Genomic DNA, 57,671 nt, shown 5'->3' with positions numbered 1-57,671 from the left:
CGATGGTTTGAACATTAACCGAGGTGTGGGTGCCACTTACCCCGACTTTGTAGCCAGGGCTGTGTTTGAACACAAGGCTGATTATGGTTTTGCGCTGGATGGCGACGCCGACCGATTGATTTGCGTGGACGGCAGCGGCCGAATTTACAACGGCGATGAGTTGTTGTTTGCTCTCGTAGCCGAGCGCTTGCACATGCAAGGCAAGGTGGATGGCGTGGTGGGCACCTTGATGAGTAACCTGGGGCTTGAGCTGGCCTTGAAGCAACTGAAGGTGGGCTTTGAGCGCGCCAAGGTGGGCGACCGCTATGTGTTTGAAAAACTGCAGACCAACGGCTGGCAGTTGGGGGGTGAAAGTTCAGGGCATTTGTTGGTTCTTGACCGCCATTCTACGGGTGACGGCATTGTGAGTGCACTTCAGGTGCTGCGCGCTGTGCGCAACCTTGGCATGCCTTTGGCCGATATTTTAAAGTCAGTGGCCATGCTGCCACAGGTGCTTAAAAACGCTCGCTTGCCCATGGGCTACGACTGGGCGAACGATGTGAAAGTGCAGGGCGTGTGCGAAGCTGTGAAGGCGGAGTTGGGCAGCAATGGTCGTTTGTTGATTCGCCCCTCCGGTACCGAGCCCGTGCTGCGCGTGATGGTGGAGACAGCGGACAAATCCACGGCCAATCGTTTGGTCGATTCCATTTTGGCGGCTTTGCCCAAGGCCTGAGTGTCGCAGCTATGGTGAGGTTTCGGGAAGTCTCATCCAGCTTTGCACCTTCAGGTCTTTGACAGAGTGGTGCAAATAACGGCCTTGCCGAACCTCGTATCGACCATATTGAAAGGTGACGCCGGCGGCCTGCAATTGGTTGGCATATTTCAACGCTGAATCCAGATTGTTCTCGTGCGGCAGGTTAAGCGGGGAGTAGTTTTTCGGGTAACCCTCCAGGTAGTATCCCTTCGCGGTTTGAATTGATCCGCGCTCACCTTTCAGCCGGTTTAGGTTCAAGCGAAGGTGAGTGTCGCTGGCACCGCCGCCTGTTTCGCAAGCCACAATGTCGTAGCCCATCAAAATCAGCTTTGCGATCAGCCTGTGAATCGTCTCGCTGTCTGACAATTTATTCGATTCAAATATGATTTGATGAGGCCATTGCTCGGGTGTTGCGTCACTGAAAAAGTCGTTCAGTATCACCGCGTCATGTCCCTCAGTGTCTACTTTCAGCATGAATACGCCCTGAACATCCTGTTGACGCAGCACTGTTTGAAGCCGGTGACAGGGCACCGGTTGACGCATTAGAACCAATTCAGGGGCGATGCCCATTTTGTCCAGCTGCCTGGCGACCGTGGGGTGAGGGGCACCAATCGAATTGCAACCCCTGAGCCAATTGGGCAGACGATGCTTCGCAATCACTTGGGGCGGGATGAAGTAAACCTCCACCGTACCCTCAAAATTGGAAATGGCAGCGTTAATTTTTTTGCAGCCCGGGCGATTCGGAAGCCGATCAAGGTAAAGTGAGATGGGATCAATCGATAGGCCGTGTGCAGCAGGGCCGGCAGCCTGAATCAGGGTGTTGAAGTCGGAGGTGCCAATTTCGATAAAGTCCAGGAACATGGTGTTTTCAGTCAGGTTTTAATTAAAAAATCATGCAAATAAATGGTAATGGTCGATATCTGCCGGGCCAGGTTTTCAGTGTAATCAAGCTGGAACCGCTTGTGTATTTGTTGCTCGGATTGTCTGTTCTTTTAATCCCTGGGGTGTCCGCATGGGCCAGGCCTCATCCCAAAGCACTTTATACCCACAGCGTGGCCGAGGGTGTATTCAGGGTGTTTTATACCACCGAGGGCAAGCATGCTGTTCCAGCAGATGACGTGGACGGCAACGCGGTTCCAGATCGGGTGGACGATATTCTTGTGCAGCTAAAGGCAGCGGATTGGTTTTATCAAACCCAGCTGGGTTTGGTTCCGCCGTTGAAGCATTCAAGGTACACCCAAAGCGACGGAATCGAAGTGCATGTTCAGCACTTTGATCAGGGCACAGGACTTGCGTTTGATGAACCTACCAAGCCCAACTGGTTTGAGGGTCAGTCCTCTACGGCACCCACGCTCAAAATCAAGATTGGTTCGCAGGTAGACCCTCGCTTGAGCACCACACCTGCACATGAACTGTTTCATGTGTATCAATACGCGTATTCGCCCTTCAAAACCAAGTGGTTCACCGAGGGTATGGCCAGGTGGCTGGAGGAGCCTTTTTCCCGACAGGCTCAGTTCGCAGTGCCTCCATCGCCATCCTCTTGTCGGGAGTTGACAGGCATGGCTTACAACGCAAATGGTTTTTTCGCCCGGCTGGCAGAGCGACAGTTCAAGGGCTTTGATCAGGCAGCCATTTCAGATGAATATCGGCAGTTTGTGTATTCAGATGGCAGCCCAGTGATCAGAATTCAATCGGTTTACAAGTTTCGACCTGTTAAAACATGGCTGGAACGTGCGGCTGAATTGGGAGCGAGGGAATCGCGCAGGCTCGGCGTTGTTGAGGGCAAATGGCCAGAGACACTACAACGCAGCGCCCAATTCGATCTAACGCTGTGCGAGGCCTTGACGAAACCTTGAAATCGACATAGAATTCCGCTTCTTTGTCGGGGCATAGCGCAGTCTGGTAGCGCATCTGGTTTGGGACCAGAGGGTCGAGGGTTCGAATCCTTCTGCCCCGACCACCGAATTAAAGGATGTTCTATCCTTGTCCAGTGGGTGCTTTCTACCCATTCGCGTGTGCGAGTTACAATGCAAATTCTGCCCGTAGCTCAGTTGGATAGAGCATCGGCCTTCTAAGCCGAGGGTCGGGGGTTCGAACCCCTCCGGGCAGGCCAAGAATTTAGTACCGGTTTACGGTGGCGGTGTTAGCTCAGTTGGTAGAGCAATGGATTGTGATTCCATGGGTCGTGGGTTCGAGCCCCATACATCGCCCCAAATAAAATCAAGGACTTAGCGTGAGTGATCCGCTAGGTCCTTTTTGTTTTGGCGACTTCATTCTCGATTAAGACACATTTTCACTGGTCGTAAATTTCGTAAGCTCCCCTCGAGTCCCCAGCTTCGATCAAGCGGCTGTGACAAGTCTGTGACAAATTCTGTGACAAATTTTTTGTCACAGGCAATTTGTGAGTATCGACCTGTCTTTGGCACATTTCATTTGTCACATGTAGAGATATCAAACTTGGAGGCAGTGTTTAGCCACAAATTGCCTCTGCAAAAAAGCTTCCACTAATCGGCCTTTGCGGACGTTGGGACTAAAAGTCAAAAAATCTGGATAATTTGCGAAAGCAGACTTCGAGACTTTGTCGATTGACCGCAATGACGCGGAGCTCGAGAATCGAGCTCCAGGCTTACCATTTGCGGGCGAATAACAAGAGTTTATTTTTCATCCAGTTCATGCGGTAATACCCCCTGAATTACGATATCGCGGTATGTAGATTCTTTTTTTACAGCCTCGTAAGGCGTCACAAATTTATTTGGTGCTGCGCCTACGTGTTTAAACTTAAATCTTTCAAGGACAACTAATGCTGGGAAATTTTTACTTCGTATTGACAATGGCGGATCACGGCCTAATTCCAATAGAGCGCAAACAACACAGTAGAGATGTCCCCAGGTATTTGAATGCAGACGGTCGTTGGGCGGCGAGCGGCAAGAGGGTTCCCCTTCTCGTTTGGACGGATCAAGATGCAGCCAAGAATGCCGCATCGATAGCGACGGCAGCAAGAAAAAAGGCAGTAACCGTTACATCGGTGTCAGGTTCAGAGTTCAAGATCGGAAAATCAATACATGTGTTCACCCCATTGGATCATGACGCGCTGAGCGGCTATTTGGATCGTTCGTAGCTACACCTTGGAATCGATCAAAGCTTACTAAATAGTCCTCATGCAAATAGCACCGGAAGTGACGCTGAGTCTTTGGCTCGAGCGGGCACCCACCTTCCAGCGAGTTTTTTCGTCAGTCGTCGCGAGCAGCTCAAACGTTATTCAAATCCGGCTTAATGCCGCTATGAAGACTTTGAAAACAATTATTATCCAACTGCTCTAGCCGAATACCAAATGGTCAATACTTTCGGTCTAATACTCGGCCGAAGCAGATATTGGGACTGACGGCCGGAAAGTCTGAGTTACAGACGAAAGTAGACGTCGAAACTCAGGCGGTAGACGATGATGATGCTAATTTTAGAATTTGAGTCCCAGGATCCCCATTGGGGGCAAATAACCAGGGTTTATTTCTAATCCCGTTCATGCGATGCTTGGCAACCATTTGAAATAGTTAAGTCAAAGAAATAATTCGCGATGTTCAAATAAATTGACATCGCCGTGATTGATCGATAGATCAAGTTAGGCCGCACGAATAGCGCCGCATCCAAAAGTTGCAATTAATAGGTGCTCAAATGACAGATCCGATGGAAGCATTGCGCCACTTGCAATTTGCCCTTACCGCAAGAGAAGTGGAACTACAGCCATGCGAGCTATACCCCGAAATTAAGGTGCTTCTTGACCATCCAAACGACATAGCTCGATTCACATACGCATTGTTAGATGGGTCGAAAGTTCAAGCAGTAGCCTTATTCGCCATGGCAGCACCCATTGAAGGATTGACCTGCTTCAATATTGGCTACGCCGTCGCTGAACAACTTCGAGGCAAAGGTATTGCATCCAGCCTGCTTGAGCGTGCCATTAAAGAAATGGCTCATGGCTTCAGCAGAACGCCAATGAAGGCATTCTATATTGAGGCAATCGTTTCCACTCTCAACGAGCCGTCGAATAGGATTGCAGGAAAACTTGTTTCAGCTACACGAGAAGAAGGAACAGATGCCTTCTCAGGCGAGCCCATCTATCAGTATGTGCGCAAGGTTGAATGTGCAGCCTAACCCTTTGATCAACACCGGCCTTGCGCGAAAAATCGCGCAAGGCCGATTACCTCTACGTTGGACATCATGAGTAACTCGGAAGAAAACGTTACCTACACACTCTATGCTTGGACTGGGCAGCGACGTCGTAATATTCCCTTCGCACGGGAGCAGTTTGATGCAGTTCAAGTCGCGCGTGAACGCTTGGTATTCGGCTTGGTTTTTGAGCAGCGGATCGACATAGCGTTGGAGAATTTCGCAGAACTGGAGAAATGTATTCTGGATATGGCGTTGCGAAATGCGTTGTTTCGAGGAGAAAGTGACGAGCGTCTTCGGCAAGGACGGCACGTTGTTAATCGCTATCTTGCGAACTTCATGTCCAGTGGCAAGCTCTACGTTGACCAAACAAGCCACGCGCTTAGTGGTTTTTTTGGAGAAAAATCGATCGAACGTTCAGATTTTCTAATATCAACAAATACCGAGTACGATAACTGCTTTGGATACCGCGTCTTCGAAGCGCTGAGGAACTATTCCCAGCACCGAGGGCTCCCGACGCACAGTCTTGCTTTCTCCGCCAAACGTGAAGAGGAGGAAGGGAGTGCAACTCGAATTTGCAACGTGGTTTCGTTCGGACTGAAGCCTAAGAGCCTAAGAGAAGATGGTAAGTTCAAGAGAGCGATTTTAGATGAGTTGGATGCGAAAGTAGATAAGAACGGTGTTGTGGCGCTCATGCCGCTGGCACGTGACTATATAAGCGGCTTGGCACGGATTCATGAAACCTGTCGGGAACGTATCAAGGGATGGATTTCGGAGGCGGATCAAACAGTTTTCGACACTGTTAATATGGCCAAGGACGAAAATGGCGAGCCAGCATGGTTGTTGCAAGCAGCCAAGAATCTACCAGATCGCTCCCAGGTTACAGAATACGTCAATTTGAAGCCAGTTGAAGAACGCAAACGGTATGAGCAAAAGAACAGATCGGCTGCCCACATTTCCAGTCAGTACGTTGTTTCGTAAGGTACAAATGCCGCTCAAAAATTGTTGCAGGTGATATTTAACCCGCCGCCCATTTTTGTTGTCGCAAAAATGGGCGTTGTTTCAAACGGACTTGAACTCGGGCGTTATGCGGCGAAGTCGAGTTTTGATCTGGTCGATCCGGAAGAGCGAATCTCGTTTAACAAAGCTGAACAAAGGAGATAGGTAAACCATGAAGCTAATCAAAGTTCGCGTCCAGAACTATCGTTCCGTCGAAGACAGCGGGGAATTCGAGATCGGCGACCTGACTTGCCTTGTCGGCAAGAACGAGGCAGGCAAAACGGCGCTGCTGAGCGCCATGCGTGGGCTTAAGCCATCGCAGACGTTTGAATTCGATGAGCCCATCGACTACCCCCGACGCTTCTCGACTCGATTCGATGACCGTCATGAGGACGGAACGGCAGAGGTAATTCGAACATGGTGGCGACTAGGAGCTGCGGACTTGGCCGCTGTTGAAAATCGATTTGGCGCTGGGGTCTTGAAGGGCGACACGTTCCAGGCCCATTTTGGATTCCGATACCAGGACGGCAGCCGTATTTGGGTGATTGATGTTGATAGTGCCAAGGTGCTGGATAACTTGCTGACCAAGCACTCCCTAGACGCGACTGAGCGGAACGTCCTGCACGGCGTGGCGGATGGACCAGCGGCAGACAAGGCTTTATCGGGTTTGGCTGAGAGGACGCCGAAACAGGAGGCACTCTTGCAGGACATCAAGAAATGCAAGGGGTCGAGCTTCTCCAAGGGCGTGATCGATGTTTTGTCGGCCAGGCAACCCAAGTTCTTTTTCACTTCCCACTTCGAGCGCATGTCAGGCATGGTCTCGATTCAGAAGCTCCAACAAGACAAGCAGAACAAGACGGTTTCAGTGGGCGATCAGATTTTTCTCGCTTTCTTAGAATACGCGGGGACGACGCTTGAAGAACTGCTGGAGACGGATCGCCGGGAGACTTTGAAAGCCACTTGCGAGGCCGCCAGCAACGAGATCACTGAGGAAATCTTCCAGTTCTGGAGCCAGAACAACGCATTGGAAGTGGTCATTGATATTGACAGCGGCAAGGCCAAGGACCCCGCGCCGTTCAACACGGGAACCGTGGCGGAAATTCGGATCAAGAACAATAATCACAAAGCGACGCTGCCTTTGTCCGAGCGCAGCGCGGGCTTCGTTTGGTTTTTCTCTTTCCTCGCTCAGTTCAAGCAGTTGAGGAAGACCCCGGGCAACGGCAATGCCATCATCTTGTTGGACGAACCAGGCCTGACCCTGCACGGAAAGGCGCAGGGCGATTTGCTGCGATACATCGTCGAGCGGCTTCTGCCGGACCACCAAGTCATCTTCACCACCCACTCGCCCTTCATGGTGCCAATGAACCGCCTTGCTGATGTGCGTATTGTGGAGGACGTGATCATCGAGAAGCCGGGCAAGCGGCCCGAGGTCAAAGGCACGAAGGTTCGATCCGACGTGTTGGAGGTCAACGACGACACGCTCTTCCCGCTTCAAGGGGCCTTGGGCTATGAGGTCACCCAGTCGCTTTTCGTCGGCGCGAACACATTGCTAGTCGAAGGCCCGTCGGACATCCTCTATTTGCAGACTGTGTCGCAAGCGCTGACCAAGCGTCGCCGCGTTGGGCTGGACCCGAAGTGGACGCTATGCCCATCGGGTGGCATCGACAAGATTGCCCCGTTCGTGCGGCTGTTCGGCGGCAACAGGATCAATGTGGCGGTGCTCTCTGACATCGCCAATGGCGACAAGAACAAGATCGAGAACTTGAAAAAGGCCGACATCCTCAAGGCAGGGCATTTCTATACCTGTGCGGACTTCACGAACCAGGCTGAATCGGATGTCGAGGACTTATTTGTTGCCGAGCTGTTCGTTGTGATGCTCAATGGGGCCTACAAGCCGCCTGTGGCGAATGAGGTGACGAAGGATGCACTGATGGCGGCGGCGCCAACCCCACGCATGGTTAAGAAGGCTGAGGCTCTTTTCAAGCTAATGCCCTCGACTGTCGCCGAGTTCGACCACTTTGGTGCATCGCGTTGGCTATTGGAGAACCCTTCTGTTCTAGATGCCGATACGCCCGAAGTTAACGGAACCCTCGATCGTTTCGAAGCGGTCTTCAAGGCCTTTAATGCACTTGTGGCCAATTAGAGAAGGCTGTTATGGAGCCTTTTTCTACACCCTACCTGGCATAGTCAGAATCACTCAGCAGACTACCGGACGCTGTGCGACCAAGCCACGCAGCCCCGGTGACCTCTACGTTATCCAAATTCGGTTAATGACCACATTGGAGACTTTTGAAATAACAAGCTTCATGTCCGCTATGGCCGAAGAGCAGAACGGTAAGAGTGAGGATCCGTTATTCGGCCGAAGCCGTCATTGCGCGATGATCTGCTGAATGTCTGTTTTGAGGAGAAAAACGGATAACTCAAAGCCTTGTCTCTTTTGCTTTTTAGGCGGTAAGCGCACCATGAACTTTCCTTCAACCAAGTAGGGGAAAGCTATGGAACAAGCGCATCAGCAACCTTGGAACAAAGGTCGACTAATTGGGCAAAAGCCACCGCTTAAGCTAAAAGACATCTGGACCATCCGCATTCATCTACAAAATGCAAATGCAGTCCGAGATTTGGCTCTTTTCAACCTCGCCATCGATAGTAAGTTGCGAGGTTGTGATTTGATCAGTCTTCGAGTACGTGATGTCGCACACGGCAATCAGATTTTGAAAAGAACCATGGTGATTCAACGCAAGACGCAAAGACCTGTTCAATTTGAGCTAACTGAGACCACCAGAACAGCAGTCGCTAGATGGCTAGAAGTATCTCAACTAAAAAGTGAGCATTTCCTGTTTGCCAGTCGCATATCTACATCCGAGCATCTGTCTACAAGGCAGTACGCCCGAATAGTCCATGGATGGGCAGAAAAAGCGGGGCTCGATCCAACCGTGTACGGTACGCATTCAATGCGCAGAACAAAAGCCACATTGATTTATAAAAGAACTAAAAACTTGCGTGCAGTTCAGTTATTGCTTGGTCATTCAAAGTTGGAAAGCACCGTTCGATACCTTGGAATTGAAGTGGATGATGCCCTGGAAATTTCAGAACAAACTGAAATTTGAAGCGAACATCTGTTGCCTTTTAGATGAGATAGGCGAAACTCCGTAAGCTTGTTACTTGCCGATTTCTAGAAGCGCTTCCAGGTGGGTATCCGCAGCTTCAAGCTGCGGTTACTCACCTCGGGGGGGGGGCGGCGGCCCCGATCCCAATCCTGCACTCAAAGGGGTAAGGTTTCTTTCAAAAAGTCCAATTGGGGCTTGAGGGAATCCGGGAAGTAAGGTTCGAAGTACGGATCGAAATGATCGGCGTCGATCTGCTTCACCTGCAGGTGCGGATTCGCCACGCGCTGGACCTTGTCCGCTACAAAAGGGGCAACCGTGTCCCGTGTCGCGCCGATGATCAACATCGGAATCTGCACCTTTTTCAGACGTGTCCAAGGGCGATAAAAGCCCATTGTCAGCAATGAACGCGCTGTCACACGGTTGTCGTACTTCTTGTTCTCGTGAGCTGCAAGTCCAAGCTGTAGTGCATCCCAGGCATGGTCGCGGTCCATGGAGCCAAACTCACCCTTGTGGGATACCGTCGGAATATGGAGTGGGGTGCCCGGCTTCAATAGATCCGCAACTCCGTAGGCAACCATCTGTGCCATGCGGGGCAACGGTACGGCTCGTACGGCAGCGACACCATCGAGCATCGGCACGTGAAGGATGGCACCATGCAGGTCAGGATGCTGTGTCGCGAGGTCGACGACATGGCCCCCACCAAATGACGTTCCCCACAGCACGATGCGATGTGCATCCACCTGCTGCTGGCTTTTCAGGTGGGCCAGCGCGGCATTCGCTGCCCTCACGCGCCGCCAGGGGTTAATGTCCTGACGCGGCCAGCCACCGCTTAGGCCCCAGCATGGGAAGTCGAACTCCATGACAGCGTAACCCGCTGCCACAAAGCGGTTCACGAAAGAATGCGTCAGCGCATACTGCACGCTGCCCCAGCCGCCCACCATGAGGATGGCTGGCACTGGCTTGGCGCTTGCGGATTCAGGGAGATGCAGCGTCGCTGAACACGTATCGCCATCTGCAACAAAAACAGACTTGATGGCACTGGCCTTGACATCCAAAAGGTCGGGATTTTGACGGGCTACCATTAACTTCTCCTGAGTATTCTTTCTTGCGGTTGATGTTGTTTCTCCAGGCACGGAGCGGGCCGCGACAAGCAGCCCTTGGTGTGGTCCACTCAGCCTTCCTTGAAGGGATTCAAGCGATTGCCCAGTTGGTACTGCAGACTCACTGGCAACGGCCTCATGCTGCCAGCCAGGATCTTGTTGACAGTGCCAGGCACGCACACGGGCTTGCCCTTCATCACCGCCTTCCAGCCTTCACGCACAACATCGTCTGCCTCCTGCCAGAGCATGCCCGGCAGCTTGTCCGCCGCATCACGCGTGCCCATGGTGTCGTGGAACTCGCTGCGCGTGAAACCCGGACACAGGGCCGTTACATGAATGCCCTGCGGCTTGAGTTCCATGTCCAGCGATTGCGACATGCCCAGCACATAACTCTTGATGCCGGTGTACAACAGGCTCGCCCCCGGTGGTGAGAACGCTGCCAAAGAAGAAAGATTGATGATCCGGCCCCAGCCACGTTCCCGCATTCCGGGTAACACGCGGTGGCAAAGCTCGGTCAGGGCGGTGATCATGAGCTGAATCTCGGCAGCCAGCTTTGGCCAGGGGGTATCTGCAAAAGCTGCCTTCCCGGAAAGGCCTGCATTGTTGACAAGCACATCGATGACAATGCCCTGCTGCTGGGCGAAAGCCATGATTTCGGCCGGTGCAGCCGGGTCGTTGAGATCCGCGGCAAATACATCGCAGCGCACGCCATGCTTGGCGGAGAGCTCCTCAGCGAGGCCTTTGAGGCGATCAACGCGACGTGCGACAAGCAACAATGCGTAGCCCTCTGAGGCCAAATGACGGGCAAAAGCGGCGCCAATGCCTGCGGAGGCACCTGTAACCAGTGCAGTACGATGGGTTGTATTCATGGTGTTCATGCTCCTGACAATGCGGGCAATTCCCGCGATCCGATGACAAAATTCTTGCGTATCCGGCCGATGTCGCAGAGATAGGGTGCGACTGGGCCTTCGAGTAAAAAAGGAAGGGGGATATGACGTTGCCCCTTGCTAAAACCCCAGGTACCAATACCGAGGTAAAGTCCAGGCACTACCCTGCGTACTTCGTCCACCATGTTCACGTCGCCGCACAAGGATTCAAAATGCCGGTATACAAGCTGGTAAGCCGGCTGCCCATCAAAGCGGGAGGGTGCCAGCAGGGTCAACATGGGGTAGTGCTGCACAACCTGCTCGCCTTGCAAAAAGGTGTTGTAACCGCGGCCAGTTTCGCCTTCCACTGGCCGAAAGGCTTTGCATTGCCAGCGTCTGAAGGGGTTGGCCACAGCCATCCAGCCTAGGGCCTTGGCCAGCAAGTTTGGTTGCGTTAGTAGGGTTGCCCTGTACTCACCCTGCATTTCCCGCATGTCCGGGGCTTGCAGTGTTGAAAACAGCTGAAGCAGCTCGACCGTGGCGAGCCGATGCAAATCCTCTTTTGAAAGCGTTTTAGCCATTTTTTCATCCTTGCAGGCTTCTGTTGAATATCATTCAACAGGATACTATCTGATTGTTGAATGATATTCAACACCTGTTACAATATCGTCAGCATTGTTGGCGGGCGCAAGGCCCATGAGAGAAGCAAGCAGGAGCCCAATATGGCAAAAACCAAGCGTGATCAAGACCGGGAGGCCAAGCACAAGGAAATTGTTGCAGCAGCGCGGGCATTGTTCATTGACGAGGGTTACGAGGCAACATCAATGAGTCGCTTAGCTGCGACCGCAGGGGTGGCACCCAACACCATATATTGGTATTTCAAGGACAAGGATGAAGTGCTGGTCGCTGTGCTTGATGCCGAGTTCTCGGCGAGCGTGGAGGGCTATGTATTGCTATCGGCATCAGACCCCACAGAACGCATGCTTTGGGTCGCCAGCCAGCTTGAACGGGTCAGCCGCTTGGTCAGCACCGTGCACAGTAGGCTGGAGAAGTCTGCGACCATCAGTGCCTGGCACGATCAGTTTCATTTGCTAAGTGAAGAGATGCTGCGTTTTGAGTTACAGCAAGCTGGAGTGGCGCCAGAGATGATTGAAGCCAGAGTCAAAATCAGCGTATTCACCATTGAGGGGTTACTGGCGCATCCTCTTCCAGAAGCAGAAAAGCGCGCCATTTGTTCCGCGCTTCTTGGTGCATCCTGAATATGGAAGGGTTTTCACCGTAGGGCGTTATTGATTGATATTGCGCAGTCCTCATCCTTAATATCGATCCAGCCAACATGTCGACTTTGGGTCGATAGCTGACTTACAACAGTGATACCTTGAACTTCCGCTCCGGCCGAATTTCGGCCATAGCGGACTTCTGTCCCGGCCAACTAAGCGACCACTTACAAGTTCGAGGTAAGAGTCTGATTTACCAGTCTTGTTACCAAAATAAAAATACAATAATTGTGTGAAAGATCCTCCGTTTCGGTCTTGATATCTGCCTGAACGACGTGGCCTTTAGCGATATGACTAAGCACGCGAATCAGTCATTCTGTATGGCGTTTCAGTTTGAAGTATCTCAGTTGTCTTTATCTGGCTCGTCCGACATTATGCGAAGTGCGTACGGGATAGATCGAGGTCGAGTGACGCCAGCAAACATAACGAGCAACCGCTGTACCTCTTGACGGGCAAACCCCTCTGGTGGCGCGTATAGCTCCAGACGTGCGGGGAACAAAGTATTGTCGGATGCTCGCCTCCACATCTTCTCCACCTTACCTCGCGCTTGGCGTATTTGTGAGGCTAACTTGATTTGATAAGCTCCGTCAGTAGACGCAGAGGCTAACTTAGCCAGCCGCAGCAGTAGCGACGATACCGGAGGCCGGTCCCCATTATCGATTCGTTCCGCAACTCTTTGCCCATTAAGGTCCACCGGAAACCTGATCTCGTTGAGGGCTTGGCGCACGGGCTCCCATATTGACTGCGACGAGGTATGCCCTAGTTGAGCATGATTTATAAGTTGCGCCCAGTGTGCTTCGGTATCGCAATGAATAATCGAACCGGTCAACGACGCCAAATATAATGACGCTTCTAAATTAAGTCCTTTGAGGATCTGGAACTGCGCACCTTCCATGCCAACGGGAAGCGGTTGCAGAAGTGTGTAGGGATCGATTTCAGCTTGGCGCTTGAAATATGCAATTATGCCGTCTGTTTTTACTGTGTCTGCATTTGGCATAAATTCATAGATGTACTGCCGCTGAGATGCTTCCGGCAGCATCCAGATGATGCGTTGTGTATCCTCTTCTGCGAGTTTCATAAAGCGACGCAGATCACTACCCTCAGGACGCTCCCATTCATTAATACGCTGCGTGAGCACTTCCCTCACATGATGTCCGAGAGGAGCATTAACTTCACCGGGTTCTGGTACCAAGTGAACCACTCCAGCGCGGATAAATGGCTCTAGTTTCAAAAGTAGTATGACGTTCTTAAGCGTTTGCATCTTGTGACCAGTAGGCGACTCGATGGGGCTAAACTCCGGCTTCATGCGCGTGCTTAAGAAGAATGGATTTACCAGCACAATCTCTTCGATAAACGGTAGCCAGCCTAGGACTGTTGCCTCTACGGTACGTGGATCGCTAATTCCCATATAAACCGAGCGCAGCACTTTTGGATTGGGCCGCGGAATTAAGGAAGCTAGATCAGTATCTTCGGGCCAAAGGCTCGCAAACGTCAAATGTATGTGTTTGACTTGCTCGTCGCTCAGATTGCGGCGTACATCCTCCCATGAACCGCCATCGGATAACCCCAAGATACCTTTAACTGCTTTACAGAACATTAGGTTTCGCTCGCGAATTCCGTAGGTCTTCCACGAGGGACGCTCTGCTAAGGGCAATCGTTGACAGCAATCTTTGAAGGCGTAAGCGCTGCCGCAGCCGCAGAAATCGCCGGCACTGATGTTCTTGCGGCGGGTCTTGCGGGTAAGAATCTCATGCGCCTTAGAAGTGCGTCCATGCTCGTCCCAATAACCAGAAGTACCATCTTTATAGCCGACGTAGATCTCCCCACCAAACCGCCACAGATCAGCCTTGGGTAACAGTACCTCGGCAATTTGTGCCCAAGACCCGTTGAACTCCCTCTCCGGATAAAGCCAATTTTCATCAGTTGCTGCTATATAACGCTTGGCCCGCGACTTAAGTAAATGATTAATCGCGATCACATCGTCACGGCTAAGTCTTCGATCTCTGAGGAAGTTATCGGTACGCGTCATGCTTGCACCCACGTGCCTAGAGTTCGTGCGTAATCTTGTCAGGTCTGTTTCTTTTGGGCTCTTTGCATACTCCAAGTGAGTTAGGATCAGGCAGTGATCGGCATTCAGCGCAAATACGGTCTGAGATCCAGTGGATGCAACAAGTGGATCCTGAGGGTACTCACACTGCTTGGAGGAGGGCTCCAGCGCGGCGTTATAGATCGTTACTGGATGGTCTGTCAAGATGAACTTTACGTCTGAATCTCTCGCCGATACGATTTCCCGCACACCCTCGGCCCACATGGTGCAATGCATTCGGCGTAGAGCTTGCATCTCAACCATCAGACCGACTTGATCGAGAGTGCCGTAGCACGAGCGAATCCAGTCAAGGCCCTTAATGGTACGCAGTTTTTGTACTGCGATGTATTCGAAAAAATCTTGGAACGACTCATGCATTTCGGTTCGATTTTCACCTGTGAAGGCACGTAGCGCCTTTGCTCCTGAGTCGTCAATTACACCAAAGAGATATTTTTCAACCTCATCATTAATGATCGGACCAAAATGTGTGGTGTAAAGGTCGTACTCAACAAAACAGTTCTTCGTGCCCCATTTATGAAGCGCCTTCCGCGGCATTTGTTGGCCGTCGGGTAGAACAATGTGATCTGGGGCTAAATTGAGGTAGAAGAGTTGAGACTGACCAGGCCGTAGAAAGCCGCGTTGGTACCACTGTGGAACGTAATGATTATTCCTTGTGTGCTGGTCGCTCATTGGCTCAATCAATTTTGGTTTGTAGGAATTATCACTTACGAGCCAGAGGCTTGAAAGAGGTCGTGACTTGCAGCCATCATATGAATCTTAAGCAACGAATCTTGATGACTTATAAGTACTCATAGCAGCGGGCCTAACTCATCAGATCGGCCGTACATTGTGCGGCACTACAACTCGCGCATGAGTAGCTCGGATATATCTAAGTCTGTTATTGCCTATACTTTGTCTGCAGCCTTGGCCGCCTTCTTTACAAGCTTTTTTTCCTTGGCTTCCTTTAACACTTTTTGCCTCGCAAACTCACGTACGCCATTAGCCACGACCTTTGGGATGTGAACATATTTAATCACTTCATCGATGATCTCGGGGTGTAGGAAGAACGGTGAGTTACCTGCTTCCCAGCCTGATGTCATCTTCAAGCTCTTACGTCGTGATGGACCAAAAAAAAGATTATTCCAAATTAGGGGCTCGCGTGCGGGGTGGTCCTTTCCCTCGATTATCTTTTCCAAGGTGCCACCCATGACGCATGTCCCCTTCTCGTTTTTAGCCTTGGCCCGATGAATTCGTTGAAGTTCAAGCGTTAGCAAGTTTACGGTTTTGCCGCTTAAATCACGGATGTCGTAGTCCAGTGGTTGACAGTACCTGCGTAGCTCCCAAACCGCGCGGTCGAGTCGAATAATGTCGAATGGCTGACTGTCATAAGAAACCTCATAATATCTATACTCTGCCCCATAGTCTTCGAGTTTCTTAATGAACCTGACAGTATCGGGACTCAGATCGAGTTCGAACTTGCCGTGTTGCCTCATCCTATCAATTCCGGGTAAAACGCTGTGCCCCTTATGAGCCTTTACTCGATTTAGTACAAGTATACCTTTGACGTATTTTTCTAGGCAGTGCAGGGCTGCCCACAGAAACGGCTGAAAAAGCCGCGCTCGATAGGCCATCCTTGCAGCAATGTAGTCCTTGTCGGCTGTTTCACGGAAGCTTCTGATCGCAAAGTCGTTGACCAAAACATGCATCGGGATCGACATAGTCATTCTCGAAAGTGGTGATTGATGATCTTATCAACAAGTGCTCAAAGCACCAAAAGCATCGTCAAATAAGATGTCCGTAAGTGATACGTGATGCAATTCGAAGAATTCGATAGTGCCGTGTTAAAGGCGATCTCATCAGATTACGCCCCTGCAAAACGAAAATCATTGATCTGCTTCTATTGGCCGATTGTTGACAAAATATCTTAAAGCTTGAAATGTCTGCTCCGGCCGAATAGTCGCTATTCATCTATTCGGATAGCGTTGGATCCCGTGGCTCTATCAGTGCCTTGGAGTCGACTCTATTCCTTCCGGCTCCACTCACGCCAAATCCTACAGCGTGAAAGTTCACTGCATCATCACTCAAAACAAATTGCCTTAGCAAAGTCAAATCCTGATTTTTTGGATCTAACCACTCAGCCCAATCCCCTTTAGGAATCATTACTGGCATACGGTCATGAACCTGCTTCAGCTTCTCGCATGGTTCGGTGGTGATAATCGCAGTGCTCATGACAAGCTCACCACTCATCTTATCGATCCAGTGATCACACACGCCAGCCATTGCGAAGTAGGGTGTTTCATTTGGATAAATGTAAAAGGGCTGTTTACGCCTACCGCTACCCTCTGGTGGTGTTTGCCATTCGTAGTAGCCGCTTGCTGGAATTAAGCAACGGAATTTTCTGAAAGCTGCTCGAAATGATGGTTTTTCATGAACAGTTTCTCCGCGAGCGTTGTTCAACTTCGCGCTAACGGTTTTGTCTTTCGACCAGTGGGGTATTAATCCCCAAACATGATTCAGAATCACACGTTCGCCTTCGCGATTAATTCTTACTACAGGCACCTGTGTGGTGGGAGCAATGTTGTAGCTGTTCTTGAAAAGACTCTCGTCTTTGGTATAGCGCGCATCGAAGTATGTAGTCAATCGCGATACTGGCCCTTCAAGGACATATCGGCCGCACATTCGATTAGTCCTTTGTCCTTTCTAGTAGAACATCCACCTCGCAATCGAAGTAGTCGCACAACTGCTGTAGCACCTCAAGATCAATTCTCTCGGCGGTCTCGTGATACAGCCTGGTCAACGTGCCTCTGTTGATACCAGTGTCCCTTGCTACATCCGTAATTTTCTTTTTGTGCTCGCCTAAAAGTCGCGCGAAATGTATGCGCATGATGCTCCTTGAATACAAAATGATCTACAGAAGATCAAAAAGACTTGCAAAAGATCATAATTCATGCATAATGATCTACAGGAGATCAAAATAATCTTTAGAAGGTCTAAATGGTCTCCTATTTTAACCACTAAAGGAGCAATCATGGCAACTTATTTGACGACGGAAGAGCTATCGGCTCGCATCAAGTACGACATTCGAACCATCCGCGATCGCTTGAAGGATTCGGTTTTGATCGAGGGGCGTCATTATTTTCGACCCTTCGGAGGGAGGAAGATTTTGTTCATCTGGGAGCAGATTGAGCAAGATATGTTTTCAGCAGCCTCCTTGGCTTCGGCAATTCCGATGACCGCTTCTAGGAGCATGTGATGTCACATATTCGAGTACGGCCCGAGACTGGACTTCTTTACTTCGACTTTCAGTACTTGAAAGTGCGCTGTCGTGAGCAGTCCAATTTGAGAGACACACCGGAGAATCGCAAGCTCATGGAGCGGGTAATGGCAGGTATCGCTGCTGAGATCAAGAAAGGTACTTTCTGGTATAGATCAGCCTTTCCGTCCAGCAGGAATTTGAAAAAAATCGAAGCCCTCGAAGCTCAGCAATTCCAACCTGCATCACAGATGGTTTCCATTCCCATGGCTAACCAACCGGCGCGGCAGACGGTGGAAAACATCTCCTCGGCAGGTCATCCAACCTTTGCTGAATTCGCAGAAAAGTTCATCACGGAAAACGAGTCGCTGTGGAAGCGTTCGAACATTCGCACCAAGCGAGATATCTTGGAGAAGTGGTTGATCCCGCAATTTGGGAAGAGGGTGATCAGCAGTATCACCAAACAGGACCTTCTGGAATTTCGCTCAGTTCTCGCCAAAGCCCCGGGCAAAAAACCAGGAACAACAATGTCAGCCTCACGGATCAATCATGTGATGACGTCTGTGAAGCAGGTCTTAGATGAAGCCGCTGATCGATTTAACTTTACCACTCCGTACCAGAATATCAAACGGATGCGGATCAAAAAGACCGACGTCACACCCTTCACGATCGAAGAGGTGGAGATGATCATCAAGTATTGCCGCGAGGATTTTCGGGATTACTTCACGGTGAAGTTCTTCACGGGCATGCGTCCAGGAGAAATCCACGGCCTGAAGTGGAAGTACATCGATTTCGAGAAACGGTTGATCACCATTCGCGAAACAATTGTGGATGACTATGAGGAAACGCCAAAAACGGCCGATTCCAACCGGGACATTCAAATGGCCCCGCAAGTGTATGAGGCCTTAAAAACCCAGTGGGAAGTCACGGGTAAAAAATCGCCTTATGTGTTTGCCAACGGCAATGGTGGGGCACTGACCAACCGCAACATGAGCAATCGCGTGTGGTATCCCATGCTTCGGTCCTTGGGGCTGAAACTTCGAACCCCGTATCAAACCCGGCACACCTTCGCCACGCTGATGCTGGCAGCAGGGGAGTCCCCTGAGTGGATCGCATTTCAGATGGGGCATTCCTCCACCGAAATGCTGTTCAAGGTGTACTCACGGTATGTGCCCAACTTGACCCGCCGAGATGGGTCTGCCTTTGAGCGCATGTTGGCGGCGAACTTGGGGCCAAGTGCAGTGCCTGCAGTAAATGAAGCGGTGACGCAGCCGCTCATCAATGCCCCAAGCAAGATCTCATCAAAGCTCTCAGAGAAGTCTTCAACTAAGCACCCACTGGCGGTGGCTCATGAGACACCAGCGTCAGTGGAGGCTCAGAGGGGTGGGGTACCGAAAGCGCCAGCACCAGTAGCCACACCTGTAATCGATCCAGATCAAGCTTCAAAGCCAGCCATTCAAAACCCGTGGCTGCAGATGTTTGAAAGCTACCAAAGCAATAACACACAAGGAGAATAACAATGAAAATCCAAAAACTTGTACCCAATCACGATAACCACAGCACCCAGGCACGAATCTACAGTGCACACCGTGCCCTTGGCTCTTGGATGCATGATGTGGCCATGCCTGAGACTATCTATGTCCGTCGCAATGAGGGATCGCCTTTCAAAGGCGCATTGGAAGAGTTAAACGAGCCGCAGTTTGCCACGCTTGGGACCAGTATCAGCTTGTCCAAATATGGCCTTATTACCGAGAACAACTACGACGACGGTGTGGGCTACGCTCAGGTGGCTGTGCCGGTGTATTGCGCCTTGCGAAAGAGCTACAAAGGCATGTTGATTTTGAGCTTGGCACATCGGGGAGCTGACACGCTTAAGCATTGCAGCACGCTTGAAATTGACCCCCGCGAATTGGAATGCTCAATGAAGCATGGGGATTACTACTGGGTGAGCAAGTTGACCCCATCACACGATGATCAGCAATGTAATCCCTTTGACTACGCCCAAGCTTTACTTCCCGCCATATTGAAGCAAGCGGGTGGTGAAGAATTAATTGATACCGCAAGCCTGTGTGGATTCTTAAGCGAAATCTATCGATTCCTCAATTCGGAGGATCGGGCGTTGTATTTCGAAATCATGGATCAGGGCAAGCGTTTTTCTAAATTCCTGAAATATGCGGCATCGACCAGAAGCCATCACAACAAAGACCATGGGCTTTTGCTGCACACCGCAGAAACTGTGGCCAATGTGTTACTCAAAGCTTTGGCCACAAAGCCAGAGGAACGGAACTCAAAAAAACCTCCATTTGATTTGAGCCTCACCCTTCTTGCGGCACTGTTGCACGATGCAGCCAAAGTGGATGAGTACTACCGCTTGGCCCCAGATGTGTATTCAAGCAACTTGAATTGCGAGTTGCTGGGCCATGAACAAACCATGCTCAAGTGGATTGCGGTGGCATGTGCGGTATCTGGTGCCTATCCCGTTGAGCGTGAATTGAAGCTCGAACACGCCATTTGTGCAGTGAAAAAACAGCACGATCAATCCGGTGCACGAAAACGAAAAACGCCAGAAAGCTTTGTGCTTCATGACGCGGATTGCGCCAGTGCCCGAGCCTATGACCAGGGTGAGATCAGTGTCTTAATTGCCCACCAATTCGTACAAGGAGAAGCAGCATGAGCAGAACACACCTTAAGGATCGGTCTGAGAAAGGTGCTCGCTTGTTGAGCGAAACGGTAGCCTCAAAAATTTTCCGCGATCAAGAAAAAGATCCAATTTGGAATGAGTACACGTATGCAGGCTCGGCTCATATTCTTGTTCCCCGAGAACAGGAAGTCGAGCTTGTGAACAAACTGCGCCAGATGGAGCGTGAGCGTTTTGTCACACATCTCTCACACGCCGCGTTTCAGCAAGATCTTTGGGACTTTCTCGACTCGGAAGAGTTTGTGTACTTGAAATCTAAGTGGCTGGAAAATTCAGGGAAGAACTCCAACCGCGCCTTCGAGAAAGAGGACGACGATGAGGACGAGGTTCAGGTATTGAAAGCCTTGAAAAATGTTGAGGATCTCAAAACTCCGCACTCTTCCAAAGATTTCATTTCCCAGGTTGAGAGTTGTATGAGCGACATCGCCGATTACGGTGCCATGTATGAGGGGATGGTTCGATTGTTCACTGCGAAATCAGTTATGGATTTTGTAGAAGAAATCGGCGAGGACAGCGATCGCATGGCTCGGGCTTGGCGCATGTTTGTCTTCATGGCCAAGTTCAATGGCTACAGGAAAATCATCAAACAAAGCACAGCGCTTGAAGAAAGGCTGAAGTTACTTCGCGAACAGTTCCCGAATTTCTCCCATGTGGTTGATCACATTATTGGACAACTGCGCGTGTGGGCTTTAAAGAAAGAAGGTGAACGGCGGATCAAGCCGATCAACTTAAACGGCCCTAAAGGCACTGGTAAAACCGCGTTTGCCAATGCCTTGGCTGAGGCACTTGAAACCCGCTTTGATTACGTTAATATTGCATCCACCTCGATGGCCGGGGTGCTGACGGGCATCAGTAACAAATGGGGCAATGGCCAACCAGGGATCATTTTTGCCTCGCTGGCCAGAAGCGAGACCGCATCGCCTGTCATTTTGCTGGATGAAATTGAGAAGGCGGAAGGGGGGAAACAGTACCCAGTGGAAGGCGCATTGCTGGCCCTGCTTGAGCCCCAGACATCACGTGAGCTTCGAGATGAATTTGGAAACCTTCAGTTCGATGCGTCGCGGATCATCTACGTGGCTACAAGCAATGATGCAAGCTTGATTTCCGCCCCTCTGAAATCTCGGTTTGACACTTTCGAGATTGGTTACCCAAACCGACGCCAACGTGAAGTGATCATCGGCAACATGTTGAAGAAGTCTTACCTGAATACTCGGTTCTCGCCAGCAGCGTTGAGATTGATGGCCTGCCAGGACGTGGACCTTCGCAACTTGCAGAGCCTGCTGGACAAAGTGGTTCGACAACACGTTGACACCGTCTTGAATCAAATGGGGGCAGGTGGTACCCATGAACTCGACGGTATCCAGAGCGAGAACAAGGGGCAGCCGATCAATGAGGAGATTGTACCCTCCTTACTCGGTGAGCAGGTAATCGAAGAACTGACGGTTCGGATTTGCCTTCAGGATTTGGGTTGCAAGACAAAGACCCACTTCGGATTCGTGGAGGTATAAGCCATGACACTCATCAAATACTGTGAAGAGGGCATTCGACGTGTGGACTATTGGTCGGTGCTTAAAGAAATCAAAGATGGTGAAGTGACCTATCGCCTGCTGGCCTTGATCGATGATGATTTCTATGATGGGTGGCGATTGAACTCTGGGATTGTGAGCTTCACCATCCAGCATGGCGTGGTGGACTTTCATGGATATTCAGGCTCAGTGTACCGCTGCAGGCTTGAGGACGAGGTGCTCAATCCGATCATGGCCAGCCTGCTTGCCCAGTGGCAAACCCGATTTGAAAACACCAGTTATTCAATTAGAGCAATCAGATTCGAACATTTTCTAATTGAATGGCAAACCTACAAACCGAAGTGGAATTAATAAGAGTTAGCAAGATGAGCACACAACAAGAAGAAATAACATCGATTCCACAGGCCAAAGTGTTAGTGATTGATTTGGAGGCGACCTGTTCGAACGATGAGAGTATCAAGGGCTCAAACATGGAAATCATCGAGATTGGGGCGTGTTGGGTGAACCCGGGAGGGGAGATTCTCGACACCTTTCAAACCTTCGTGAGGCCGGTGGTCAATAGAATACTGACACCCTTTTGCACGGATCTGACCACGATCACGCAGGATCAGGTTGATGGTGCTCCCACGTTCGATCAGATTGCCCCCTTGCTTCAAGAATTTGCTCTTAAGCAACTTGAAGAAAACTCGATTTGGGCAAGTTGGGGAGCTTACGATCGAAATCAATTTGAACATGATGCGGCTCGACACCGTGTGGAAAACCCAGTGGCCCATCTTCCGCATGCCAATTTGAAAAAGCTCTTCGCCAAAAAACGAAAGATTAAACGGGTGGGCATGATGGGTGCGCTTCAAATCGCTGGGATTGAGCACACGGGAGCGCATCACCGAGCATTGGATGATGCGATCAATATTTCGAAATTGTTGAGGGAGTTGTTTTGATAGTGACCAAGCAAAGTTACCGGTTTGTAACGCTGTTTAGCTGTAGTGGTTCTGATCTGATCTGACAGTCTCCGTTTTTCTGAAGGCGCGGCTGTCAGGTTAGTTCAAAGCTTTCACTTTCTCATTGTAGGCCTCCTTTCCATCCATCATAGTTTGCATCGGTGTTCGTCCGCAACAGACCTTGCCCTGGTGTGTTCGATCGTGGTTGTAATAGTGAATCCAGCCATCCAGATCGGCCTGTAATTCCTCCAGCGTGGTGTACAGCTTGCGCCTGAACGTGACTCTGTAAAACTCATCCAGAATTGTTTTGTGAAACCGTTCACAGATACCATTTGTTTGTGGGTGAAACGCCTTGGTTTTGGTGTGCTCAATGTCGTTGAGTGCCAGGTACAACTGGTAATCATGCGTCTCTGGTTTGCCGCAGTACTCCGTGCCCCGATCGGTGAGGATTCGAATGACCGACATACCTTGTTCGGCAAATGCAGGCAGCACCTTGTCATTAAGCAAATCCGCGCCTGTAATTGGGGTCTTGGTGGTGTACAGCTTGGCTGCTGCCCACTTGGAATAGGTGTCCACAAAGGTCTGTTGGTAAATACGACCAACACCTTTGAGGGTACCCACATAAAAAGTGTCCTGAGAGCCGAGATAGCCTGGATGGTGAGTTTCTATTTCACCGTGAACAATGTCGTCCTCTTTCTTCTTCTCCAAGGCAGCCAACTGGGCTTCGGTGAGCAATATGCCTTCCTCGGCCACCTTGGCTTCCAGTGCTTTTAATCGCTTTTTGAAGCTTTCCAAATCGTGACGTATCCAAACACAACGAACACCGGCTGGCGAAATGAAAAGGCCTTCTTTGCGAAGTTCGTTAGAAACCCGCGTTTGGCCAAACGCGGGTTGATCCAATGCCATCTTGCAAACCGCGTCCTCTATGTGTTGTTCAACACGATTGCGAACATTGGGTTTGCGTCGATTGGCTTCAAACAAAGCCTCCACGCCACCTTCTTCCTTGGCATTTTGGTAACGGTAAAAGGTGTCTCGCGAAAAGCCCATCATCTTGCAGGCTTTGGAGACGTTGCCCAACTCTTGGGCCAGATTCAGCAATCCGATCTTGTGTTTGATTGCACTTTGATTCACAGTGTTCATGGGGTTACTCCTTTGGCGATTACTCGCCGTTCTTGATTAAGATTCGCACCTCAATCAAAACGGAGAACCCCACCTTTTGGCAAGGCTTTTGTCAGATCAAATCAAAACTACTGCAGTTTAGCGATTAAACACCTTTTTGGTAACTTTAGTTCGCATGGTAATTCCACAGTTTGGTCGAGTTCTCGAACGGTACTAGATTTGTTTCAGAAATCGATCAATTGCCAGCAGTTTTTGCTCTTCGGTTAAGGTGAGTGATTTCGATCCACCTTCAACATAGATTTTTTCAACTTCGATTTTGTTCAAATACCAAGCGCTTGATTTGCGAATAAGCACAATTTTAGTAGCCTGACGTCGGAACTCATAGCTATTCGAAACCTTTCCTCCTGACACTACTACGGCTTTGGCACCAGCACGGTACCTCAATGGCAAAAATGCATTTTCCAACCTTTGTTCGAACTGAGCGGCGAGTGCTTCGACCTTGTCGAAGGTAGTAATCGTATATGCCCTTGCACCGCCATTTGTCTTTAGTAAAGCGTCTTCAATCTTCTGGGCATTCTTTGGGCAAACTTTAATCATTCTTTGATCCTTTTTTGAGACTTTATGGAACTCAAATTGGATCATATTCGATTTTTCTTATCGCTGTAAGTGATTGTTTAATAATTAAAAAATTTAAATTATATGCATTTTTACTCATAATGTATTTATAAAAAAATATGTATGTAATTACCTGAATATTGTTTGGCTTTTGACTCAAATCTCACACCATATAACTTCCCTGGTCGAAGACTTGTTTTACCCGATTCGAGCTGGTCTTTTTGTCTGACGCGAGCGATTAATACATTTATAGCGGATGAGGGTTGTCGGCCTTGGTTTCTGTTTTGGCTGTTCTGTTTAGAGACTCTTTTCCTAAAGCCAACACCGCCAATAAATTGCGCATCTGAGAAATTTCAACTCCCTGCTCGTATTGCATGCCCATGGCTATTTCTTTGACTATATTCGTTTCGGCATGGGCAGCAGCGTATTGCAGCATGGGTAAGCCACCTTCGTGATGACGAATCATCAAAGCGAGAAACATCATTTCCATTTCATGGCCATTTAATTCTCTTAGCTTGTTAATTTCTGCTTGTGAAGCCATGCCCGGCATGCCGCCCTGGCTTGCTCGACATATTTCCACGTACTCAGGATCATATGAATTTGTTTTAGGAGTCATCCAATCCATGGAAGTACCTGGGGGAAGAATAGATTGCTCCCACAAACGCAGCCACCCCTTCATTTGCCCGATCTCGTACATTTGATTGGTCAAGATTGAAAGAGCAAGCGAGTCGATTAGTTTCGAGCCCTTGCCGATTACAATTGAAGCAAGAGTGGTGGCTTGGTCATGATGAATGGACATATGCTGAATGAAGCCAACATCAATAGGCCCTGGCAAATGGGAGTTTTTTTCCTGATTTGCGCCAAGGTAATGTCCAGTCAAATAGGCCAGCGCCGCAAAGATTATTGCGGCTGCCAACCTCATGTAGGCTGATTGAGTAATTTTCATCAGTTCAATGGGTATGCACCATTTGTAAATTTCAAAGCCAGTACTCCATTGTCTTGACAGGTTACCCACAATTCATCGCGACCAACAAACTTTGGTGGTGAGCTGCAATAGTCCGCGGTAAGGTTGGCCCCTATGGTTGGATTACTTAAGGATCTAGCCAAAATCGGAGCCAATGAGTCGCCAGTTAAGTTTCCTGCTTCGGATCCCGGAACGCCCCCAATGTTGTTGACCAGCAATGAGGTGTGCTCAGATCCTTTCAAAAGTGCTTGTTTGCCAACTTGAGCTGGAGGATTAAAGTACGCAATCTCTTTAAATTGTTCCGGGTCTCTAATATCAAAAACGCGAACACCTGATTGTAAAAATCCGCAAGCCATTGCTGTAGGTTCATCCTTGTTGTCCACGGTACAGTAATGTGCCTCATATCCAAAAAGACCATTTCCAGTTGTATCTTCAAGACGAGTGGTTGCATGCTGAGGCAATTGAATTTCCAATTGCAGGCGGCTTACTATCTTGGGGTTTAGCTCATCAGAAATATCGATGAATTTTATCGACTCACTTGCAAATTCATCCACTGCAATCAAATGCTTTTTCTGATTAAAGGTAACCGGAATGGTGTGTTGAGACGCACCTGCTGTATTCCAGAAAACACTCCCCAATTGCCTAATTGAAGGTAAAGGTTTGCGACTTTGCACTTCACTAATGTCCAGGATGATTAGACCTGCCGGAAATGCAGTGGACAAATACATTCGGTTTCCATCTTCACTGATTTCAAATCCGTGATTTGTAATTACCGAGGTGCCAGTGAATACTATTTTTGGTGATTTCGTATCGGTCACATCTATTGCAGTGAGTGAACCACCCGCCAAGCCTGTAGCCCAATAGGTCAAGCCATCTGGAGCCCAGTTACCTTCATGTCCTAAGACATTTGCTGGTAGCGTCAGATTTCCTGAAAATGAATTCGCCAAAGTCGGATTTGCGCAATCACCATTTAAATCATATACGTCAAAAAATGCACCAGCAATTACTGGTCCAACGGCTACTCCACCAAGGAGGCCTCGTGCCTCATTCACTTTAAGGGATTCCCAGGTACCCGCAAACATCGCGGGACTCGTTAGATTGGTGGACAACTTTGGGTTTTTGGGGTCTGACATATCAACTACCTGAACACCCTGCGACTTTTTGCCCAAGATGCCCCCAAATGATGTTGCCATGAAAGCGCAGTTTTTGTAGAACGGGTTAACCCAGGAAGCACCTTCCCACTGGTATTGACCAACAAGTTCCATGTTGCAACTATAGCCCTGTTGGCTTCGACCACTGTCTCTGTCGGCTGCAGGGACTTGCCCTTGTAGCCCACTCTCTGGCATTGATCTGGGGCTGCATCTTGCTTTCTCAATCCGCAGAGGTTCCGCTGGTGTGTTGCCGGTGAGGTTGCTTAAAATCCTGGTTCCTGAGGACAAGATTTCTGTGCCTACATTCATGAATGTGTTGGCCAACATGCTGGTCGATGACGCAACATCGCTTGATCCAATTGAACTTTGACCAACATTTTGAGTGGAAGACGAAAGGCTGCCAGTTTCACTGGATTCCGTGCAGGCGGCTAGAGTGATAGTTATGGCAATTGGAGTTAGCAACTTTTTGCAATCAATTGATTTCATTTTTATGTCTCTATTTATATGTTTCTATGTATATGTCTCTATTCCCACATTGAAGAATAGTTTTTATTGAATTGCTCTGCTATCAAGATTAGGCAGCATTTCTGTCATATTTGGGTATTGCTTATATTCGTAATAAATCATTTTGTAAGTAAAGTTAGGGTTTTCAACTGTTGCCTTCTAGCATTACAGTTAGCACCAATACCTGTGTATACCCAGTGGGGGCAGTGTGGAAACAAGTCGTTTACTGAATACCGCATTGATTACCGATTCGCTTGGTAATCCGAGCCAACAGTTTCTTCTCAAGCATTCAACTGACTGGGATGAGGTAGAAGCTCTTACCCGAACTCTCTACACGCCTTGCCGGCTGGACATAGACACCCGATCCCCGCCTTCAACATCCATGTACGCTACAGAAGTGGGTAACTTTGTAATTGGTCGTTTGCAATATGGTGCTCAGATCAAGGCATTGGTTGATCAGTCGAATGAAGGAACAGGGCTGGCACTGACTTTACTGAAAGGCTCGAATAACTACAGTTCCAATTTCAGTAAGAATGTCGAATTGGTATCGGGCGAAACTTTCGTGATTGATACTTCCAGCGCCTTTCTCGATGCTGAAATTTCTCACGATACACAGTCTTTGAATCTTGTGTTTTCCAGACAGCATTTGGCTCGATTGCACCAAGTGCTTTACGGCATTGAAGCCACTGCGTCGATGTGGAGTAGATCTTACAAGCTTGAATCTGGACCCAGGAGTTTGATTCCCTTACTCGAATATATAACGCAATGTTGTGTGAATCGACCGGAAGAAATGAAATCTGGCATCTTGGGTCGACATCTGGATGAAATGATCGCAATACATTTGCTAGAGTCTTGGCGCGAAAGTTCCGGATTTAATCAGACGAGTTCTAATCCATGCGTACACAGTGTGAAATTGGCTGAAGAATATATGCGCGCGCATCTAAAAGACGTTCCTACCCGCGAAGCAATTGCCAAGGCGGCCAATGTAAGTGTGCGCGCGCTCACGGATTCCTTTCAGAAGGCCAAAGGGACTTCCCCAATGGCCTATTTGCGTCAACTAAGGCTTGAGGCAGTGCGGCAAGAATTATTGCTTGTCCGCGGTGCTAGAACTGTCACTGAAGTTGCTGCCGATTGGGGATTTAACCACCCGGGTAACTTTTCTTGTTTGTACTTTAAATATTTTGGTGAGAAGCCTTCGAGCACCGGGAGTCATTGATTGGTTTTTTTGAATAGCCCATCCAATGTGATTTCAATCATTAAGTCCTGAAGTCGAGGATAACCATCGTCATTCTGGCGTTCACTTGTCGTGAAGCAAATACCCCCAAGAGTAAGCATCCAGAGCAGTCGGACAGTGTCTTCTGCTGAGTACTTCAGTAATCCATCTTGTTCAAGTTTCTTAAGATCAGCAGTTACATTCTCCAGGGTTGTTGCGACGAGACTTGGCGGTTGTCCCGCTGCAATTTGATCTATTACCAGCCGACACATCAAAGGCTCTTTGTGTGCAAAATTATGGAATCTGGCCCAGCCCTGTCGAAGGCCGTGTAGTGGCCCCATCGATTTTGTACCTTCCCGATAAGCATCTCCCACTTGCCGGTAGGTTTCGTTAATTGCTGCACTGTGTAGCGATGCCAAATCGCCATAATGGTGGTACATGGTAGGTGCAGTTACCCCAACTTCGGCGCAGATCGCTCGGGTAGTGGCACCTTCTTTTCCCTCGCTGCTGAGCAGTCTCATTGTGGCTTCCAGCAATGCAATTTTCACTTCTTTGTCTACGATCAGACTCTTTTCCTGAGACTGTTTTGTGCGGCTTTTTTTCAAGTAAAAATCCTTCAGCGAATTAGAGATAAGAAATCGTCGGTTCCATTCTATGACTTTTTAAGACGATTTTTTAATCAACTATGATGTTGACAATTAAATATAGCGCCGCTATATTATTTTTGCATTAAACGCTGAAGTAAATCGACTGCAGTACCAAAACTAGGAGACTTGCGATGTCAATGGATACAGGTTTAATTTTTCATCCTTACATGCGCCCAGGGCGCACAGCCAAACAAACCTTCGAATGGGGCGTTCAAAGCGCAGTGGCATGCGACAAGATTGGTTTTTCATCCATCATGATTTCTGAACACGCCTCACAGATTTGGGAGAATATCCCGAGCCCAGAGTTGATTATGGCTGCTGCAGCATTGCAGACAGAGCGAATCAAATTCGCTCCTATGGCCCACATTCTTCCTCACCAACACCCCACAAAACTTGCTCTGACGGTAGGTTGGCTCTCCCAAATTCTGGAAGGGCGTTATTTCATGGGGATTGGCGCTGGTGCGTACCCGCAGGCGTCTTATATGCATGGAATCAAGAATGGCCAAGATACTGCATTCCTGAATGAGATGGTTCGTGAGTCGCTTTTCATTATGGAAAAGATCTGGAAGCGCGAGCCTTTTTTTCACGAAGGAAAATTCTGGAACGCTGGTTATCCTGAGGAGTTGGAATCTCATGATGAAAATGACGAGCAACATAAGCTAGCCAACTACGCACCTTGGGGGGGCGCCTTTCCGGAATTTGCTGTGACTGGTTTCAGTATGAACTCACCATCAATGAAGCTTGCTGGGGAACGTAATTTCAAACCTGTGTCAATTTACTCTGGTCTAGAGGCGCTGAAAAAACATTGGGATATCTATTCCGAGGCAAATATCAAGGCGGGATACACTCCGGATCGCTCAAGGCACGCTGTGTCTCAAACAGTGTTTTGTGCAGACACTGATGCTGAGGCAAAGAAATTGGTAATGGATGGGCCAATTGGATATTGCTTTAACAAGTACCTAATTCCTATTTGGCGTCGATTCGGCATGATGGACGGATTCGCTAAAGATGCGGGAATCAATCCTTCTGATGCCGATCTTGAGTTTCTTGTCGATCATGTATTCGTCGTTGGCTCGCCGGATACTGTTAAGGAAAAAATAAACAATCTGTTCCACAAATGCGGAGGTTGGGGAACTCTTCAAGTCGAATCGCATGACTACTACGACGATCCCTCTGCCTGGTTTTATTCCCTCGAATTGATCGCCAAAGAAGTTGCACCGTCAATCAAGTTGCCCACTGCAGCCACAAATCATTAAATTCAAACCGGGAGATTGAATTGAAGACCAATCAGGCAAAGGAAGCTGTTAAATTTTTTTTCAAGGAGTTTTCATCGGGTGACATCAGTCGAATCATGGCTGCGATGCACGATCAAGGTAGCTGGCAGGTGCCTGGTCGACTTGAGGGGTTGTCGGGTATTTACAAAAAATCTCAGCTCACTTATTTACTTCTTGGGGCGTTCGATCTGTATGAAGGTGGAGCGTTAAAGCTGACACCAGTCAGCATAATTTCAGAGGGAAATCTAGTGGCTGTGGAGGCTGAATCGTTTGCTAAGCTGAAAGACGGTCGCACCTACAATAATTTTTATCATTTTTTGATTGCGGTTGAAGATGGAAAGGTGAAGCACATCAAAGAATATATGGATACCTACCATGCTTGGGAAACTTTCCTGAAACCAAGAGAAAGCTGAACCGGTAATCACTAGTGAATTGGAGTCAATCTATGACTAGACTGAAAGATAAGGTGGCGATTGTTACGGGTGCGTCTCGAGGAATGGGGGCATCCCATGCAAGAAGATTCATTGCTGAAGGTGCTTCGGTAATTTTGACTGATTTAAACGAGTCTGCGGGCAGGACTTTGGCTGATGAGCTGGGCAAAAATGCATCGTTTTGTAAACATGACGTTACAAGGGCTGATGATTGGTCAAAGGTGGTGTCAGTGGCCGAGGAGAAATTTGGTTTCGTAACTGTATTGGTGAATAACGCCGGGATTTTGGGTCCCATGGCAAAAACAGAAGTTCTTCAGGAGTCTGACTACCTTCAAGTTTGTGCTGTGAATCAACACTCAGTATTCCTTGGAATGCGTGCAGTTTTGCCATCGATGCTGCATGCAGGAATGGGATCTATTGTTAACATTTCTTCAATTGCTGGTATTGCGGCAAATTACGGGTTTCCGAGCCTTGCTTATGTAGCAAGCAAGTTTGCAGTTAGGGGTATGACCAAAGCAACGGCAATAGAGTATGGAAGTAAAAATATCCGGGTGAATTCTGTGCATCCAGGATTCATATATACCCCGATGATGGTGGAAGCCACCAATGAGGAAGGGGGGGACGCTACAAGCCTTATTCCATTGGGGCGTATTGCGAGCCCGGAAGAGGTATCGAATCTTGTGCTGTTTTTGGCTTCTGATGAAGCGTCTTACATCACAGGGAGTGAATACCTTGTTGATGCCGGGATGATGGCGCAATGATAGGTGGATTTTATTTCGACAAGTCGATGATTAGCTTGCCATTGATTTGTCGATTTGATATCTCGGCAAGTGCTGTCGGTACCTCTGCCAAAGCATAAATCTTATGAATGTTGGGCTTTATTTTTTTTATTCTCAAAAGTTCAAATATCTCGACAAAATTCGTCTTGTGTTGATTTGAGTTCCTCTTGATTGATTCTCCCCAATACACACCAACCAAGCTGTATCCTTTCAGGAGAGCAAGGTTAGCAGGTAGTGTTGGAATTTGCCCTGATGCAAATCCCACGGTGAGAAGCCGACCGCCCCAAGCCATACACCTGCTTACGGTATTAAATATTTCTCCGCCTACCGGGTCGAGGCATACATCGAGCCCATACCCATTTGTGATTCGATTTATCTCTTGTTTAATGTCTTGAGTCTGATAATCAATCAGGAAATCCGCTCCATTTTCCGAGGCAATTTTAAGTTTTTGCTTTGAGCTTGCCGCTGCGATTACTGTTGCCCCCAACGATTTTCCAATTTGTACTGCAGTCAACCCTACACCCCCAGCCGCGCCGTTGACAAGCAGGAACTCGTGGGGTGATAGGTTAGCTCGATTGTGCAGTGCGTGAAAACTGGTTCCTGCAGCGGTATAGATTGCCACTGCATCAAGGTGATTCACTTCATTTGGTACTGAAATAGCTTCAGATGCATTTACTACGGCCATTTCGGCAAATGCGCCATGACCATTTGCTGCGAGTCCTACTATTTTGTCACCCATTTTGATGGATCGCACGTGGGCGCCGCATTCAATGACCTCACCAACTACTTCAAAACCTGGAGCAAAAGGAAATGGGGGTTTAAGCTGGTATTTTCCTTGAATGATCAATGTGTCGGGAAAATTCACTCCAGCCGCGAGAACTTTTACCAACACCTGATTGTCTTCAGGCGTAGGTGTAGGAAGGTGTGCAACTGTGAGTTCATCAGGGTCGCAATAATTCTCACATATGATGGCTTTCATTCATATTTCCTTTAATGCTCAGTCAATTGATAGAAGACAGGTCACACTCTTTTCGGTAATTGACCTTTCAGGATCATTTCGTACACTGGATCATTCCTATCTCTTGAACCCCAGAGAAACTTGCTTGTGTCGATTGGAAGGTCTGGCTCCGGCCAAGTTTCTACTTTATGCCAGTCAAGGCAGACAACCCGGTGAGATATTTTCCACTGCCCCTGTCTTTTTGAGAATGTGTCCAGATATCGAGCGCCCATTACATCGACCTTTAAAGGCGTGGTGTTTCGGCGCAGTAGCGTAGCCATAATTTGTGACTCCGCCCAAGCTTCATTCCCACTCACTTCAATCATTGTATTGGTGACGCAATGTGTGGTTGTGATGTTTGCATCTTTTAAACGTCTAACCACAAAATCCGCAAAATCATGTGCATTCCCTCTCCAGTACCCGTGATCATCGTGTGCGTCCGAGTGATAGGCTGTTTTCACTATGTCGGGATCACAGCGATCGACGCCTCGGCAGTAGGTGTAGATCACCTCTTGAATTGCATTCTTATCAAGAAGAAATGTAATTTGATCATTCATCTATTTTTCAGCCTCTAAGTTGTTTACTTATCTCTTTGGGGTGCTCATACGGGTGTTGGCGAATGGCTTGTGTTTGGAATTTTGGTACGGTTGCCTTCAAAGCCTTCCACCACTTTATCAATTGATCTTCTTCGTTATAGTTGAAATCTCTTGGCCCTAGTCGCCCGTGTTTTCCATCTATTTGGGGTGGGTTTTCGATCAAGTATTCGCAGGTAGAGTGAATCCAGTTCTTAGCCTCAACGACATCTTGGTAGCCGAGCTCGATTTTGGCTTTTGTGGTGACAGGCACCCTATGACGGATAAGTGAATGCTTATTGTCCTCGGCACTAATCCATGCACTGTCCCCGCTCATGGGCAATGCGCAACTGTCCAAGGGTATCAATTGTGAGGGAATATCCAGAAACTCAAATTTATAATCAAAGTATGAGGAGATGTGTTCAATCCACTCCCGTAAAGTGAGTTGGTCTTCGTCTGCAGCGTGATAGATCTTGCCACCAACTTTCTCTGGCTGATCAATCATTAGACCTATTAAATGGGCTGCATTCGGTGCAGCACATCTTCCAAAGATCTGTAACCCGGATCCTGATAGCGGCCAGAATTTTCGGCGATCAATAATCCTTTTTATGACATGCCATTCGAGTGGTGCAACGGAGTGAGGACCATAGAGATACGGATATCTGACAACCGAGCCTGTGTAGTATCCAGAGGCTGAATCGTTAAGAATCATTTGTTCAGTTTCTATGATCTTGGGTAGGAGCTTTTGAAGACCTGGCGGAGAAAGATTCAAAAGTTGATAGGGATCCGACTCTTTCAATGGAATTCCAATTTTGTCGCCTACAACTGGCAATCCAGAGACGGCGATCAATTGTTTTGTCCTCTCACGCAAGTGCTCTGCCAGAATTCGGATACGTCCATAAGTAAGAACAGTTAAATCCCATTGCTGCTGACCTAGCTTTTCTTCGATAGAAGCTTTGAAATGTGGATCTCCGTGAATGTGCTCATATCTTTGGATTTCCTTTAATTCATGCTGCCCTGTGTGGAAGATGGTCACGTCAAATCCACGCGCTTCCAATTCGCGGGCTATGTGAAGTCCGCTGGCTCCCGATCCTCCTACTAGCAGTGCTTTTTTACTCATGAATGGCCGTCTGTTCGGATCGTAAACAACTTGCTATTAAATAAAAATCAACAAGTTTGTTGATTGATATGACAAAAAATCTCTTTTCGTAGTAATTCAGAGTCGTTGAAAAATAAAACATTTTTTGATGTTTTTCTGAAGAAGTAATCTTGATGAGCTTTTGGTTGTCTGTCAACATTAGCGTTGACTTATATCGTCTTGCCTTGTATATTTTTGCAATGAAAACCTTAAGACTTTGGTAACTACATCCATCAGATCAATATTTGACAAGGGGTTAGAGGATGTTACTTTTGGGTAAGAAAATTATTGTCACCGGTGGTGCCAGAGGCATTGGTGAGTCGCTAGTTCGGGCCTTCGTAAGAGAAGGCGCGCTGGTAGCATCGCTGGATGTTAATGATGAACTTGGCAATAAAGTAATTGCCAGCTTGGCGGAAAAGGATCGCAGTCGGGCCTTTTACATGAATTGCGATGTCAAGAGCAGAAGTCAAGTCAACTCTGTCTTTGATCTCGCCAGCCAGAGAATGAATGGACTGGATGTCTTGGTTAATGTTGCTGGTGTTCAGCGTCACTGTAACCCCGAGAACATTGATGACGACATGTATGACTTTCTATTCGATGTCAATGTGCGTGGAACTATGCATACCAACGGTGCCGCTTATCGAATCATGAAGCCCAGTGGCAGCGGAAATATTATCAACTTTGGTTCCGAATCTGGTTTGACTGGGGAAATTAATAATGCCCTGTATGCGTCTACCAAAGCTGCTGTGCATTGTTGGACTCGAACGGTGGCTCGTCAATGGGGCCCTGATGGTATTCGGGTCAATGCGGTGCTTCCTTATGTCGCTACACCTTTGTATGACGAATTTAGAGCCTCTTTGAGCCCTGAGATGTTGGCTGCTCATGAAGCGGAAACTCGGCACGCAATTCCTTTGGGGGGCAAGTTTGGAACGCCAGACCGAGACCTCGCACCTGTAGTTGTGTTTCTGGCCAGTGAAGGATCCAGATTCATGACGGGACAGATGATCCCTGTGGACGGTGGATTTATATCCGTTCGATAAATTCGTTTAACGTAATTTCTAGATTAGCCCGACTTATGACCAACTCCACTATTTCCTCTTCATCTGATCTCAATTTGAACAATAAAGTTAGGTTTGTAACAGCGGCTTCGTTATTTGATGGTCATGATGCTTCGATCAATATCATGCGGCGAATACTTATGGCCAATGGTACGGAGGTGATTCACCTTGGGCACAACAGATCCGTTGAGGAAATAGTGACTGCCGCGCTGCAAGAAGATGCGCAGGGCATCGCTGTTTCAAGCTATCAAGGTGGTCATGTTGAGTATTTCAAATACATGATCGACCTTCTAAAGCAGCGTGGCGGTGCGCACATCAAAGTTTTTGGTGGTGGTGGCGGTGTGATCGTTCCGGCTGAGATTGCTGATCTTCATGCATACGGCGTTGAGAGGATTTTCAGTCCTGAGGATGGTCAAAAAATGGGGCTGGTTGGAATGATCCAGCACATGATTAAACGAAGTGATATCGACCTGACTTCGTTCTCTCCTAAGAACCTGGAGTTCACAACCATTTCTGATCGCGAAGTACGATCACGGCAATTGGCTCAATTCCTTACGGCCCTTGAAGTGGGTGCAGTAGCACCCAAAATTGTGGCTCAACTCAAAGATGAAGCCTCAAAAGTAAAGTGTCCTGTATTGGGTATAACTGGTACGGGAGGGGCAGGTAAATCTTCTCTTACCGATGAACTGATTCGTCGAATTCGCCTGGATCAAGAAGACACACTGAATATCGCAGTGATTTCCATTGATCCATCTAGAAGAAAGTCGGGTGGCGCACTATTGGGTGACAGAATCCGAATGAATGCGATTAATCCGTGGAACAGTGGTTCAAGAGTTTTCATGAGATCTTTGGCAACTCGCGAAGCGGGTTCTGAAATTTCTCAATCGCTTCCGGATGTAATTGCTGCATGCAAGCTCAGTGGGTTCGATTTGATTATTGTCGAAACATCAGGAATTGGACAAGGCGATGCCGCGATCGTTCCGCATGTGGATATTTCGATGTATGTGATGACCCCTGAGTTTGGTGCAGCATCACAACTGGAAAAAATTGACATGCTCGATTTCGCCGATTTTGTTGTTATCAACAAGTTTGATCGGAAAGGGGCGTTGGACGCAATTCGTGATGTGTGTAAGCAAGTTCAAAGAAATCGGGAACAGTTTGATGTACCTCCTGAGCAGATGCCAGTTTATGGAACTCAGGCGTCAAGATTTAATGATGATGGTGTCACTGCGCTGTATCAGGGACTTCTACCCAAGTTGATCGAATTCGGATTGAATGCACGCCAGGGCAAGTTGCCTTGGGTGTCTGTACGGAGTTCCTCAGGTAAAAATGCGATAGTTCCAACTTCGAGATCGCGTTATCTTGCTGAGATTGCTGACACTGTCCGGGGCTATCACACATTTGTCAGAAAGCAGTCAGTACTGGCAAGGGAAATCCAACAGATCAGCGAAACAAAACGTATGGCGATGAAGGTAGGCCGGGATCTTGAGGTTGATGATCTAATTGCCGAGCGTAGAACGGAGTTCAATGGGGCTTGTCATCAGCTTCTTGAGGGTTGGTCAAAGGTTAAAGAATCCTATTCTGGGGACGACTACGTCGTGCAGATCAGGAAAGGTGACTCTTTCGTTGAGAGCAAAACCCGACTAATTATTGAATCCCTTTCTGGTACGCGTATTCGGAAAGTGTCCCTTCCGAAATATGAGGATCATGGGGAACTTTTGCGATGGCTGCTTCTTGAGAATGTCCCTGGCTCATTTCCTTACACCGCTGGCGTATTCCCATTTAAACGTGAGGGGGAAGATCCAACCCGTATGTTTGCTGGTGAGGGTGATGCTTACAGGACCAATCGACGGTTTAAGCTTGTTTCCCAGGGGATGGATGCAAAGCGCTTGTCTACCGCCTTTGACTCTGTAACTCTTTACGGCGCCGACCCAGCATTGCGTCCTGATATCTACGGCAAGGTGGGTAACTCTGGGGTATCGATCGCGACGCTCGAGGATATGAAGGTTCTTTATGACGGTTTCGATCTCTGTGATCCGACCACCTCCGTATCAATGACCATCAACGGTCCAGCACCGACAATTCTTGCCATGTTTATGAATACGGCAATTGATCAACGTGTGGAGCTATTCGTCAAAGAGAACGGTCGTTCTCCAACACCCGATGAGTATCAACAACTTAAGGCATGGGTATTAAAAAACGTTCGTGGAACAGTTCAGGCAGATATTTTGAAAGAGGATCAAGGACAAAATACCTGTATCTTCTCAACCGAGTTTTCTTTAAAGGTGATGGGTGATATTCAGCAGTACTTTGTTGAGAATCAGGTTCGTAACTTTTACTCAGTATCAATCTCCGGATATCACATCGCAGAAGCCGGTGCTAATCCCATTTCGCAGCTTGCCTTCACGCTTTCAAATGGCTTCACCTATGTCGAGGCATATTTAGCGCGCGGAATGAGTATTGATGACTTTGCTCCTAATTTGTCCTTCTTTTTCTCCAACGGAATGGATCCAGAGTACACGGTGCTAGGTCGTGTTGCCCGTCGCATTTGGGCGGTGGCGATGAGAGACAAGTATGGTGCAAACGATCGCAGCCAGAAACTTAAATATCACATTCAAACATCTGGGCGTTCTTTGCATGCTCAGGAAATTGACTTCAATGACATTCGTACTACCTTACAGGCGTTGATTGCCATCTATGACAACTGTAATTCCCTACATACGAATGCATACGATGAAGCAATCACCACACCTACAGACGAATCCGTGCGCCGCGCTTTGGCGATCCAATTGATCATCAACAGAGAATGGGGGCTTGCCAAGAATGAGAATCCAAGCCAAGGAAGTTTCATTATTGAGGAACTCACCGATCTGGTAGAAGAGGCGGTACTTAAAGAGTTTGAAAGGATCGCTGAGCGTGGAGGTGTTCTGGGTGCAATGGAAACTGGCTACCAGCGTAGCAAGATCCAGGAAGAGTCGATGTACTACGAAGAGCTTAAACACGACGGCCGTCTACCGATTATTGGAGTGAACACATTCCGTAATCCCAAAGAAGAGTCAACTATTGCGACAGTGGAGTTGGCGCGATCCACCGATCAGGAAAAGCAATCTCAGCTTAGCCGTCTGGCTGACTTTCAAGATCGAAATGCTTCAAGTGCGCCCGCGATGCTAGATAGGCTTAAATCTACGGTGGTTCAAGATGGAAATGTCTTTGAGGCATTAATGGATGCAGTACGCGTATGTTCACTTGGTCAGATCAGCAACGCACTTTTCGAGGTGGGTGGTCAGTATCGCCGCAGCATGTAACCAATTATTAATTTAAGAAATTGTTATGAATCAATATTCGCCCCCGTTGGATGATTTTAGTTTTTTGTTGAATCAAGTTTTTAATATAAATAAACACCTGCAGCATTGTGGGTTGGAGCAGGACGCCGATCTGGCAATTGCTGTCGCAGAAGAGGCTGGAAAGTTGGCCACCGACAAACTGGGACCCTTGAATTGGTCAGGCGATGTCGAAGGTGCAACCTGGACGGATGGTGAAGTTCAGACACCTCAAGGCTTCAAGGCGGCCTATCAAGAGTTCTGTGAAGGGGGTTGGAACGGTCTACGTTTCCCCGAGCAGTATGGCGGTCAGGCCTTGTCGTCGACTGTATCCACAATGGTGGACGAGATATGGCATGCAGCCAATATGAGTTTTGCTTTGTGCCCCATGCTTACGAATGGTGCAATTGAAGCTTTACTCACTGCGGGTAGCGATCAGCAAAAATCCCTCTACTTGCCGAAATTGGTAAGCGGCGAGTGGACTGGCACTATGAACATTACTGAGCCTTCCGCCGGTTCAGATTTGGGTGCGATTCAAACCAAGGCCATACCTGCAGGCGATGGGACATTTCGAATCACCGGACAGAAAATTTTTATTACCTATGGTGAACATGATCTTGCTGAAAATATAGTCCATCTTGTTCTTGCACGAGTTGCGGGCGGTCCGACCGGCGTGAAAGGTCTTTCCTTGTTTCTTGTTCCTAAATTTCTGGTCAATGACGATGGAACCCTTGGCGATAGAAACGATTTGAAATGTGTGTCCATTGAGCACAAGTTGGGTATCCATGGAAGCCCGACTGCTGTGATGCAATTCGGGGAAGTCGATTCAGCGATTGGTTATCTGATCGGTGAAGAGAATCGTGGCCTTGAGTACATGTTCATCATGATGAACGATGCTCGTTTCTCCGTTGGGATACAAGGCTTATCCATCTCTTCTCGGGCCTATTTACATGCGCTGTCCTACGCAAAAGAGCGAGTTCAGGGAGGTGCAGTTGGTGAGCCCGGTGCTAAAGGCTCGACAATCATTCGTCATCCAGACATTCGGCGTTTGTTACTTTCAATGAAGTCGAAGATCGAGGCGATGAGAGCGCTGGCTATGTACGTCGCTATGCAGCGAGATGTGTGTCACAGCAGTAAAGTTGAATCTACCGAACGAAGTGCTGCTCAGTCCAGATTAGAGTTTCTGATTCCAGTCTTGAAGGGCTGGTTTACTGAGGTTGCCCAAGACATTACTTATGATGCCATTCAGGTATTCGGCGGGATGGGGTTCATTGAGGAAACTGGCGTCGCTCAACATTACCGTGATGCCCGAATCGTGACTATTTATGAAGGCACTACGGCTATTCAAGCCAATGACCTGGTTGGTAGAAAAACACTCCGCGACTCTGCTGGGGAGGCTTACAGGCTACTTGAGGAAATTGGGCAGGAAATCAGCATGCTCAGCAGCATCAATCATCCAGCCTGTTCAATCATGACCGAGCAACTAGAGTTTGCATTGGTTGAAATGAAGCTGGTTTTGAACTGGATGTTGGGAAAGAGTAGAGAGGCACCTCGAGAAGTTTATGCCGGTTCCGTACCCTACCTACAAATGTGGGGTTTGATCTGTGGTGCCTGGATGCATGCACGTCGTCTTAATGCCATCCTCTCAAACGTTGAGGAGCTTGACTCCACTGGCAGTGCTGTGATTTCTTCGGCCCTCTTTTTTGCTGAACAAGTTTTACCACAGGCCGTTGCCATGTCTTGCGGAATCAGGAATGGTGGTGAATTTGCCCTGAATTACCCGGACAGTGCGTGGTAGAAATGAAGCCGACGCGTCGACAATTGGTTACTTCTCTGAAGGCAGCAGTCAATGAAAACAGAGAGTTAAATGCCGTGATTCTTCTCTTGGAAAGATCTGTGCGCTTCGGGCACCGAAGACTTGCTTTGATACGTTGTCTTCAAGCTGAGTGCATGGGAGTCGATGTACCTGCTGGCCTGTTGAATTATTGCCAGAAAGTCGCTGACAGCATGAGACCTGAGGAAATTGAGAAGGTTGTTCAGTCGGTTAAAAATCGAAGTAGGGTCATTTAATTTCAACTTAAAGCGGAAAAAAATGGGTAATCGTTTGACGAAAATTTACACCAAGACCGGAGATGACGGAACAACCGGTCTTGGGGATGGTTCACGTGTTGACAAGGATTCAACGCGTGTAGAGGCCATGGGACAGGTTGATCATTTGAACTCTATTTTGGGAATGTTGATCGCCAGTCCTGATGTCCCAATCCATTTGTCCGAGATGATCTCTGATATCCAGCATGATCTGTTTGATTTGGGAGCTGAGTTGTGTATCCCCGGATTCACCCGAATATCCGAAACGCACGTACTTAGACTCGAATCTCAACTGGACTCCATTAATGAAAATCTCGGGAGGCTAGAGGATTTCATTCTCCCTGGTGGGGGATTCTCGGCAAGTTTGGCTCACTTTGCCAGAACTGCATGTCGTAATGCGGAGCGAGTGGTTATTCGGCTTTCCCGCGAAGGAGAGGAGATTGGTGAGCCCCTAAGAAAGTACCTGAATCGTCTGTCAGATTTCTTATTCGTCTTTGCGCGCGAGTTGAATCGCTGTAACGGATTGAAGGATGTTCTCTGGATTCAAAAGAAAGGTGAAGTATGTCAGAAGGCGTAATTTTGATTGATCGTTTAGGCCCTGTGGGTATTGTGCGTTTGAACAGGCCGAAACAGCTTAACGCACTAAACGATGAGTTGATGAACAAGTTGGGTCAAGCTCTGGTCGAGCTTGAAGCTGATGGAGATATTCGCTGTATCGTCATTACCGGTGGCCCAAAAGTTTTCGCTGCTGGTGCTGACATCGGAGAAATGAAAGACTTTAGTTACTCAGAGGCATTTAACTCAAATTTTATCTCCCGTAATTGGGAAACAATCTTGAAAATCAGAAAGCCAGTGATTGCTGCGGTTTCAGGATTTGCACTGGGTGGTGGATGCGAACTCGCAATGATGTGCGATTTAATTGTGGCATCTGAGTCTGCGAAATTTGGCCAACCAGAAATCAAGCTTGGAATTATCCCCGGCGCAGGCGGTACTCAGCGACTTCCAAGAACCTTATCAAAGTACAAAGCCATGGACATGGTCTTGACTGGCAAAATGATTGATGCAGTGGAAGCAGAGAAATCAGGTTTGGTGTCTCGCATTTTGCCGCTAGAGCGTTTTGAAGACGAAGTGATCGAACTGGCTGAAGTGATTGCCTCTCGATCCCTTCCCAGCTTGATGGCTGCAAAAGAGTCAATCAATAGGGCTTATGAGTCGACTCTTTCTGAAGGGCTATTGTTTGAACGTCGACAATTTCATTCGATGTTTGCAACTTGCGATCAGAAAGAAGGAATGGCTGCTTTTGTTGAAAAGAGATCTCCAGATTTTCAGCATCGTTGAATCTAATTTTCAAATCGGGTGACTAATAATGTACAAGAAGAATGTGATGGTTCTGGGGGCTAAGCGAACTGCGATTGGCTCTTTTGGCGGCTCATTGAAGGATATTCCTCTATCGACTCTAGCGACCGAGGTTGTGCGCGCTGCCGTTGCACAATCGAACGTGAGAGTCGAGGATGTTGGGCACGTCGTAATGGGCAATGTAGTTCCAACTGAACCACGTGATGCCTATTTAAGCCGAGTTGCCGCTATTGACTCAGGACTCCCAATTGAAACACCTGCATTTAACGTGAATAGACTCTGTGGCTCCGGTATACAGGCCATCATTTCGTCTTCGCAGTCTATTGCCATGGGTGATACTCAAGTAGCAGTGGCTGCTGGAGCGGAGTCAATGAGTCGGGGTTTGTATATGCTTCCGTCGGCTCGCTGGGGCGCGAGAATGGGCAACACAGAAGTGCTTGATTTCATGACCGGCATACTTCATGACCCTTGGAAAAAAGTTCATATGGGGATTACTGCAGAAAATGTCGCTGAGCGTTACGGCATTTCGCGTCAAACGCAGGATGAATTGGCTTTTGAAAGTCAACGTAGGGCCATCCACGCCATCGATAATGGATATTTCAAGGAGCAAATTGTTCCGATCAAAATACTTCAGAAGCGAATGGAAGTCGCTTTCGAGGTTGATGAGCACGTTCGTCGTTCGACGAGCATTGAAGAATTATCAGCCATGAGGCCAGTATTTAAGAAAGATGGTTTAGTGACGGCAGGTAATGCATCAGGAATCAATGACGGTGCTGCTGCCATGGTTCTGGCAGATGAGCACTATGCCAATTCCAACGGATTGAAACCCTTGGCCAGGTTGGTCGGTTACGCCCACGCGGGGGTGGACCCGCTTTACATGGGGATCGGACCTGTACCGGCAAGCCGCAAGGTTCTTCAGTCCACTGGGTTACGTGTCGAAGACATGGATGTAATTGAATCCAATGAAGCCTTTGCTGCACAAGCATGTGCAGTATCCAGGGAATTAAACTTTGATCCCAAAAAAGTTAATCCGAATGGCTCTGGAATTTCCCTTGGACATCCGGTAGGCGCTACTGGGGTAATTATTGCTTTGAAAGCGATTTATGAGCTCCACAGGATCAATGGCCGATATGCTTTGGTCACTATGTGTATTGGCGGTGGTCAGGGTATCGCTTTGATCTTTGAAAAGGCATGATTTTTGAAGTAGTTTGCTCCTGCGTAAGTAGCGTCTTTTGACCCCCTTAGTCTTGATTGACATGGGGGTGTTTTTTTACCAAGGATCCAAATGACAGTGGTTCTTTTGATCTGGTGCCTCGTGTGGGTCGTTAACCAGTATTTTTGAGATCCAGCCTCGGGTTTCTGCAGGATCTATAACATCATCAACCTCAAAATAACTCGCAACATTGATCGCTGAACCTTTTGCTTGAAATTCTTGGAGTAATTCTGAAAATCGTAGTTCTCGCATAGCTGGGTCAGATATCGAATCAAGCTCTTTCTTAAAACCGAGTTTTACCGCACCCTCCAACCCCATTGCGCCATAGGTGGCGTCAGGCCATGACAATGTCGCAGTGGGTCTATGGAAACTGCCACCAGCCATTGCTTGAGCTCCCAAACCGAAAGACTTCCTAATGATGACGGTCATCATCGGAACCGTTAACTTTGCGGCCGAAACAAGAATCCGTGCGGCATGACGAACTGTGGCTGTTTTTTCAGCTTCTGGGCCAACCATGAATCCTGGTGTATCACAGAGTGTTAAAACAGGTAAGCGATAAAAGTTGCATAAGTTAAGAAAGCGAGAAAATTTATCGGCAGCATCTGAATCGATGGCGCCGCCATTGAACAAGCAGTCATTTGCAACTATACCGATTGACCTTCCTTCCACGCGAGCGATGAATGTCGCGATGGCTTTACCAAAATTACTTCGAAGTTCCATGACGCTTTTTTTATCGCACAGAGTGCTGACGAGCTGACGAATATCAAATCCCTGATTTGGGGCTACTGGTATCAGGCTTTGTAATTGGTGCTGGTCATGGGCTGTCCAATTCATTTCTGTATTGAATACGTACGACAATATTGCTTTGGTTCGAGCGATGGCCTCAATGTCAGAATCAACCAATATATCAATCACACCACTTTGGGTTTGTACATCGCTGGAACCGATTTCTCCAGCTTTGAATTGACCCAAACCTGCACCTTCAATCATTGCTGGTCCAGCCATTCCAATATTTGATTTCGAGGTTGCAATAATTAAGTCACTACAACCGAGAAATGCGGCATTGCCCGCAAAGCAGCTACCGGTAGCTATACCAATTATCGGAACATGACCGTTGAGTTGTGCAAGGCTAACGAACGGCATCATGTCAAACCCGATTGCCCTGTAAGCGTCTATATCGCCTGGTCGACCGCCGCCTCCTTCTGCAAATAAAATCACTGGATAACCTCGATCTCTGGCAAGCGAGAACAGTCGTTCGATTTTCCGGTGTCCCATGTAACCCTGTGTACCAGCAAATACCGAGTTGTCGTAAATCGCGATGGCTACAGTAATTAATTTTTCGTTTTCGGTGGAGCTACGAATTTGACCTATGCCGGTAATAAGTCCGTCTCCAGGAGACAGTTCTTCAAGCTCTTTGATTGAGCGTCTTTGGCGTTGAGCTGCAATCACCAAAGCACCGTACTCTCTAAAGCTACCTGGTTCAACCAATTGTTCAATAACTTGTCGGGCGCTAAGCTTCCCCTGTTGCAATCGCTTGGCTATTTTGTCTGTACGATTGATGTCGAGAAGTTGCTGTTTTCGCAAATGCAGATTTACGCAAGACTCTCTTGGGGTATTGATTTCAAGCAGAGTCGTTTCCTGTTCTATGTTTTCTGAGTCGTTACCCACTGGTAAAAGCTTGAACAGTAATTCATGCTTCTCAATATTTTGATCGGTTTGACAATTGATCTGTGCCACTTCCGCCGAGTACGGGGCATAGATTTGTGTTTCCATTTTCATAGCCTCAATTACTGCCAGCACCTGTCCTTTGTACACTTTTGAGCCTTGCTTAACGAATACTTGACGAATGACACCGGCAAATGGCGCATAAATCAATGGTTCGTCTAAACAATTTGAAAGGTCTGCAGAAGGTGATGATTTAGGGATATGAGTTATCTTCGGCTTAAGAATTTCGTCGACTATTTTTGTGTGTAACTGATCACCCAGAATTTTCTCGTGGTTGAGCAGCCGAAGTAAGTCGGAACGATTCCATTCAACCCCTTGAATATGGAATTGCTCAAGATAACAACACGCTTGTTTTGCGAGACTCTCTAGACTTCTAGTAGAGCTTTGGACGATGAGCTTGGCTAACAGAGAGTCAAACCGCGGACCTGTTTCGTATCCCTCATAACAATGCGTATCAACCCTTAAGTCGGGATGCGTTGGTGGTCTGAATATGCATAGCCTGCCGCTGGATGGAACCAGAGAACCCATTTCATCCATCTGTTCTGCGTTGATCCGTACCTGCATTGCGGAGATACCCAGTTCACGCGGATTTTCTTTAAGTCCAAGTTCCTCAAAGCCAAGGTTTAGAGCGATTCCTAATTGAATTTTAACCAGATCAATTCCGTATGCAGCTTCTGTGATGGGGTGCTCTACTTGGAGTCTAGGATTGACCTCCATAAAAGCGATGTTCCATCCGCTTGTTGCATTGAATGACACTAGATACTCGACGGTACAAATCCCTTTCAGCTTAAGGCTAGAGGCATAATTGACCGAGTATGCAATTAGTTTTTCCCTGATAGTTTCAGGGATAAAAAAGCTGGGTGTGAATTCGATAAGTTTCTGGTTTTTCCTTTGAATACTGCACTCCCTCTCTCCGGCGTGTCGAATATTCCCAAGGCCATCCCCAATTATTTGAATTTCAATATGCCTGGCGTTCTCAATATAGCTTTCTGCAAGCAGTTGATCGTTCGAAAAATATACTAAAGCCTCTCTCCTGCAATCTGCGATCGCTTTGTGGAGATCGTCGTTCAACTCGACCAATCGTATTCCACGCCCTCCACCACCGGCGCATGCTTTAAGCATTGCCTTGCTACCTTTAGGTAGTGACTCTAAATACGCCCTCAACTCGTCGACATTTGTAACCTTGTCTATCCCGTTGCAAACAGGGATACCTTGATTTGCAGCCCACGATTTTGCTCTTGCCTTGTCGCCAAGCATTGCAAGGACATTTGATGCAGGACCTACAAACGAAATTCCAGTCTGTTCGCATGCTTGAGCTAGTAGCGGGTTTTCACTCAGAAATCCGTAGCCGGGATGTAGCAAATCACAGTCCTCAGAGATGGCTATCTTTATGAGTTGATCTATATCTAAGTAGGCCTTGCTACCTCTACCAGAGAGTGGGTGACTGCTGTCTGCCAATTTGGTATGCAGGCAATGAATATCGTCCTCTGAGAAAACGGCCACTGTCTGGATTCCCAACTCACTAGCTGCGCGAATTACTCTCACAGCAATTTCGCCTCTGTTTGCAATAAACAGCCTCTTCGGCGTGTCCGATTTTGAACTCATGTGTTGTTTTTTTCGTCAAGATTAGTTGATTGTTCAATCTATCAACGGGGTAGTTGATAGTCAACGTTTTAGTTTGAATATATGGAGTGATTGATTTTCTGGCTCAGTTCCAATTTTCCTCAAAACAAATAAATGTTTGTAATCAATGGTTTGCAGTAGTATTGCTGAATATAAATATAAGAAAACTTTTTGCCTAAAAAACTATCAACATCAGTGTTGACATTTATTGCATGTTAGAGCATTCTTTCTAACGTGCATCGCAAGGAATTTTCTGCTGGGGTTTTTTTAGTTCGAGCCAGCCGCTAATCCATGATGTCGAACAACACGTCAGGCCCGAAAAGAGGTTCATGGCTGTGGCGGGTAACGGATCTATACAAGTTTTTTAATCCAAGCTGCACATAAATAAACAAAAAAGGAGATGGTAATGAGGAAGACAAAGCGTCACGGCTTTGCCACGTTCCAGACTGGAGTGGCATTGGCGATCATCGGCATGCTAGGTACTTCAAGCGATGCTTTCGCTTATAAGTTCGAAACGTCGCCTGAATGGAATTTGAACCTGGATACCAGCGTTCAATACACTGCCGGTTGGAGAGCGCAAAACAGGGATGATCGTATTGGTAACGATCCTTTGCATGCTGCATCGAATTACAAGTTTGATAAAGGCGATATGGTTACCAACCGCCTTCAAGCTCTCGTCGAGTTTCAGGGTGCTTACAAGGACAATACCGGTTTCCGAGTAACTGGATCATTGTGGAAAGACTTTGCGTATGACAATGAGGTGAAGTCCAATCCAGCCTTCATGGGTGCAATTACTCCTTACCCAAGTGGCCAATACTCCGATTACACAAAGAAGTATCACCTTCAGGGTGCGGAGCTTCTGGATGCCTTTGTGTTCAAAAACACTACAATTGGCGATAAGCCAGTCTATTTGAAGGCAGGTCGTTTGACTCAGTTTTGGGGCAATGGTTTGTTCTTCGGTTTTTCGAACATTGCTTATTCTCAGTCGCCGATCGACTTCATCAAAGGTTTCACTCAGCCCGGGTCTGAGGTAAAAGAGTTGTTCCTTCCCCGTCAGCAGTTATTGGGTACGGTAGAGTTGTCTCCCGAGCTTTCTATTTCCGGTCAATATTTCTTAGAGTTTGAAGGTAATCGGTATCCTGAGTCAGGTACCTACCTGGCGCCTGCAGACATTTCGTACCGTGGTCCAGTTTCTTTTCCAGGCATTGGCCCCTTGGCTATTGAACGAAAGCCAAAGGATAACAATGATAACTTTGGTGTAAAGGTTGCTTGGTCTCCCGAATGGGCTCAAGGTGACCTTGGGTTCTATTATCGTCAATTTGATGATGTAAACCCATGGATCTTGATTGACGCGAGCGGAGCAAATTTGTCTTACGCGGAAAAGACAAAATTGTATGGTCTTAGTTATGAGCGTTCCTTCGGAGCGATCAGTACTGGTTTTGAATTTTCCTATCGTGAAGATACTGGCTTGAACAGCGTAGCTGGTATAAATCAGAATGGCGAAAATTTTCCCAAGGGTGCGAAGGGTGACCTGTATAACATCATCGCGAATACCTTTGTTCAGCTAGGTGACACAGCGCTTTATGACACAGGTATTTTGTTGGCTGAGCTTAGCTACACAGAGTTGCTTGATGTGGACGCCTCTACCGAAGCGGTTTACCACGGTGTCGGTCGAGGTACTTGTGTAAATGGTCGTAAGGAAGATGGATGTGGTACGGATCGTGCCCTGGCTGTTGCAATGTTGTTTGAACCTCAGTGGCTTCAAGTATTTCCAGGTTGGGATCTGAGTTCGCCAATGTCTTTGACCTATGGCATTAACGGAAACCCTGCATATTCCGCTGGTGGTTTCTATGCTGAAGGTGCTGCTATTTATTCTCTCGGCATCAAAGGTACCTACCAAGGCAAGCACAGTGTGTCATTGGCATACAACGGCTACCACTGGAATCCAGGTCCTACAACGACCAATGCATTTGGCCTCGAGCAGTATGCCAGCAGTAACGGTCCGAAGGCTTTGAACGACAAGGGCTGGATCCAGCTCACTGTAAAGACATCATTCTAAGTTTTAGTTGGAGACATAAAATGAAACAACATAAGTATTTATATATGAAGGCGCTTGCGGCAGGTTTGGTGCTTGCCTTTTCTGCAAACGCATCTGCGGCTGTTACTGCTGAGGAAGCGAAACAACTGGGTACAACGCTGACAGAGTTTGGTGCTGTGAAGGGTGCCAATGCCGATGGTTCAATCCCAGCCTACACTGGTGGAGTTCAAAAAGCTCCAGCCGGCTGGACCAAAGAATCGAAGACCTATGTCGATCCATTCAAGGACGACAAACCGGTTGTTAAAATCGACTCTAAAAATATGTCGCAGTATGCCGATCTTTTGACACCTGGTACCAAAGCAATGTTGTCCAGCTTTCCAGACAGCTACCGTGTTGATGTTTATCCAACTCGACGCAGTGTTTGGTATCCAGACTGGGTAAAAGAGAATACTGTTAAAAATGCAACAACGGCCAAGCTTGGCGGTAGCATCATGGGCGACGCTGTAATTGGTGCAGCTCAAAACAATGAACCTTTTGCCGGTATTCCCTTCCCGATTCCAAAGAACGGCTACGAAGTCATGTGGAATTACTTTTTCCACTACACCGCTGCTGTTACTCACACCACGGCGTCTGCCTACCTGGTTGACACCGGTGGGAACCTGTCTAAGTTGCCAACACCCAATGAGTACTACGTACATCCTTGGTATGAAAAAACCGGCAAGATGCGTGAGCTGACCTTCAACGCAGTTCATGGTTTTTCGGCAACACAGATTGATCCTCCATCTGCTGCTGGCATTGTATTCTTGAACTACTACATGCACGACGCCTCAGATGGTGGTCAGAAAGTATGGTTTTACACCCCAGGTCAGCGCCGTGTACGTGCTGCGCCAGAATTTGCGTATGACATTCCAATTGCTGCCTATGGTGGTGTTCTATTGTGGGATGAAGTGCATGGGTTCACCGGCCGTATGGACAGGTTTGATTTCAAGCTTGTCGGAAAGAAAGAATTGATCGTTCCATACAACGTATTCGGAGTAACAAATGGAACAGTTAAGGATTCAATCGGACCCAAGCACTTGACCCCTGAAAGCATGCGCTTTGAGAAGCGTCGAGTTTGGGTTGTGGATGCAACGCGCAAACCTGACGCTCGCCATGTATACAGCAAACGTACTTTTTACATCGAAGAAGATTGCTGGTGTTTGGTGGGAACCGAGTCCTATGACAATGGCGGCAAGCTTTGGCGTGTTGGTAACCTGTACACTTTCCCAACATATGATGTTGGTGGAGTGAACAACGATTCATGGACCTTTACTGATTTGATCAAAGGCAACTACACAGTGCTGAATGCTGTTCGTGGTGAGCCTGGCAACTTTGTTCGCAGCTACACTTCTCACGAAGGTTTGCCAATCAAACTGACTCCTCAGGCTGTAGCGGCCGGTAGTGTTCGCTAATTTTTTAATTAGCGTTCTTCAACGAAGTAGGGGAGATACAAGTCAATTGTATCTCCCTGACCTTCCCTGATTTTCATAACAGTAGTTCTATTTTTGGAGTGTTATCCAGTATGAGAAAGGTTTTCTTGTCTGTGAGCCTTTTGCTGGTTTCTGTAATGGTTGGGGCCAACGCGGTGCATGCGGAGTCCAAATTTAAGGATCCCCTTGATTATCCAGCTGTGATGCGCACCGATATTGTGAAGCGTCCTTTTCTCAGCATTGCGAAAGCAGGGACGTCTCTGGTAGCTGTGGGCTCTAGAGGGATGATAGCAACATCGAATGATGGTGGTTCTACTTGGGTCCAGAGTAATGTCCCGGTTCAGTCTGATCTGTTGTCAATTAGTTTTCCAACAGAAAAAGATGGTTGGGTAGTGGGACACGACGGTGTAATTCTTAATACGAAGGACGCCGGAAAAACTTGGGAGAAGCAGTTTGATGGTCGAATTGCAGCTCAACAATTTAAGGATTTTTACAGCGATCCAAATAATACCGAAGAGTTCGATCGCGAAAAAATGTTGCGGATGGTTGAGCAGAATTATGTAGCTGGCCCAGCCTTGCCATTCTTAGATGTGTGGTTTGATGATCTAAATACAGGCTATGTCGTTGGTTCGTTTGGCTTATTGGCAAAGACAACTGATGGTGGAAAAACTTGGCTACCGTGGATGCATAGAATTCAGAACGAAGAGGTACTAAATCTCAACGGTGTGAGAACCTTAATGGGTAGAACTTTCATTGTTGGTGAACGTGGAAGGGTTTACACACTTGATCCAAGTTCCCAAGAGTTCAGGGAAGTACAAACTGGCTACAACGGAAGTTTCTTTGGAATTGTGCAGTCAAATAAATCATTATTTGCATTTGGTCTGCGTGGTGTTACATACCAGAGCCTTGATAGCGGCGCTACTTGGGAACCCTATCCGATGCCATCCAATGCAACGATCACTGGGGCCGCTTCAAACCTAAATTTGACCGTACTAACCACCAGCACCGGACGAATCCTCTTCAAAGATCTTGAGAGTAAACAATTTGAAGTGATGTCACCAAATGCCCCAATGCGATATACAGGTCTCATTTTTAATGAAAAGGGAAATCTGGTTCTCACTGGCCTTCAAGGTATTCGGGTTGAAAATATCGACTTGCCTGTCGAAGCTAACATTCAAAAGTAACTAAACAAATACTATGCAAGTAGATAATTCATTAGATCAAATGCCCGTGGTTAGGTCTCTATCCGAATTCGATTCAAAGTCTGGCAGTATTGTTGAAAGGCTCATATTCAATAACCGCGTTGTACTGAGTGTCATTTGCTTGTTGCTGACTCTATTCCTGGGTTACAAGGCGACTGATCTCACAATAAATGCCAGTTTTGACGATATGATGCCCAACTCGCATAGTTTCGTTCAGAACTATCGTGACAACGCAACTTCATTGGGTGGGTTGGGCAACTCTGTTCGTATTGTTGTAGAGAATGTAAACGGCAATATCTACGACCCTGAATATCTGCAGACTTTAAAAGAGATAAACGACAAGGTTTTCCTCATTCCAGGTGTTGATCGATCGTTTATGAAATCCTTGTGGATGCCAGTCGTTCGGTGGACAGAAATTACTGAGGAAGGTTACAAGGGCGGCTCTGTCATGCCCGATACCTACGATGGTTCCGCGGAAAGTATTGAAGCGCTTCGATTTAACGTAAATCGGTCAGGGATCATTGGTTCCTTGGTGGCGAACAATCAAAAATCGAGCATGATTTTTATGCCTCTTGTCGAGATTGATGCGTCAACTGGGCAAAAACTCGACTACAAAGAATTCCGCGACACTCTGTACGACATCCGCGAGGAGTACGAAAGTCGCGGAGTAAAAATTCATGTAATTGGATTTGCGCAACTTGTGGGTGATCTTATCCACGGCATGTTGGAAGTGTTCACCTACTTTTTCTACGCCGCAGTAATCACCACATTCATTATCTACATTTACACACGTTGCGTAAGGAGCACCATTCTTGTTGTGCTGTGCTCCGTGGTCGCTGTGATTTGGCAATTAGGATTGATGCAATTGGCCGGGATGGTGTTGGATCCCTACTCGGTATTGGTTCCGTTCTTGATCTTTGCGATTGGTGTATCGCACGGTGCCCAGAAAATGAACGGTATCATGCAAGACATTGGTCGAGGCACACACAAGTACGTCGCAGCAAGGTATACATTTCGACGTTTGTTCTTGGCTGGATTGACTGCGCTGGTTGCCGATGCGGTTGGTTTTGCAGTCCTTACCATCATCGATATTCCGGTAATTCGTGGGCTTGCTATCTCGGCAAGTATCGGTGTGGCGGTACTTATCTTCACCAATCTGATTTTATTGCCCATCATGCTTTCCTACAGCAGCGTGAGTCCAAAGGCAGCAGCTCGTACTCTGAGAGTAGAAGCGGGAGATCATCCCTTCGCAACTTTTTTAGGGAAATTTACAGAACGCAAGTACGCCTATCCCGTGCTGGCTATGGCTTTGTTGATGACGATCTTCGGTTTGTACACGGCAACAAAGTTACAGATTGGTGATTTGGATGCTGGAGCTCCAGAACTTCGACCTGACTCCACCTACAACAAAGACAATGCTTTTATTACGTCCAATTATCAGCTTTCAAGCGATCAATTCGCGGTAATTGTAAGAACCAAAGAGCGTGGGCTTGTTGATTACGCCACGATGCTCGAAATTGACCGGTTGGAGGAAATTCTAAGAGATATCCCAGGCGTACAAACTACGATTTCTGCCTCGAGTTTGGGGAGGTCATACACAGCAGCCGGGTTTGAGGGTTCGGAGAAATGGGTAACCATAAACCGAGATCCGTTTGTAATTAATGACGCTTTGAACTATGTGTTTGACTCGAATCCGGAGATGATCAACGAGAGCCGGTCGGTAACACCCCTTATTGCATATCTTGCTGATCACAAGGCTGAAACCTTGGACCGTGTGGTTGCCGCAGTAGAGAAGTTTGCTGCAGAGCACAATACAGAAGACCGACAATTTCTTCTGGCCGCTGGCAACGCCGGTATAGAGGCTGCAACGAACATAACGGTGAAGAAAGCCAACCGAACCATGTTGTTGTATGTGTATGCTGCTGTGATTATTTTGTGTTTCATCACTTTCCGTAGTTGGAGGGCGGTCGTTGTAGCGGTGGTTCCTTTGATTGTTACATCCGTACTCTGCGAAGCATTAATGGTCTATCTTGGGATAGGCGTTAAAGTGGCCACATTGCCAGTTGTTGCACTAGGTGTTGGTATCGGGGTGGATTATTCCTTGTATTTATTGACAGTGCACCTGATGCAGCAACGAACTGGTTTGCCATTGAAGCAGTCTTTTGTCAATGCAGTGGAGTTTACTGGGAAGGTCGTTGCGCTGATTGGTATTACGCTTGCGGCCGCTGTGATCACCTGGATTTGGTCACCAATTAAATTTCAGGCTGATATGGGTATTTTGCTGGCATTCATGTTTGTGTGGAACATGCTTGGTGCCTTGATTTTGATTCCTGCGTTAGCCAGTGTTCTATTGCCAGATCAAAAGAAAATTTGAATCTTCTGCTCCCTCAAAAATAAAAACCCCGTAATTTTTACGGGGTTTTTATTTTTGTCAGACGTATCATTTGGGTCCGATACCATGATGAAGTGTGCTGGATTTTGCTATTTGGAGTGTCGCTAGCAGCATGTGTCTATTAGCTCCAAGTTTGATTGCATTATTCAGGTGAAGTTTGAATCCAGGCCAGTATCGATGGGTTGTGGAAGTGTCTACCGCAAGGGATACCAATTCCTTGGTCAATGCAGGCAGATAATTTGAGCGCCAGGGGATGCTGCAGTATATGAAGAAGGCTTCAAAAGTATCTGGTGATAGTCTCAAAATTGAATTGAGAAATCCGGGCACTTCTTCTTCGAACTTCAGCCAATAAGCATTTGTTCCTACGTATTTCTCCCACAGACCCAGTCTGTAGGGATCTAATGGAGCATCGATAAATTCGTCACCCTTTTTCCGGAGCTGTCTGACCAACATCAAGGCTGTTTCCATCAATGTGTGCACGCCTAATCCACTAATCAAAGTGAGAATTTCCTGAATCTGTTCTCCGGACGCTCCAAGCTCTAGGCAGTTGGAAATTGAGTGTTCACTTTGATCTAGGTTCAGGTTCGTAACTGATGCACTTACAGCAAGTCTTATGAACTCTTCGGTCAGGTGATCCAAACCAGAGTCTTTGGTGTCATCCGGGGTGAGTCTGATAATTTCTGCCTCTATGGCTTCGTAATTCAGCATACAAGATTGCCTTTTAAAAATTGAATTTCAATTCTGCCATCAATTTCAAATTTTGAGTGCAGTGCATCATAAAAATCAACGTAAATGTTGACTGAAATAATTGATCGATACCCTCAGATTTATAAGATGATTCTTGAGTAATATTAAGTTAAGTACATTTAAAACAAAAGGTTAGATTAAATTTTTTGGTGATTTCACCTGTGCGTCAATTTTATGTTGACATGAAATTTTTGCTCATTTACTATCAACGCAGACGTTGACAAAAAGGAGATGAAAATGACTGCAAGTAGTATGAGTAAACTGGACATGCTGTTGGAAACTGAGGAGATTCGTGAACTCATTTCACGTTACGCTTTTCATTTGGATATGAACCATCCGAAAGAGCTTGCTTCCTTGTTTGTTGAAGATTGCGAGGTCGTGTACGGACCCAACTTCAAAGCTGAAGGTATCGAGGCATACGCAAAAACGCTTGAGGGTGTTGGTTCCTATTTCGTAGCTACTAGCCATCATGTTTCGAATACGGTTGTTGAGTTCCAAAGTCCAGACAAAGCGAATGTCCGCTCCATCCTTTACGCCTGGCATAGGTATCGTCGTGAGCGCCCAGATTCGCATGTTTGGGGCCAATACCACGATGAGGTTGTCAAGGTGAACGGTCAATGGAAGTTCAAGCGTCGTGAGCTGCGTACTACGGGTTCCAAAGACTTCCATGTTAAGGAAATGGTCCCAATCGGTCGAGCCGAGTAAGGGGTTGTGAAAGTGAGCTTTGATTACAACACCATCAAAATCGAACAGTCAGGTCCTTTGACCTGGATTGTGATCAATCGTCCAGATAAAGCCAACGCACTTTCTCAAGAGTTTTTGGAGGAGTTTTCTGAAGTATTGGAACGTCTGAAAACTGAGGGCGGTCCAGTATTGGCGATTCGCGGTGAGGGTAGGGGTTTTTCCTCTGGCTACGACTTGGATCAGGTGGGAAAGCTCACCAACACACCAGACCCAATTGCAGACCGGGAAAGGCTTCAACGCAACGTTAATCGTTATCTTGCCATTTGGGATCATCCCAAACCCGTGATTGCTGCCGTCCATGGTTATTGCATGGCGGGTGCAGCTCAACTATGCATTTTTGCCGACATTACCGTGGTTGCCGACAATGCAAAAATTAGCGAACCAACATTACCTATTGGTGGGGGATATATTGCTCCTACGTGGGTGTCATTGGTGGGGCACAAGAGAGCGAAAGAGTTTTGCTTCGTTCCGGGTAACAGCATTGATGGAAAAACTGCAGTTGAATGGGGGTGGGCTAATCATTGCGTGCCCGCAGATCAACTGATCGCTGCGGTTGAAAGTTTGGCTGAGAGAATTGCAAGAACTCCACCTAGCGTACTGCGTATTAAAAAGCTTTCAGTCAACAGGGCTGCAGAGGCAATGGGTTTCAAGAATTCAATTGCGTCGATTGCTGAAATGGATGCGCTCTTGCACATGTCTCCCGAGGTGATTGAAGTCAAGGGCTGGATAGCTGAAGTTGGTTTGAAGCAAGCGATTGCCGAATATAAAGTTGCGCCAACAACTCCGTTGGTTGCTGACCAATCTAATACGAAAGGAAAGTAGATTCATGGCTGATGTCGAATTTAAAATCGAAGGGCATATTGCATTTGTTCATTTAAATCGCCCGAAGACGTTGAACTCAGTAACGGGTGAGATGGATGAAGAGTTGTTGAAAATCTGGAAGGAAATCAACACAAATCCAGACATCTGGGTAGCAATCTTGTCTGCTGAGGGAGAAAAAGCATTTTGCGCGGGTGCAGATGTAAGCGGTGGCGCGGAGCGTAAGTCAAGGATGGCTTTTGGTGGTGGAATAACTGGCGTTGGTGGACCAATATTTAATCTGAATAAGCCTTTGATTGCAGCAGTGCAAGGCTATTGTCTTGGTGGTGGCTTTGAAATGGTCATGTGTGCAGATGTAATCGTAGCTGCTACAACAGCCCAATTTGGAATGCCAGAGACCAAGGCCGGCATTATGGGTGAATGCGGGATCATGCACCGTTCAATTCGGCAACTCCCGTATCGAGTCGCTCTTTCAATGATTCTGACCGGCGAGCGGATGAAAGCTGATGATGCACTTCGCTATGGGCTTATCAATGAAACGGTCGAATATGCAGACTTGATGCCTGCTGCTCGACGTTGGGCAGAAAAAATCATGGCTGCGTCTCCACTAGCAGTTCAAGCTGCAAAACAGGCCGTTCTGTCCCGATATGACTATCCATTAGAGGTTGCGCTATCTACCAAGTACGAACCCATTGAGGAGTATGCATATTCTCATGATCGAGATGAAGGTGCGAAGGCCTTTATGGAAAAGCGCAAGCCAGTTTGGACTGGTCGTTAAAACTGAGATCTGCTGAAAAGGGAGGGTTAAATTTACCCTCCTCTTGGGAGTTTAAGAATGCAAGATGAATTGCGAAATGCGAGCAACCCAAAGTGGTTTCGACAAGTACTTGGTCAGTATCCAACTGGTGTGTGTGTAATAAGTGCTATTACACCAGATGGGAAGGCTGCAGGTATGGCGGTTGGGTCTTTTACTTCGGTGTCGCTTGATCCGCCACTAGTCGCTTTTTTGCCTGATAAAAGTTCTACAAGTTGGCCTAAGATCGAATCAGCTAAAAAGTTTTGTGTAAGCATTCTTGGTGCTGACCAGGAGGATGTATGCAGGAGATTCGCATCCAAAATGCCCGATAAGTTTGAGGGCCTATCCTACCGGATGTCTACTCTTGGGTCCCCAATCATCAATGGATGCGTCGCTTGGATGGATTGTGAGCAAGGGGCGATCTATGAAGCGGGGGATCACTACATAGTGCTTGGTGCCGTTCATGAGCTGCAAATTGAAACTGGGTCGCTTCCCCTTTTGTTTTTCCAGGGCGGTTATGGCCAGTTCAAGCCGCTTTCATTAGTGGCACCAGATCCGCTCGGTGTTTTGTCTGTTCAGTTGAGAAATGTTGAGAATGCCCGGGAGCAGATGAATATCGTTGCAGGGCGATGTGAAGGCCGCTGCATCGCAACGGCTGTTATCGAAGATGAAATCGTTATCGCAGCAAGTTCTGGTTCGCCGCGAAGAGGTTCAGTACCTTCGTTGGTAGGACAGCGTTTTCCCTTTATGCCACCGACTACTTCTGTATTTGCAGCTTGGTCCAGCGACATAGAGCAATCTGACTGGCTGGCGAAGTCAAAAGTTAATCATAAAGAAGTGTTGAAGACGAGCTTGGAAAAAGTACGACAGCGCGGGTTTTCTGTTGGCCTTCTTTCTGATGAGCAAAGAAAATTTGCAAGTAAAGTTGCT

At 47.7% G+C, this 57,671-nt stretch carries 49 protein-coding genes and 3 tRNA genes (2 of these 52 only partly in view); 34 read left to right on the top strand and 18 right to left on the bottom strand.

Features of this window, described 5'->3' with window-relative positions:
* Positions 1–712, top strand: the 3' portion of a protein-coding gene (gene glmM, locus B4C79_RS05600) for a phosphoglucosamine mutase (RefSeq protein ID WP_291742391.1). The gene continues 632 nt to the left of window position 1, outside the view; only the last 712 of its 1,344 coding nucleotides appear in the window; its start codon lies beyond the left edge, outside the window; it ends in the stop codon at positions 710–712.
* Positions 713–721: 9 nt separating this feature from the next.
* On the opposite strand, the gene B4C79_RS05595 is transcribed toward glmM, so the two are convergent.
* Positions 722–1,594: an FkbM family methyltransferase gene (locus B4C79_RS05595; protein WP_291742394.1), complete on the bottom strand. Its 873-nt coding sequence runs from the start codon at positions 1,592–1,594 to the stop codon at positions 722–724.
* A gap of 32 nt (positions 1,595–1,626) precedes the next feature.
* Here B4C79_RS05595 and B4C79_RS05590 point away from each other — a divergent pair, with 32 nt between their 5' ends.
* The 8 genes from B4C79_RS05590 (at position 1,627) to B4C79_RS05555 (ending at position 9,003) form a co-directional block, all read left to right on the top strand.
* Complete coding sequence (locus tag B4C79_RS05590) at positions 1,627–2,589, top strand: hypothetical protein (RefSeq protein WP_291752274.1); 963 nt, start codon at positions 1,627–1,629, stop codon at positions 2,587–2,589.
* 27 nt (positions 2,590–2,616) lie between these two features.
* Positions 2,617–2,693 (top strand) — tRNA-Pro (locus B4C79_RS05585).
* Positions 2,694–2,769: 76 nt separating this feature from the next.
* A tRNA-Arg gene (locus B4C79_RS05580) sits at positions 2,770–2,846 on the top strand.
* A gap of 24 nt (positions 2,847–2,870) precedes the next feature.
* Positions 2,871–2,946, top strand: a tRNA-His gene (locus B4C79_RS05575).
* A gap of 1,456 nt (positions 2,947–4,402) precedes the next feature.
* The gene (locus B4C79_RS05570; protein ID WP_291762511.1) at positions 4,403–4,882 is read left to right on the top strand and encodes a GNAT family N-acetyltransferase; all 480 of its coding nucleotides are present in this window, start codon (positions 4,403–4,405) and stop codon (positions 4,880–4,882) included.
* A gap of 66 nt (positions 4,883–4,948) precedes the next feature.
* A complete protein-coding gene (locus B4C79_RS05565) occupies positions 4,949–5,878 on the top strand; it encodes a hypothetical protein (protein ID WP_291762508.1) in 930 nt (309 codons plus the stop codon).
* Positions 5,879–6,068: 190 nt separating this feature from the next.
* Positions 6,069–8,039 carry an ATP-dependent nuclease gene (locus tag B4C79_RS05560; RefSeq protein ID WP_291762505.1) on the top strand — a complete coding sequence of 657 codons (1,971 nt, stop codon included), beginning with the start codon at positions 6,069–6,071 and terminating at the stop codon, positions 8,037–8,039.
* 352 nt (positions 8,040–8,391) lie between these two features.
* Positions 8,392–9,003, top strand: a complete 612-nt coding sequence (locus B4C79_RS05555) for a tyrosine-type recombinase/integrase (protein WP_291741403.1) — start codon at positions 8,392–8,394, stop codon at positions 9,001–9,003.
* A gap of 155 nt (positions 9,004–9,158) precedes the next feature.
* Here the strand turns inward: B4C79_RS05555 and B4C79_RS05550 are convergent, their stop codons facing one another.
* The 3 genes from B4C79_RS05550 to B4C79_RS05540 form a co-directional block, all read right to left on the bottom strand.
* Positions 9,159–10,085: an alpha/beta hydrolase gene (locus tag B4C79_RS05550; RefSeq protein ID WP_291762502.1), complete on the bottom strand. Its 927-nt coding sequence runs from the start codon at positions 10,083–10,085 to the stop codon at positions 9,159–9,161.
* 89 nt (positions 10,086–10,174) lie between these two features.
* Positions 10,175–10,972, bottom strand: coding sequence for an SDR family NAD(P)-dependent oxidoreductase (locus B4C79_RS05545; RefSeq protein ID WP_291762500.1), 798 nt, complete (start codon positions 10,970–10,972; stop codon positions 10,175–10,177).
* A 5-nt stretch (positions 10,973–10,977) separates the two neighbouring features.
* Positions 10,978–11,550 (bottom strand): hypothetical protein, encoded by a 573-nt coding sequence (locus B4C79_RS05540; protein ID WP_291741394.1) that lies wholly within the window; start codon positions 11,548–11,550, stop codon positions 10,978–10,980.
* Between the two features lie 141 nt (positions 11,551–11,691).
* Between B4C79_RS05540 and B4C79_RS05535 the strand changes: the two genes are divergently transcribed.
* Complete coding sequence (locus B4C79_RS05535; RefSeq protein ID WP_291741392.1) at positions 11,692–12,228, top strand: TetR/AcrR family transcriptional regulator; 537 nt, start codon at positions 11,692–11,694, stop codon at positions 12,226–12,228.
* Between the two features lie 361 nt (positions 12,229–12,589).
* Here the strand turns inward: B4C79_RS05535 and B4C79_RS05530 are convergent, their stop codons facing one another.
* The 4 genes from B4C79_RS05530 to B4C79_RS05515 all read right to left on the bottom strand — a co-directional run bounded on the left by B4C79_RS05530 (position 12,590) and on the right by B4C79_RS05515 (position 17,216).
* Positions 12,590–15,022 carry a DUF4238 domain-containing protein gene (locus B4C79_RS05530; protein WP_291762497.1) on the bottom strand — a complete coding sequence of 811 codons (2,433 nt, stop codon included), beginning with the start codon at positions 15,020–15,022 and terminating at the stop codon, positions 12,590–12,592.
* A gap of 215 nt (positions 15,023–15,237) precedes the next feature.
* A complete protein-coding gene (locus B4C79_RS05525) occupies positions 15,238–16,050 on the bottom strand; it encodes a HEPN domain-containing protein (protein WP_291762494.1) in 813 nt (270 codons plus the stop codon).
* Between the two features lie 250 nt (positions 16,051–16,300).
* Positions 16,301–17,011, bottom strand: a complete 711-nt coding sequence (locus tag B4C79_RS05520) for an SOS response-associated peptidase (protein ID WP_291739224.1) — start codon at positions 17,009–17,011, stop codon at positions 16,301–16,303.
* A gap of 4 nt (positions 17,012–17,015) precedes the next feature.
* Complete coding sequence (locus B4C79_RS05515) at positions 17,016–17,216, bottom strand: helix-turn-helix domain-containing protein (protein ID WP_008250375.1); 201 nt, start codon at positions 17,214–17,216, stop codon at positions 17,016–17,018.
* Between the two features lie 144 nt (positions 17,217–17,360).
* Here B4C79_RS05515 and B4C79_RS05510 point away from each other — a divergent pair, with 144 nt between their 5' ends.
* Genes B4C79_RS05510 through B4C79_RS05485 form a run of 6 tightly spaced genes read left to right on the top strand, consistent with a single transcriptional unit; the run spans position 17,361 to position 22,747 of the window.
* Positions 17,361–17,585 carry a hypothetical protein gene (locus B4C79_RS05510; protein ID WP_008250376.1) on the top strand — a complete coding sequence of 75 codons (225 nt, stop codon included), beginning with the start codon at positions 17,361–17,363 and terminating at the stop codon, positions 17,583–17,585.
* A complete protein-coding gene (locus B4C79_RS05505; RefSeq protein ID WP_291739223.1) occupies positions 17,585–19,102 on the top strand; it encodes an Arm DNA-binding domain-containing protein in 1,518 nt (505 codons plus the stop codon). The genes B4C79_RS05510 and B4C79_RS05505 overlap by 1 nt, the downstream gene beginning before the upstream one ends.
* A 2-nt stretch (positions 19,103–19,104) precedes the next feature.
* Positions 19,105–20,259, top strand: a complete 1,155-nt coding sequence (locus B4C79_RS05500) for a hypothetical protein (RefSeq protein ID WP_291739222.1) — start codon at positions 19,105–19,107, stop codon at positions 20,257–20,259.
* A complete protein-coding gene (locus B4C79_RS05495; RefSeq protein WP_291762490.1) occupies positions 20,256–21,791 on the top strand; it encodes an AAA family ATPase in 1,536 nt (511 codons plus the stop codon). The genes B4C79_RS05500 and B4C79_RS05495 overlap by 4 nt, the downstream gene beginning before the upstream one ends.
* Before the next feature lie 3 nt (positions 21,792–21,794).
* Positions 21,795–22,160, top strand: a complete 366-nt coding sequence (locus tag B4C79_RS05490) for a hypothetical protein (protein ID WP_291739220.1) — start codon at positions 21,795–21,797, stop codon at positions 22,158–22,160.
* A gap of 14 nt (positions 22,161–22,174) precedes the next feature.
* Positions 22,175–22,747 (top strand): 3'-5' exonuclease, encoded by a 573-nt coding sequence (locus tag B4C79_RS05485; protein ID WP_291739219.1) that lies wholly within the window; start codon positions 22,175–22,177, stop codon positions 22,745–22,747.
* A 99-nt stretch (positions 22,748–22,846) separates the two neighbouring features.
* Here B4C79_RS05485 and B4C79_RS05480 read toward each other — a convergent pair whose 3' ends face one another.
* The 4 genes from B4C79_RS05480 to B4C79_RS05465 all read right to left on the bottom strand — a co-directional run bounded on the left by B4C79_RS05480 (position 22,847) and on the right by B4C79_RS05465 (position 27,082).
* Positions 22,847–23,887: an IS481 family transposase gene (locus B4C79_RS05480; protein WP_291739218.1), complete on the bottom strand. Its 1,041-nt coding sequence runs from the start codon at positions 23,885–23,887 to the stop codon at positions 22,847–22,849.
* A 192-nt stretch (positions 23,888–24,079) separates the two neighbouring features.
* Entirely contained in the window at positions 24,080–24,508 is a 429-nt protein-coding gene (locus B4C79_RS05475) for a hypothetical protein (protein WP_291762487.1), read from the bottom strand.
* 220 nt (positions 24,509–24,728) lie between these two features.
* A complete protein-coding gene (locus B4C79_RS05470) occupies positions 24,729–25,427 on the bottom strand; it encodes a DUF305 domain-containing protein (protein WP_291762484.1) in 699 nt (232 codons plus the stop codon).
* Complete coding sequence (locus tag B4C79_RS05465; RefSeq protein ID WP_291762481.1) at positions 25,427–27,082, bottom strand: LVIVD repeat-containing protein; 1,656 nt, start codon at positions 27,080–27,082, stop codon at positions 25,427–25,429. The genes B4C79_RS05470 and B4C79_RS05465 overlap by 1 nt, the downstream gene beginning before the upstream one ends.
* A 226-nt stretch (positions 27,083–27,308) precedes the next feature.
* Between B4C79_RS05465 and B4C79_RS05460 the strand changes: the two genes are divergently transcribed.
* Entirely contained in the window at positions 27,309–28,316 is a 1,008-nt protein-coding gene (locus B4C79_RS05460; RefSeq protein WP_291762479.1) for a helix-turn-helix transcriptional regulator, read from the top strand.
* Here the strand turns inward: B4C79_RS05460 and B4C79_RS05455 are convergent.
* On the bottom strand, positions 28,310–28,918 hold the full coding sequence (locus B4C79_RS05455; RefSeq protein WP_291762477.1) for a TetR/AcrR family transcriptional regulator: 609 nt from the start codon (positions 28,916–28,918) through the stop codon (positions 28,310–28,312). The genes B4C79_RS05460 and B4C79_RS05455 overlap by 7 nt on opposite strands.
* Before the next feature lie 173 nt (positions 28,919–29,091).
* Here B4C79_RS05455 and B4C79_RS05450 point away from each other — a divergent pair, with 173 nt between their 5' ends.
* From B4C79_RS05450 to B4C79_RS05440, 3 genes are read left to right on the top strand one after another with little or no spacing between them, the layout of a single operon-like run.
* Complete coding sequence (locus tag B4C79_RS05450) at positions 29,092–30,216, top strand: LLM class flavin-dependent oxidoreductase (RefSeq protein ID WP_291762474.1); 1,125 nt, start codon at positions 29,092–29,094, stop codon at positions 30,214–30,216.
* Positions 30,217–30,236: 20 nt separating this feature from the next.
* Positions 30,237–30,647 carry a nuclear transport factor 2 family protein gene (locus tag B4C79_RS05445; protein ID WP_291762470.1) on the top strand — a complete coding sequence of 137 codons (411 nt, stop codon included), beginning with the start codon at positions 30,237–30,239 and terminating at the stop codon, positions 30,645–30,647.
* A 32-nt stretch (positions 30,648–30,679) separates the two neighbouring features.
* Positions 30,680–31,426, top strand: a complete 747-nt coding sequence (locus tag B4C79_RS05440; protein WP_291762467.1) for a glucose 1-dehydrogenase — start codon at positions 30,680–30,682, stop codon at positions 31,424–31,426.
* A 10-nt stretch (positions 31,427–31,436) separates the two neighbouring features.
* On the opposite strand, the gene B4C79_RS05435 is transcribed toward B4C79_RS05440, so the two are convergent.
* From B4C79_RS05435 to B4C79_RS05425, 3 genes are read right to left on the bottom strand one after another with little or no spacing between them, the layout of a single operon-like run.
* Positions 31,437–32,423, bottom strand: coding sequence for an NADPH:quinone oxidoreductase family protein (locus B4C79_RS05435; RefSeq protein ID WP_291762464.1), 987 nt, complete (start codon positions 32,421–32,423; stop codon positions 31,437–31,439).
* Positions 32,424–32,464: 41 nt separating this feature from the next.
* Positions 32,465–32,998, bottom strand: a complete 534-nt coding sequence (locus B4C79_RS05430; RefSeq protein ID WP_291762461.1) for a nuclear transport factor 2 family protein — start codon at positions 32,996–32,998, stop codon at positions 32,465–32,467.
* A 7-nt stretch (positions 32,999–33,005) separates the two neighbouring features.
* Entirely contained in the window at positions 33,006–34,133 is a 1,128-nt protein-coding gene (locus B4C79_RS05425) for a hypothetical protein (RefSeq protein WP_291762458.1), read from the bottom strand.
* A 290-nt stretch (positions 34,134–34,423) separates the two neighbouring features.
* Here B4C79_RS05425 and B4C79_RS05420 point away from each other — a divergent pair, with 290 nt between their 5' ends.
* The 6 genes from B4C79_RS05420 (at position 34,424) to B4C79_RS05395 (ending at position 43,168) form a co-directional block, all read left to right on the top strand.
* Positions 34,424–35,191 (top strand): SDR family NAD(P)-dependent oxidoreductase, encoded by a 768-nt coding sequence (locus tag B4C79_RS05420; protein ID WP_291762455.1) that lies wholly within the window; start codon positions 34,424–34,426, stop codon positions 35,189–35,191.
* 35 nt (positions 35,192–35,226) lie between these two features.
* A complete protein-coding gene (gene icmF, locus B4C79_RS05415) occupies positions 35,227–38,514 on the top strand; it encodes a fused isobutyryl-CoA mutase/GTPase IcmF (RefSeq protein WP_291762452.1) in 3,288 nt (1,095 codons plus the stop codon).
* 25 nt (positions 38,515–38,539) lie between these two features.
* Positions 38,540–40,327, top strand: coding sequence for an acyl-CoA dehydrogenase (locus B4C79_RS05410; RefSeq protein ID WP_291762449.1), 1,788 nt, complete (start codon positions 38,540–38,542; stop codon positions 40,325–40,327).
* A gap of 294 nt (positions 40,328–40,621) precedes the next feature.
* Positions 40,622–41,194 (top strand): cob(I)yrinic acid a,c-diamide adenosyltransferase, encoded by a 573-nt coding sequence (locus B4C79_RS05405; protein ID WP_291762446.1) that lies wholly within the window; start codon positions 40,622–40,624, stop codon positions 41,192–41,194.
* Entirely contained in the window at positions 41,179–41,955 is a 777-nt protein-coding gene (locus tag B4C79_RS05400) for an enoyl-CoA hydratase (RefSeq protein WP_291762443.1), read from the top strand. Before B4C79_RS05405 ends, B4C79_RS05400 begins: the two co-directional genes overlap by 16 nt.
* A 28-nt stretch (positions 41,956–41,983) precedes the next feature.
* The gene (locus B4C79_RS05395; RefSeq protein ID WP_291762440.1) at positions 41,984–43,168 is read left to right on the top strand and encodes an acetyl-CoA C-acyltransferase family protein; all 1,185 of its coding nucleotides are present in this window, start codon (positions 41,984–41,986) and stop codon (positions 43,166–43,168) included.
* A gap of 75 nt (positions 43,169–43,243) precedes the next feature.
* Here B4C79_RS05395 and B4C79_RS05390 read toward each other — a convergent pair whose 3' ends face one another.
* A complete protein-coding gene (locus tag B4C79_RS05390) occupies positions 43,244–46,516 on the bottom strand; it encodes an acetyl-CoA carboxylase family protein (RefSeq protein ID WP_291762434.1) in 3,273 nt (1,090 codons plus the stop codon).
* Between the two features lie 424 nt (positions 46,517–46,940).
* On the opposite strand from B4C79_RS05390, the gene B4C79_RS05385 reads away from it, so the two are divergent.
* From B4C79_RS05385 to B4C79_RS05370, 4 genes are all read left to right on the top strand, one after another.
* Positions 46,941–48,593: a DUF1302 domain-containing protein gene (locus tag B4C79_RS05385; protein WP_291762431.1), complete on the top strand. Its 1,653-nt coding sequence runs from the start codon at positions 46,941–46,943 to the stop codon at positions 48,591–48,593.
* Between the two features lie 20 nt (positions 48,594–48,613).
* The gene (locus tag B4C79_RS05380) at positions 48,614–50,023 is read left to right on the top strand and encodes a DUF1329 domain-containing protein (RefSeq protein WP_291762428.1); all 1,410 of its coding nucleotides are present in this window, start codon (positions 48,614–48,616) and stop codon (positions 50,021–50,023) included.
* 110 nt (positions 50,024–50,133) lie between these two features.
* Positions 50,134–51,225: a WD40/YVTN/BNR-like repeat-containing protein gene (locus B4C79_RS05375; RefSeq protein ID WP_291762425.1), complete on the top strand. Its 1,092-nt coding sequence runs from the start codon at positions 50,134–50,136 to the stop codon at positions 51,223–51,225.
* A gap of 13 nt (positions 51,226–51,238) precedes the next feature.
* The gene (locus tag B4C79_RS05370) at positions 51,239–53,617 is read left to right on the top strand and encodes an efflux RND transporter permease subunit (protein ID WP_291762422.1); all 2,379 of its coding nucleotides are present in this window, start codon (positions 51,239–51,241) and stop codon (positions 53,615–53,617) included.
* Positions 53,618–53,683: 66 nt separating this feature from the next.
* Here the strand turns inward: B4C79_RS05370 and B4C79_RS05365 are convergent, their stop codons facing one another.
* A complete protein-coding gene (locus B4C79_RS05365; RefSeq protein ID WP_291762419.1) occupies positions 53,684–54,343 on the bottom strand; it encodes a hypothetical protein in 660 nt (219 codons plus the stop codon).
* A 276-nt stretch (positions 54,344–54,619) separates the two neighbouring features.
* Between B4C79_RS05365 and B4C79_RS05360 the strand changes: the two genes are divergently transcribed.
* The 4 genes in view from B4C79_RS05360 to B4C79_RS05345 are tightly spaced (at most 57 nt apart) and all read left to right on the top strand, a layout consistent with a single transcriptional unit that may run on beyond the window.
* Positions 54,620–55,087, top strand: a complete 468-nt coding sequence (locus B4C79_RS05360; protein ID WP_291762415.1) for a nuclear transport factor 2 family protein — start codon at positions 54,620–54,622, stop codon at positions 55,085–55,087.
* Positions 55,088–55,099: 12 nt separating this feature from the next.
* The gene (locus B4C79_RS05355) at positions 55,100–55,948 is read left to right on the top strand and encodes an enoyl-CoA hydratase/isomerase family protein (RefSeq protein WP_291762412.1); all 849 of its coding nucleotides are present in this window, start codon (positions 55,100–55,102) and stop codon (positions 55,946–55,948) included.
* A 4-nt stretch (positions 55,949–55,952) separates the two neighbouring features.
* Positions 55,953–56,723 carry an enoyl-CoA hydratase-related protein gene (locus B4C79_RS05350; protein ID WP_291762409.1) on the top strand — a complete coding sequence of 257 codons (771 nt, stop codon included), beginning with the start codon at positions 55,953–55,955 and terminating at the stop codon, positions 56,721–56,723.
* Positions 56,724–56,780: 57 nt separating this feature from the next.
* A protein-coding gene (locus B4C79_RS05345) for a flavin reductase (protein WP_291762406.1) crosses the window boundary here: on the top strand, positions 56,781–57,671 show its 5' portion. Its footprint extends 303 nt past the window's final position; 891 of the gene's 1,194 nt are visible here — the first part of the coding sequence; it begins with the start codon at positions 56,781–56,783; the stop codon falls past the right edge of the window.

The organism is Limnobacter sp. UBA7229 (assembly GCF_002473065.1).
GTDB classification, from domain to species: domain Bacteria; phylum Pseudomonadota; class Gammaproteobacteria; order Burkholderiales; family Burkholderiaceae_B; genus Limnobacter; species Limnobacter profundi.
Note: the sequence above shows the minus strand (reverse complement) of the source record. Positions and strands in the feature narration are given on the sequence as shown.

Coding starts and splice junctions, on each gene's coding strand:
- B4C79_RS05595 (WP_291742394.1), bottom strand. CDS start 1,594: ATGTTCCTGGACTTTATCGAAATTGGCACCTCCGACTTCAACACCCTG.
- B4C79_RS05590 (WP_291752274.1), top strand. CDS start 1,627: ATGCAAATAAATGGTAATGGTCGATATCTGCCGGGCCAGGTTTTCAGT.
- B4C79_RS05570 (WP_291762511.1), top strand. CDS start 4,403: ATGACAGATCCGATGGAAGCATTGCGCCACTTGCAATTTGCCCTTACC.
- B4C79_RS05565 (WP_291762508.1), top strand. CDS start 4,949: ATGAGTAACTCGGAAGAAAACGTTACCTACACACTCTATGCTTGGACT.
- B4C79_RS05560 (WP_291762505.1), top strand. CDS start 6,069: ATGAAGCTAATCAAAGTTCGCGTCCAGAACTATCGTTCCGTCGAAGAC.
- B4C79_RS05555 (WP_291741403.1), top strand. CDS start 8,392: ATGGAACAAGCGCATCAGCAACCTTGGAACAAAGGTCGACTAATTGGG.
- B4C79_RS05550 (WP_291762502.1), bottom strand. CDS start 10,085: ATGGTAGCCCGTCAAAATCCCGACCTTTTGGATGTCAAGGCCAGTGCC.
- B4C79_RS05545 (WP_291762500.1), bottom strand. CDS start 10,972: ATGAATACAACCCATCGTACTGCACTGGTTACAGGTGCCTCCGCAGGC.
- B4C79_RS05540 (WP_291741394.1), bottom strand. CDS start 11,550: ATGGCTAAAACGCTTTCAAAAGAGGATTTGCATCGGCTCGCCACGGTC.
- B4C79_RS05535 (WP_291741392.1), top strand. CDS start 11,692: ATGGCAAAAACCAAGCGTGATCAAGACCGGGAGGCCAAGCACAAGGAA.
- B4C79_RS05530 (WP_291762497.1), bottom strand. CDS start 15,022: ATGAGCGACCAGCACACAAGGAATAATCATTACGTTCCACAGTGGTAC.
- B4C79_RS05525 (WP_291762494.1), bottom strand. CDS start 16,050: ATGTCGATCCCGATGCATGTTTTGGTCAACGACTTTGCGATCAGAAGC.
- B4C79_RS05520 (WP_291739224.1), bottom strand. CDS start 17,011: ATGTGCGGCCGATATGTCCTTGAAGGGCCAGTATCGCGATTGACTACA.
- B4C79_RS05515 (WP_008250375.1), bottom strand. CDS start 17,216: ATGCGCATACATTTCGCGCGACTTTTAGGCGAGCACAAAAAGAAAATT.
- B4C79_RS05510 (WP_008250376.1), top strand. CDS start 17,361: ATGGCAACTTATTTGACGACGGAAGAGCTATCGGCTCGCATCAAGTAC.
- B4C79_RS05505 (WP_291739223.1), top strand. CDS start 17,585: ATGTCACATATTCGAGTACGGCCCGAGACTGGACTTCTTTACTTCGAC.
- B4C79_RS05500 (WP_291739222.1), top strand. CDS start 19,105: ATGAAAATCCAAAAACTTGTACCCAATCACGATAACCACAGCACCCAG.
- B4C79_RS05495 (WP_291762490.1), top strand. CDS start 20,256: ATGAGCAGAACACACCTTAAGGATCGGTCTGAGAAAGGTGCTCGCTTG.
- B4C79_RS05490 (WP_291739220.1), top strand. CDS start 21,795: ATGACACTCATCAAATACTGTGAAGAGGGCATTCGACGTGTGGACTAT.
- B4C79_RS05485 (WP_291739219.1), top strand. CDS start 22,175: ATGAGCACACAACAAGAAGAAATAACATCGATTCCACAGGCCAAAGTG.
- B4C79_RS05480 (WP_291739218.1), bottom strand. CDS start 23,887: ATGAACACTGTGAATCAAAGTGCAATCAAACACAAGATCGGATTGCTG.
- B4C79_RS05475 (WP_291762487.1), bottom strand. CDS start 24,508: ATGATCCAATTTGAGTTCCATAAAGTCTCAAAAAAGGATCAAAGAATG.
- B4C79_RS05470 (WP_291762484.1), bottom strand. CDS start 25,427: ATGAAAATTACTCAATCAGCCTACATGAGGTTGGCAGCCGCAATAATC.
- B4C79_RS05465 (WP_291762481.1), bottom strand. CDS start 27,082: ATGAAATCAATTGATTGCAAAAAGTTGCTAACTCCAATTGCCATAACT.
- B4C79_RS05450 (WP_291762474.1), top strand. CDS start 29,092: ATGTCAATGGATACAGGTTTAATTTTTCATCCTTACATGCGCCCAGGG.
- B4C79_RS05440 (WP_291762467.1), top strand. CDS start 30,680: ATGACTAGACTGAAAGATAAGGTGGCGATTGTTACGGGTGCGTCTCGA.
- B4C79_RS05435 (WP_291762464.1), bottom strand. CDS start 32,423: ATGAAAGCCATCATATGTGAGAATTATTGCGACCCTGATGAACTCACA.
- B4C79_RS05430 (WP_291762461.1), bottom strand. CDS start 32,998: ATGAATGATCAAATTACATTTCTTCTTGATAAGAATGCAATTCAAGAG.
- B4C79_RS05425 (WP_291762458.1), bottom strand. CDS start 34,133: ATGAGTAAAAAAGCACTGCTAGTAGGAGGATCGGGAGCCAGCGGACTT.
- icmF (WP_291762452.1), top strand. CDS start 35,227: ATGACCAACTCCACTATTTCCTCTTCATCTGATCTCAATTTGAACAAT.
- B4C79_RS05410 (WP_291762449.1), top strand. CDS start 38,540: ATGAATCAATATTCGCCCCCGTTGGATGATTTTAGTTTTTTGTTGAAT.
- B4C79_RS05405 (WP_291762446.1), top strand. CDS start 40,622: ATGGGTAATCGTTTGACGAAAATTTACACCAAGACCGGAGATGACGGA.
- B4C79_RS05400 (WP_291762443.1), top strand. CDS start 41,179: ATGTCAGAAGGCGTAATTTTGATTGATCGTTTAGGCCCTGTGGGTATT.
- B4C79_RS05395 (WP_291762440.1), top strand. CDS start 41,984: ATGTACAAGAAGAATGTGATGGTTCTGGGGGCTAAGCGAACTGCGATT.
- B4C79_RS05390 (WP_291762434.1), bottom strand. CDS start 46,516: ATGAGTTCAAAATCGGACACGCCGAAGAGGCTGTTTATTGCAAACAGA.
- B4C79_RS05385 (WP_291762431.1), top strand. CDS start 46,941: ATGAGGAAGACAAAGCGTCACGGCTTTGCCACGTTCCAGACTGGAGTG.
- B4C79_RS05380 (WP_291762428.1), top strand. CDS start 48,614: ATGAAACAACATAAGTATTTATATATGAAGGCGCTTGCGGCAGGTTTG.
- B4C79_RS05375 (WP_291762425.1), top strand. CDS start 50,134: ATGAGAAAGGTTTTCTTGTCTGTGAGCCTTTTGCTGGTTTCTGTAATG.
- B4C79_RS05370 (WP_291762422.1), top strand. CDS start 51,239: ATGCAAGTAGATAATTCATTAGATCAAATGCCCGTGGTTAGGTCTCTA.
- B4C79_RS05365 (WP_291762419.1), bottom strand. CDS start 54,343: ATGCTGAATTACGAAGCCATAGAGGCAGAAATTATCAGACTCACCCCG.
- B4C79_RS05360 (WP_291762415.1), top strand. CDS start 54,620: ATGACTGCAAGTAGTATGAGTAAACTGGACATGCTGTTGGAAACTGAG.
- B4C79_RS05350 (WP_291762409.1), top strand. CDS start 55,953: ATGGCTGATGTCGAATTTAAAATCGAAGGGCATATTGCATTTGTTCAT.